Annotated in this window: 61 protein-coding genes, 5 tRNA genes and 2 pseudogenes (2 of these 68 running past the window's edge); 35 read left to right on the plus strand and 33 right to left on the minus strand. The window is 52.0% G+C overall.

What is annotated here, in order from left to right:
• From araH to araF, 3 genes are all read right to left on the minus strand, one after another.
• On the minus strand, positions 1–498 hold the 5' portion of the coding sequence (araH, locus tag WB371_RS15255; protein ID WP_336220966.1) for an arabinose ABC transporter permease AraH. Its footprint begins 495 nt before the window's first position; 498 of the gene's 993 nt are visible here — the first part of the coding sequence; the start codon lies at positions 496–498; its stop codon lies off the left edge, out of view.
• Positions 499–512: 14 nt separating this feature from the next.
• A complete protein-coding gene (araG, locus tag WB371_RS15260; protein ID WP_336220892.1) occupies positions 513–2,027 on the minus strand; it encodes an arabinose ABC transporter ATP-binding protein AraG in 1,515 nt (504 codons plus the stop codon).
• An 83-nt stretch (positions 2,028–2,110) separates the two neighbouring features.
• A complete protein-coding gene (araF, locus tag WB371_RS15265) occupies positions 2,111–3,100 on the minus strand; it encodes an arabinose ABC transporter substrate-binding protein AraF (RefSeq protein WP_336220893.1) in 990 nt (329 codons plus the stop codon).
• A 936-nt stretch (positions 3,101–4,036) separates the two neighbouring features.
• Here araF and WB371_RS15270 point away from each other — a divergent pair.
• The gene (locus WB371_RS15270) at positions 4,037–4,540 is read left to right on the plus strand and encodes a non-heme ferritin-like protein (protein WP_336220894.1); all 504 of its coding nucleotides are present in this window, start codon (positions 4,037–4,039) and stop codon (positions 4,538–4,540) included.
• Positions 4,541–4,638: 98 nt separating this feature from the next.
• Here WB371_RS15270 and WB371_RS15275 read toward each other — a convergent pair whose 3' ends face one another.
• Entirely contained in the window at positions 4,639–4,890 is a 252-nt protein-coding gene (locus tag WB371_RS15275; RefSeq protein WP_336220895.1) for a DUF2766 family protein, read from the minus strand.
• 235 nt (positions 4,891–5,125) lie between these two features.
• Here WB371_RS15275 and WB371_RS15280 point away from each other — a divergent pair, with 235 nt between their 5' ends.
• Both WB371_RS15280 and ftnA read left to right on the plus strand, forming a co-directional pair.
• On the plus strand, positions 5,126–5,458 hold the full coding sequence (locus WB371_RS15280; protein WP_336220896.1) for a YecR-like lipofamily protein: 333 nt from the start codon (positions 5,126–5,128) through the stop codon (positions 5,456–5,458).
• A gap of 181 nt (positions 5,459–5,639) precedes the next feature.
• A complete protein-coding gene (ftnA, locus tag WB371_RS15285; protein ID WP_336220897.1) occupies positions 5,640–6,137 on the plus strand; it encodes a non-heme ferritin in 498 nt (165 codons plus the stop codon).
• 32 nt (positions 6,138–6,169) lie between these two features.
• Here ftnA and WB371_RS15290 read toward each other — a convergent pair whose 3' ends face one another.
• Positions 6,170–6,409, minus strand: coding sequence for a YecH family metal-binding protein (locus WB371_RS15290; RefSeq protein WP_336220898.1), 240 nt, complete (start codon positions 6,407–6,409; stop codon positions 6,170–6,172).
• A 193-nt stretch (positions 6,410–6,602) separates the two neighbouring features.
• Between WB371_RS15290 and tyrP the strand changes: the two genes are divergently transcribed.
• Positions 6,603–7,814 (plus strand): tyrosine transporter TyrP, encoded by a 1,212-nt coding sequence (tyrP, locus tag WB371_RS15295; protein ID WP_336220899.1) that lies wholly within the window; start codon positions 6,603–6,605, stop codon positions 7,812–7,814.
• A 32-nt stretch (positions 7,815–7,846) separates the two neighbouring features.
• Here the strand turns inward: tyrP and WB371_RS15300 are convergent, their stop codons facing one another.
• The 7 genes from WB371_RS15300 to uvrY all read right to left on the minus strand — a co-directional run bounded on the left by WB371_RS15300 (position 7,847) and on the right by uvrY (position 12,235).
• Positions 7,847–8,512, minus strand: a complete 666-nt coding sequence (locus WB371_RS15300) for a YecA family protein (RefSeq protein WP_336220900.1) — start codon at positions 8,510–8,512, stop codon at positions 7,847–7,849.
• A 183-nt stretch (positions 8,513–8,695) separates the two neighbouring features.
• Positions 8,696–8,782: transfer RNA gene (locus tag WB371_RS15305), tRNA-Leu, on the minus strand.
• 12 nt (positions 8,783–8,794) lie between these two features.
• Positions 8,795–8,868 (minus strand) — tRNA-Cys (locus WB371_RS15310).
• Between the two features lie 50 nt (positions 8,869–8,918).
• Positions 8,919–8,994: transfer RNA gene (locus WB371_RS15315), tRNA-Gly, on the minus strand.
• Between the two features lie 150 nt (positions 8,995–9,144).
• Positions 9,145–9,693, minus strand: a complete 549-nt coding sequence (pgsA, locus tag WB371_RS15320; protein ID WP_042318323.1) for a CDP-diacylglycerol--glycerol-3-phosphate 3-phosphatidyltransferase — start codon at positions 9,691–9,693, stop codon at positions 9,145–9,147.
• 56 nt (positions 9,694–9,749) lie between these two features.
• Entirely contained in the window at positions 9,750–11,582 is a 1,833-nt protein-coding gene (gene uvrC / locus WB371_RS15325) for an excinuclease ABC subunit UvrC (protein ID WP_336220901.1), read from the minus strand.
• A complete protein-coding gene (uvrY, locus tag WB371_RS15330; RefSeq protein WP_336220902.1) occupies positions 11,579–12,235 on the minus strand; it encodes a UvrY/SirA/GacA family response regulator transcription factor in 657 nt (218 codons plus the stop codon). The genes uvrC and uvrY overlap by 4 nt, the downstream gene beginning before the upstream one ends.
• Before the next feature lie 392 nt (positions 12,236–12,627).
• Between uvrY and WB371_RS23845 the strand changes: the two genes are divergently transcribed.
• Together WB371_RS23845 and WB371_RS15340 are read left to right on the plus strand one after the other, a co-directional pair.
• Complete coding sequence (locus tag WB371_RS23845; protein ID WP_420704055.1) at positions 12,628–12,675, plus strand: hypothetical protein; 48 nt, start codon at positions 12,628–12,630, stop codon at positions 12,673–12,675.
• 19 nt (positions 12,676–12,694) lie between these two features.
• Positions 12,695–12,919 (plus strand): DUF2594 family protein, encoded by a 225-nt coding sequence (locus WB371_RS15340; RefSeq protein ID WP_336220903.1) that lies wholly within the window; start codon positions 12,695–12,697, stop codon positions 12,917–12,919.
• 66 nt (positions 12,920–12,985) lie between these two features.
• Here WB371_RS15340 and sdiA read toward each other — a convergent pair whose 3' ends face one another.
• The 8 genes from sdiA to WB371_RS15380 all read right to left on the minus strand — a co-directional run bounded on the left by sdiA (position 12,986) and on the right by WB371_RS15380 (position 20,145).
• Positions 12,986–13,708: a transcriptional regulator SdiA gene (sdiA, locus tag WB371_RS15345; RefSeq protein WP_336220904.1), complete on the minus strand. Its 723-nt coding sequence runs from the start codon at positions 13,706–13,708 to the stop codon at positions 12,986–12,988.
• A 232-nt stretch (positions 13,709–13,940) separates the two neighbouring features.
• On the minus strand, positions 13,941–14,693 hold the full coding sequence (gene tcyN, locus WB371_RS15350; protein ID WP_336220905.1) for an L-cystine ABC transporter ATP-binding protein TcyN: 753 nt from the start codon (positions 14,691–14,693) through the stop codon (positions 13,941–13,943).
• Positions 14,690–15,358 (minus strand): cystine ABC transporter permease, encoded by a 669-nt coding sequence (tcyL, locus tag WB371_RS15355; protein WP_336220906.1) that lies wholly within the window; start codon positions 15,356–15,358, stop codon positions 14,690–14,692. The genes tcyN and tcyL overlap by 4 nt, the downstream gene beginning before the upstream one ends.
• A 14-nt stretch (positions 15,359–15,372) precedes the next feature.
• Positions 15,373–16,359, minus strand: a complete 987-nt coding sequence (gene dcyD / locus WB371_RS15360; protein ID WP_336220907.1) for a D-cysteine desulfhydrase — start codon at positions 16,357–16,359, stop codon at positions 15,373–15,375.
• 106 nt (positions 16,360–16,465) lie between these two features.
• On the minus strand, positions 16,466–17,266 hold the full coding sequence (tcyJ, locus tag WB371_RS15365) for a cystine ABC transporter substrate-binding protein (protein ID WP_336220908.1): 801 nt from the start codon (positions 17,264–17,266) through the stop codon (positions 16,466–16,468).
• A gap of 87 nt (positions 17,267–17,353) precedes the next feature.
• Positions 17,354–17,905, minus strand: a complete 552-nt coding sequence (fliZ, locus tag WB371_RS15370; protein WP_336220909.1) for a flagella biosynthesis regulatory protein FliZ — start codon at positions 17,903–17,905, stop codon at positions 17,354–17,356.
• Positions 17,906–17,964: 59 nt separating this feature from the next.
• The gene (fliA, locus tag WB371_RS15375; protein ID WP_336220910.1) at positions 17,965–18,684 is read right to left on the minus strand and encodes an RNA polymerase sigma factor FliA; all 720 of its coding nucleotides are present in this window, start codon (positions 18,682–18,684) and stop codon (positions 17,965–17,967) included.
• Between the two features lie 162 nt (positions 18,685–18,846).
• Positions 18,847–20,145, minus strand: coding sequence for a FliC/FljB family flagellin (locus tag WB371_RS15380; RefSeq protein WP_336220911.1), 1,299 nt, complete (start codon positions 20,143–20,145; stop codon positions 18,847–18,849).
• Between the two features lie 309 nt (positions 20,146–20,454).
• Here WB371_RS15380 and fliD point away from each other — a divergent pair, with 309 nt between their 5' ends.
• From fliD to amyA, 4 genes are all read left to right on the plus strand, one after another.
• Positions 20,455–21,870 (plus strand): flagellar filament capping protein FliD, encoded by a 1,416-nt coding sequence (gene fliD, locus WB371_RS15385; protein ID WP_336220914.1) that lies wholly within the window; start codon positions 20,455–20,457, stop codon positions 21,868–21,870.
• A gap of 10 nt (positions 21,871–21,880) precedes the next feature.
• Complete coding sequence (gene fliS / locus WB371_RS15390; RefSeq protein WP_336220916.1) at positions 21,881–22,291, plus strand: flagellar export chaperone FliS; 411 nt, start codon at positions 21,881–21,883, stop codon at positions 22,289–22,291.
• Entirely contained in the window at positions 22,291–22,659 is a 369-nt protein-coding gene (gene fliT, locus WB371_RS15395) for a flagella biosynthesis regulatory protein FliT (protein WP_336220917.1), read from the plus strand. Before fliS ends, fliT begins: the two co-directional genes overlap by 1 nt.
• Before the next feature lie 68 nt (positions 22,660–22,727).
• Complete coding sequence (gene amyA, locus WB371_RS15400; protein WP_336220918.1) at positions 22,728–24,215, plus strand: alpha-amylase; 1,488 nt, start codon at positions 22,728–22,730, stop codon at positions 24,213–24,215.
• 38 nt (positions 24,216–24,253) lie between these two features.
• On the opposite strand, the gene yedD is transcribed toward amyA, so the two are convergent.
• Positions 24,254–24,667: a lipoprotein YedD gene (gene yedD / locus WB371_RS15405; protein ID WP_336220968.1), complete on the minus strand. Its 414-nt coding sequence runs from the start codon at positions 24,665–24,667 to the stop codon at positions 24,254–24,256.
• Positions 24,668–24,853: 186 nt separating this feature from the next.
• On the opposite strand from yedD, the gene yedE reads away from it, so the two are divergent.
• Positions 24,854–26,059 (plus strand): selenium metabolism membrane protein YedE/FdhT, encoded by a 1,206-nt coding sequence (gene yedE / locus WB371_RS15410; protein ID WP_336220920.1) that lies wholly within the window; start codon positions 24,854–24,856, stop codon positions 26,057–26,059.
• Entirely contained in the window at positions 26,056–26,289 is a 234-nt protein-coding gene (yedF, locus tag WB371_RS15415; protein WP_000790504.1) for a sulfurtransferase-like selenium metabolism protein YedF, read from the plus strand. Before yedE ends, yedF begins: the two co-directional genes overlap by 4 nt.
• Positions 26,290–26,379: 90 nt before the next feature.
• On the opposite strand, the gene fliE is transcribed toward yedF, so the two are convergent.
• Positions 26,380–26,694, minus strand: a complete 315-nt coding sequence (gene fliE / locus WB371_RS15420) for a flagellar hook-basal body complex protein FliE (RefSeq protein WP_336220922.1) — start codon at positions 26,692–26,694, stop codon at positions 26,380–26,382.
• Positions 26,695–26,910: 216 nt separating this feature from the next.
• On the opposite strand from fliE, the gene fliF reads away from it, so the two are divergent.
• The 14 genes from fliF to rcsA all read left to right on the plus strand — a co-directional run bounded on the left by fliF (position 26,911) and on the right by rcsA (position 38,389).
• Positions 26,911–28,578, plus strand: a complete 1,668-nt coding sequence (gene fliF, locus WB371_RS15425) for a flagellar basal-body MS-ring/collar protein FliF (RefSeq protein WP_336220923.1) — start codon at positions 26,911–26,913, stop codon at positions 28,576–28,578.
• Positions 28,571–29,569 carry a flagellar motor switch protein FliG gene (gene fliG, locus WB371_RS15430; protein WP_336220924.1) on the plus strand — a complete coding sequence of 333 codons (999 nt, stop codon included), beginning with the start codon at positions 28,571–28,573 and terminating at the stop codon, positions 29,567–29,569. Before fliF ends, fliG begins: the two co-directional genes overlap by 8 nt.
• Entirely contained in the window at positions 29,562–30,266 is a 705-nt protein-coding gene (gene fliH, locus WB371_RS15435; RefSeq protein WP_336220925.1) for a flagellar assembly protein FliH, read from the plus strand. Before fliG ends, fliH begins: the two co-directional genes overlap by 8 nt.
• On the plus strand, positions 30,266–31,636 hold the full coding sequence (fliI, locus tag WB371_RS15440) for a flagellar protein export ATPase FliI (protein WP_336220926.1): 1,371 nt from the start codon (positions 30,266–30,268) through the stop codon (positions 31,634–31,636). The genes fliH and fliI overlap by 1 nt, the downstream gene beginning before the upstream one ends.
• A gap of 21 nt (positions 31,637–31,657) precedes the next feature.
• A complete protein-coding gene (gene fliJ, locus WB371_RS15445) occupies positions 31,658–32,101 on the plus strand; it encodes a flagellar export protein FliJ (protein ID WP_336220927.1) in 444 nt (147 codons plus the stop codon).
• The gene (fliK, locus tag WB371_RS15450) at positions 32,098–33,297 is read left to right on the plus strand and encodes a flagellar hook length control protein FliK (protein ID WP_336220928.1); all 1,200 of its coding nucleotides are present in this window, start codon (positions 32,098–32,100) and stop codon (positions 33,295–33,297) included. Before fliJ ends, fliK begins: the two co-directional genes overlap by 4 nt.
• Before the next feature lie 104 nt (positions 33,298–33,401).
• Positions 33,402–33,869 (plus strand): flagellar basal body-associated protein FliL, encoded by a 468-nt coding sequence (fliL, locus tag WB371_RS15455; protein ID WP_336220929.1) that lies wholly within the window; start codon positions 33,402–33,404, stop codon positions 33,867–33,869.
• 4 nt (positions 33,870–33,873) lie between these two features.
• Entirely contained in the window at positions 33,874–34,878 is a 1,005-nt protein-coding gene (gene fliM, locus WB371_RS15460) for a flagellar motor switch protein FliM (protein WP_336220930.1), read from the plus strand.
• A complete protein-coding gene (fliN, locus tag WB371_RS15465; protein WP_336220931.1) occupies positions 34,875–35,288 on the plus strand; it encodes a flagellar motor switch protein FliN in 414 nt (137 codons plus the stop codon). Before fliM ends, fliN begins: the two co-directional genes overlap by 4 nt.
• Positions 35,288–35,665 carry a flagellar biosynthetic protein FliO gene (gene fliO, locus WB371_RS15470; protein WP_336220932.1) on the plus strand — a complete coding sequence of 126 codons (378 nt, stop codon included), beginning with the start codon at positions 35,288–35,290 and terminating at the stop codon, positions 35,663–35,665. Before fliN ends, fliO begins: the two co-directional genes overlap by 1 nt.
• Positions 35,665–36,402, plus strand: a complete 738-nt coding sequence (gene fliP / locus WB371_RS15475; RefSeq protein WP_336220933.1) for a flagellar type III secretion system pore protein FliP — start codon at positions 35,665–35,667, stop codon at positions 36,400–36,402. The genes fliO and fliP overlap by 1 nt, the downstream gene beginning before the upstream one ends.
• Positions 36,403–36,411: 9 nt before the next feature.
• The gene (gene fliQ, locus WB371_RS15480) at positions 36,412–36,681 is read left to right on the plus strand and encodes a flagellar biosynthesis protein FliQ (RefSeq protein ID WP_336220934.1); all 270 of its coding nucleotides are present in this window, start codon (positions 36,412–36,414) and stop codon (positions 36,679–36,681) included.
• Positions 36,682–36,689: 8 nt separating this feature from the next.
• Entirely contained in the window at positions 36,690–37,484 is a 795-nt protein-coding gene (gene fliR / locus WB371_RS15485; RefSeq protein WP_336220935.1) for a flagellar biosynthetic protein FliR, read from the plus strand.
• A gap of 281 nt (positions 37,485–37,765) precedes the next feature.
• Positions 37,766–38,389: a transcriptional regulator RcsA gene (gene rcsA, locus WB371_RS15490; protein ID WP_336220936.1), complete on the plus strand. Its 624-nt coding sequence runs from the start codon at positions 37,766–37,768 to the stop codon at positions 38,387–38,389.
• Between the two features lie 55 nt (positions 38,390–38,444).
• Here rcsA and dsrB read toward each other — a convergent pair whose 3' ends face one another.
• Positions 38,445–38,633, minus strand: coding sequence for a protein DsrB (gene dsrB / locus WB371_RS15495; protein ID WP_336220969.1), 189 nt, complete (start codon positions 38,631–38,633; stop codon positions 38,445–38,447).
• Between the two features lie 130 nt (positions 38,634–38,763).
• Between dsrB and yodD the strand changes: the two genes are divergently transcribed.
• Positions 38,764–38,991 (plus strand): YodD family peroxide/acid resistance protein, encoded by a 228-nt coding sequence (gene yodD, locus WB371_RS15500; RefSeq protein ID WP_336220970.1) that lies wholly within the window; start codon positions 38,764–38,766, stop codon positions 38,989–38,991.
• A gap of 292 nt (positions 38,992–39,283) precedes the next feature.
• Entirely contained in the window at positions 39,284–40,105 is an 822-nt protein-coding gene (locus WB371_RS15505; protein WP_336220937.1) for a mannosyl-3-phosphoglycerate phosphatase-related protein, read from the plus strand.
• Here the strand turns inward: WB371_RS15505 and dgcQ are convergent.
• From dgcQ to WB371_RS15520, 3 genes are all read right to left on the minus strand, one after another.
• Positions 40,096–41,790: a cellulose biosynthesis regulator diguanylate cyclase DgcQ gene (gene dgcQ, locus WB371_RS15510; RefSeq protein ID WP_336220938.1), complete on the minus strand. Its 1,695-nt coding sequence runs from the start codon at positions 41,788–41,790 to the stop codon at positions 40,096–40,098. The genes WB371_RS15505 and dgcQ overlap by 10 nt on opposite strands.
• Positions 41,791–41,913: 123 nt before the next feature.
• The gene (locus WB371_RS15515) at positions 41,914–42,096 is read right to left on the minus strand and encodes a YodC family protein (RefSeq protein WP_336220939.1); all 183 of its coding nucleotides are present in this window, start codon (positions 42,094–42,096) and stop codon (positions 41,914–41,916) included.
• Between the two features lie 76 nt (positions 42,097–42,172).
• Complete coding sequence (locus tag WB371_RS15520; protein WP_336220971.1) at positions 42,173–43,090, minus strand: DUF808 domain-containing protein; 918 nt, start codon at positions 43,088–43,090, stop codon at positions 42,173–42,175.
• A gap of 171 nt (positions 43,091–43,261) precedes the next feature.
• On the opposite strand from WB371_RS15520, the gene yedA reads away from it, so the two are divergent.
• Positions 43,262–44,182 (plus strand): drug/metabolite exporter YedA, encoded by a 921-nt coding sequence (gene yedA, locus WB371_RS15525; RefSeq protein ID WP_336220940.1) that lies wholly within the window; start codon positions 43,262–43,264, stop codon positions 44,180–44,182.
• Here the strand turns inward: yedA and WB371_RS15530 are convergent.
• The 4 genes from WB371_RS15530 to drpB are packed head-to-tail and all read right to left on the minus strand — an operon-like array spanning position 44,174 to position 47,125.
• Positions 44,174–44,641 carry a very short patch repair endonuclease gene (locus WB371_RS15530; RefSeq protein WP_336220941.1) on the minus strand — a complete coding sequence of 156 codons (468 nt, stop codon included), beginning with the start codon at positions 44,639–44,641 and terminating at the stop codon, positions 44,174–44,176. The two genes, yedA and WB371_RS15530, sit on opposite strands and share 9 nt — an antisense overlap.
• Entirely contained in the window at positions 44,622–46,055 is a 1,434-nt protein-coding gene (locus tag WB371_RS15535) for a DNA cytosine methyltransferase (protein ID WP_336220942.1), read from the minus strand. The genes WB371_RS15530 and WB371_RS15535 overlap by 20 nt, the downstream gene beginning before the upstream one ends.
• A 50-nt stretch (positions 46,056–46,105) precedes the next feature.
• The gene (locus WB371_RS15540) at positions 46,106–46,804 is read right to left on the minus strand and encodes a phosphohydrolase (RefSeq protein ID WP_336220943.1); all 699 of its coding nucleotides are present in this window, start codon (positions 46,802–46,804) and stop codon (positions 46,106–46,108) included.
• Between the two features lie 42 nt (positions 46,805–46,846).
• A complete protein-coding gene (drpB, locus tag WB371_RS15545) occupies positions 46,847–47,125 on the minus strand; it encodes a cell division protein DrpB (RefSeq protein ID WP_336220972.1) in 279 nt (92 codons plus the stop codon).
• Positions 47,126–47,764: 639 nt separating this feature from the next.
• Between drpB and ompC the strand changes: the two genes are divergently transcribed.
• The gene (gene ompC, locus WB371_RS15550) at positions 47,765–48,943 is read left to right on the plus strand and encodes a porin OmpC (protein ID WP_336220944.1); all 1,179 of its coding nucleotides are present in this window, start codon (positions 47,765–47,767) and stop codon (positions 48,941–48,943) included.
• 280 nt (positions 48,944–49,223) lie between these two features.
• Here ompC and WB371_RS15555 read toward each other — a convergent pair whose 3' ends face one another.
• Together WB371_RS15555 and WB371_RS15560 are read right to left on the minus strand one after the other, a co-directional pair.
• Entirely contained in the window at positions 49,224–50,129 is a 906-nt protein-coding gene (locus WB371_RS15555; protein ID WP_336220945.1) for a diguanylate cyclase, read from the minus strand.
• 724 nt (positions 50,130–50,853) lie between these two features.
• Positions 50,854–50,943: transfer RNA gene (locus WB371_RS15560), tRNA-Ser, on the minus strand.
• A gap of 93 nt (positions 50,944–51,036) precedes the next feature.
• Between WB371_RS15560 and mtfA the strand changes: the two genes are divergently transcribed.
• The 3 genes from mtfA (at position 51,037) to WB371_RS15575 (ending at position 53,438) form a co-directional block, all read left to right on the plus strand.
• Positions 51,037–51,834, plus strand: coding sequence for a DgsA anti-repressor MtfA (gene mtfA, locus WB371_RS15565; RefSeq protein ID WP_336220946.1), 798 nt, complete (start codon positions 51,037–51,039; stop codon positions 51,832–51,834).
• A gap of 100 nt (positions 51,835–51,934) precedes the next feature.
• A tRNA-Asn gene (locus WB371_RS15570) sits at positions 51,935–52,010 on the plus strand.
• Between the two features lie 165 nt (positions 52,011–52,175).
• The gene (locus WB371_RS15575; protein WP_336220947.1) at positions 52,176–53,438 is read left to right on the plus strand and encodes a tyrosine-type recombinase/integrase; all 1,263 of its coding nucleotides are present in this window, start codon (positions 52,176–52,178) and stop codon (positions 53,436–53,438) included.
• Positions 53,439–53,624: 186 nt separating this feature from the next.
• On the opposite strand, the gene WB371_RS23850 is transcribed toward WB371_RS15575, so the two are convergent.
• A complete protein-coding gene (locus tag WB371_RS23850; RefSeq protein ID WP_420704056.1) occupies positions 53,625–53,843 on the minus strand; it encodes a DUF4087 domain-containing protein in 219 nt (72 codons plus the stop codon).
• On the opposite strand from WB371_RS23850, the pseudogene WB371_RS15580 reads away from it, so the two are divergent.
• Positions 53,742–53,954 (plus strand): annotated as a pseudogene (locus WB371_RS15580) (hypothetical protein); the annotation flags it as partial. The gene WB371_RS23850 and the pseudogene WB371_RS15580 overlap by 102 nt on opposite strands.
• A 39-nt stretch (positions 53,955–53,993) precedes the next feature.
• A pseudogene (locus tag WB371_RS15585) lies at positions 53,994–54,587 on the plus strand (IS4 family transposase) (it continues 600 nt past the right edge of the window).

The raw sequence follows: 54,587 nt of genomic DNA on the forward strand, positions 1-54,587 counted from the left end.
AGTAAAGAAACGCTCGTCTTCAATACCTACCGCTTTACCATCGGAAATGATATACGCCAGCCCACGAACAATTTGCATCGTTGCCAGGGTGGTGATCAGCGCGTTGATCTTCAGCCGTGCAATGACGAAACCGTTGACCAGTCCACACAACACCCCGAGCAACAGGCCTGCGCCGACCCCGATCCACAGGCTTTCTGTCATGTTGATAACCACAGCGGTGGTGACCCCGGCACAGGCGATGACCGACGCGACGGACAGGTCGAAGTCTCCTGACGCCAGGCAGAACAACATGCCGCAGGCCACCATGCCCGACATCGAAATCGCCAGGCCCAGCCCTTTCATGTTGATAAAGGTGGCGAAGTTCGGCACAAAAATGGCGCAGGCGAGGAAAAGTACGGCAAACACCACCAGCATGCCATACTGATCCCAGATTCGCCCCAGACTAAACGATGACGGCGACTTAGGTGCGCCCGATCCAGACGTAGTTACGGAAGACATCATTCTCTCCTTTCTCAGGCGACGGCCTGACTGACTTTAGGCATAGCGAGGCTCAGAGCCTGCCGCTCATCCGCCTGTTCATGAAGTAGTTCCCCGGCAATCTCACCTTCCCGCATCACCACAATGCGGTCAGCCACGCCGAGCACTTCCGGCAGGTCACTGGAGGCGAATAGCACGGCAACGCCGCGCGCGGCCAGGGCGTAAATAACGTTATAAATTTCGTGCTTCGCGCCGACATCAATGCCGCGGGTCGGCTCATCGAGCAAGATCACCTTCATCTCTTCGGACAACCAGCGCCCCAGAATGGCTTTTTGCTGATTACCGCCAGAAAGGTTCATGATGAGCTGCTCAGCGCCAGGCGTTTTGATATTCAGCGAGCGGATGTGATGATCGGCGTTCGTTTCTTCCCATCCGTTATTGATTACGCACCCGCCCAGAACATGTTTACGTCGGGCGCTGATATTGATGTTGTCTCGCACCGAATGCACCGGGATGATCCCCTCAGCTTTTCGGTCCTCCGGGCAGAGCATCATCCCCGCCGCGATGGCATTCGCAGGTTTGCGGATATCGATGGGTTTTTCGTCAATGTAGACCTGCCCTGCGCTGATGCGAGTCCCGCCAAACAGCCCCTTCATCAGTTCACTGCGACCAGCCCCCACCAGGCCAAACAGCCCGACAATTTCACCGCTGCGCACCGTGAGGCTGATGGGCGTACGTACACCCGGGGCTTTGACCTCATGCAGACGCAAACGCTCAGCACCATACGGTCGTGGCTGCCAGCCGTAAATATCCCCTAAATCACGCCCTACCATTGCCTGTACCAGCGCATCATGGTTAACCTGCTGCATGTCGGTGAACGTTTTAACGTAGCGGCCATCCTTAAACACGGTGATCGCGTCGCTCAGCGCGAAGATTTCTTCCATGCGATGCGAAACATAGAGAATGACGCGCCCTTCTTTGCGCAGTTCACGGATCACCAGAAACAGGTTTTCAATCTCTCTGGCGGAAAGCGAACTGGTCGGCTCATCAAACGCAATGATTTTGGCGTTACGTGCCAGCGCTTTGGCGATTTCCACCATCTGCCACTGGCCGATAGAGAGGTACTTCAGCGGTGTATCCGGTTCGATATCCATCCCCAGATGTTGTAACTGCAGACCCGCCTCATAATTGAGCAAACTGCGGTTAACAATGCCACCCTTATGCGGAAGCTGGCCAAGGTAGATATTCTCGGCAACGGTCATTTCCGGCACGAGATGCAATTCCTGGTAAATAATGGCGACGCCGGCGTTTAATGCAGCGGTGGTATCCGCGAAATTCATTTCCTGCCCGCGAATCGCCAATGAGCCCGTGGTTGGCGCATAGTTACCGCTGAGAATTTTTAAGAGTGTTGATTTCCCGGCGCCATTTTCGCCCATCAGCGCATGCACCTGACCGGCATAGCAGTCAAAACTGATATCCGTGAGCGCCTTGACGCCCGGAAAAGTTTTACCAATGCCGCGAAATGAGAGATACGGGGTAGACTGTTGCATAACGTCTCCGTGAGTCAGTATCGTTCTAACCTGTTGCCGGAGGCGACATATTCGTCACCTCCGGAATTTCCCATGCTGTGGAATTACTTGCCGCCTAACCCTTTTTTCGCCAGTTCTTCTTTGAAATTGTCACGGGTGATCAGAACCACATCCGTCACTTCAGTGAATGCCGGCGGCTCTGCGCCTTTGGTCACCCAGTTGTAGAGCATTTCGCTGGATTTATAGCCATGCACGTCCGGGCTTGGCAGCAGTGAGCCATAAAAGCCGGTGGCCTGTGCTTTCGACAGTTCGCTCACCGCGTCCACACCGTTAATGCCGATACCGATCACGTCTGGCGCTTTGAAGCCCTGGCCTTCCGTTGCGCGCACGCCACCAAGAACGGTGTTATCGTTCATGCCAACAATCAGCCAGTGTTTCACTTCAGGGTGCTGAACGAGCATAGAGTTAGCGGCATCAAATGCGCCGGGGATATCGTTCGATTTGGTGGGGACCTGATAGATCTGTTTTTCCGGGAAGCCAGCGGCTTTCAGCGCTTCCATCGAACCGGTAGTGCGACGACGCGCGGTATCCAGTTCATTCGATGTGATCGCCATGACAGCGCTCTCTTTGACATCCCAACCGCGTTTTTGCATCTCTTTATACAGTTCCTGGCCCTGACGCTCGCCAATTTTGGTCGCGGCCATCATCACCAGCGGAACCGTCTCCATGGGTTTGCCCTTGGCATTGACAAACTGGTCATCCACCGCAATGACTTTCATATCGTAACCGCGCGCTTTCGCGACAATGGCTGAACCGAGTTTGGGATCCGGTGTGCAAATTACAAAGCCTTTCGCGCCGCTGGCCGCCAGGCTGTCGATCGCATTGAGGGTTTTCTCTCCATCAGGCACGGCGATCTTAATCACTTCAAAACCCAGATCTTTCCCGGCCTTATCGGCAAATTTCCATTCCGTCTGGAACCAGGGTTCTTCCGGCTGTTTAACCAGAAATCCCAGTTTCATTGTTTCAGCGATAGCGGATTGTGACATAACGGCAGCCAGACCAATGGCCGCCAGCGCTTTAGTGAATTTGTGCATGGTTAACTCCAGCTTTAGCGTCATTTTATGTAGGGTAGAATCGAGCAATTGTTTGTAATTCAGTCAGAAAACAAGGCATTACCATTCGCTTGAAAGATAATTACCAGGACTGGATTAGTTGTAGCGGGAAATTGATTCTCCATAGGAGAGCGACATCACACCGCAGAATTACAGTAATTGCGTACATAAATTCAGCGGAAAATGACATAAGAAATGGCTAAATTGTCTGACAAATGAAAATGGCAATAGCACATTAATCCATAAGACCAGCTCGCAAATCCTTGTTGCTACATTTTGACTTGTAAGGAGAGAGTGACTTATCCAGGATAGACGGATATGCATTCACGCGCGGGCTGATACGGCGTCGTCCAATAAACCGGGATAATCCCCTCAAAGAAACATCAATAGTAACAACAGATTCTGTTTATTCGAAACCGACGCCAGCAAATCAGTAACCTTTTTCATTCATCCTGTTGTATTTAAACCATGCTGATAACAGCGGAAATAACGTATTCATTATTCGGTAAAATTAATAACGTTTTCGCTAACATGATCTGGCGCAAGATATATCCCGTAGGACTCGTCACAAACTGATTTCAGTGTAAAACTATTCCGTCAGGAACAACGTGAATTATCAATTATCCGATAGTACCCTGCTTAATTATTCGGTTTTATATTTACAATCTCATTAGTGAAATAAAAATCCTTCATTCCACTTTCATTCATCCTCAGCAATTTCTCGCTAATATGTAAAAAAACATAAACAATGCCACTTGAGGATTTTCTTATGCACTTTCTGACGGTATGCTTATTCAGGAAAACAAAGAAATTGACTCGTTGATCACATAATGGACCGGCAGATTGGATCTACTCTGCTAACAGTAAGTTGTGCCGTTAACCGTGCACGTTCCTCTTTCAGAAAATAAGGATATTGATATGGCATCAGTTGGAATAGTTCACAAACTCAATACGCAAATGAATCTTGAGTTTTATGCGTCCAATCTCTATCTCCATATGAGCGAATGGTGTTCAGAACACAGTTTAATGGGGACCGCCACATTTCTGCGGACTCAGGCTCAGAGCAACGTCACCCAAATGATGCGCATGTTTAATTACATGAAAAAGGCCGGGGCAAACCCGGTGGTTAAGGCCGTTGACGTACCAGAGGAAGATTTACACTCACTGGAAGAACTGTTTCAGAAAACCCTGGAGGATCATGAGCAGCGAGCCAGTACCCTCTCTCGTCTGGCTGACGAAGCCGAAGCCCTGAACGATACCCCCACTCTGAGCTTTTTGCACACACTGGAAAAAGAACAGCAGCAGGACGGACTGTTACTGCAAACGATTCTTGATGAAGTGCGCAGTGCAAAACGCGCAGGGCTGTGTCCGGCGCAAACGGACCAGCACGTGCTTAATGTGGTGAATCATCAACAGCATTAATTGAACTCAGGATTGGCCTGCATATCCTTTCTTCAGCAGGCCAAATATTCCGTCCATCCAGCCCGATATCTCCGACGCTACCAGGTTCTCGGTATAGGTTAGTGAGCTTCGCCCTGCGGCGTGAATTTCAGCTCAATCAGCGCAATCGCTTTCTGGATAGCGCGTAACGTCACAGGATCGGCTGCCGCTGGATGCGTTGAAAAATCGATGTTTTTCAGTTGACTGGACATTTTCTCGCGAACTTCGACAGGGGCAATCACGTCAAGGACATCAAGAATTTGTTTAATGACTAACTGGCAGGCGACAACATCAGAGACCAGTTCCTGATCGGCGCTCATCGGCTGGGACATACATTCGCTCCTGAAATAAAAGAGTATAAAGGTCGCCATAGTACCGATTCAGATGTGGAAACGATAGTCGCACCTTGCGCTTCGTCCTTCGAAGAGGCTTCACACTTTTAGCCTGAGGGAAAAGGAATCCGTTCGTCGTAGTGATTAATTGCCGCTGATCTGTAAGCTATTCGGGCCATTGAAAGGCAACGACGTCAGTTAGGATGACGTATCACCGAACAATCAGAGCGAAACAATGAAGACTCTTTTTATTGCCCTCTCACTGCTCCTCCTGACAGGATGCCCGATAAACAGACAGGCTAAGGTGAGTGATGTCAACTCGACCACCGGCGTGGTACGGTTGAGTTACGATCAGGCGATGCTGCAAAACGCTCATACCGATGACTATATCGCTCACGGCACGGCGACGCGCGAGTGTCAACAAATTGGCTATGCCGATGCCATATCATTTGGTCAACCGGTTAGCACCTGCAGCGTCTATGCTGGCTCACTGTGTATGAATACAAAAATCACCCTTTCCTACAAGTGTCAGGGCGTCGCTATTCAGCCAGCCGTTTCCCCCAATTAGTAATACCGGGCCAGCCACGCTGGCCTTAATTAACCGCAATTGTTATTTTTTAGCACAAATGCGTTTTATTCCCATTCGTATTTTTAATAATTAAATTTAATATTTTACCTTTTGCAAATATTTAAATAACAATTTATAGTGGCGCAACATCAACATAGTGATAATTTTGTGGAGCGAAGCCATGCTGAAAACAGAAATGATCGACAAACTGAATGAGCAAATGAACCTGGAACTATATTCCTCTCTGCTCTATCAGCAGATGAGTGCCTGGTGCAGCTACCACAGCTTTGAAGGGGCTGCCGCGTTTTTGCGTCGCCACGCGCAGGAAGAGATGACGCACATGCAGCGCCTGTTTGACTATCTGACTGACACCGGTAGCCTGCCGCGCATCAACACCGTTGCATCACCCTTTGCTGAATATGCGTCTCTGGATGAATTATTCCGCGTGACCTATGAACATGAACAACTGATCACCCAGAAAATTAATGAGCTGGCGCATGCCGCAATGACCAGCCAGGATTATCCGACCTTTAATTTCCTGCAATGGTATGTTGCAGAGCAGCATGAAGAAGAGAAATTGTTTAAATCTGTTATCGATAAATTAACGCTGGCTGGAAAAAGTGGCGAGGGTTTGTATTTTATCGACAAAGAATTATCCACGCTCGATACGGCGAATTAATCGTACGCGGTGAGGAAATCCTCACCGCTTAATTAATGACGGCAGATCTTGCTTTCGTGCGTAGAAAAGCCGTCATCCTGGGCGATAAATTTCCCTTTCGCCGCCAGAAATGCGACTAACTCCCTTGCCGTCAGGTTTGACGCAGAACAGGTGTGAAACCTCGCTTCATCGCCAAATTTCGCTTTTATCGCCATCTCAAGACTCGCGCTTGAATAACGCTCGCCTGATTCAATCATCATATTCAACACTTCGTGGCCGTGAACAGAATCCATACTTCCTCCTTCAGAAAGTGAGTAGCCTACAATTGCGCTGATTTTGGTGCTTTGCGCTAACTCAGGTTGAGCTCATGTAATCATGTAAATTTTTCTATACACACCATGTAACGGTCATTTGACGAAAATCCCCTTTTGCCTTACTCTGCGCCGCAGATATAACCGTTGATCATTTGTGGGACAGTGTAAAAGCGTGAAGAACAGAACTCTGGGAAGTATTTTTATCGTTGCAGGGACCACGATTGGCGCAGGAATGCTGGCAATGCCGCTGGCTGCGGCAGGCGTCGGTTTTGGCGTCACGTTTGCGTTGTTAATAGGGCTGTGGGTACTGATGTGCTATACCGCGCTACTGCTGCTTGAAGTGTATCAACACGTCCCGGCGGATACCGGTTTAGGAACGCTGGCGAAGCGTTATCTGGGGCGTTATGGCCAGTGGATGACGGGTTTCAGCATGATGTTCCTGATGTATGCGTTAACCGCTGCCTATATCAGCGGTGCAGGTGAGCTACTCGCCTCAAGCATCAGCGACTGGACGGGTACGCAGATGTCTCCCACCGCAGGCGTCTTGCTGTTCACCTTTGTTGCCGGTGGCGTTGTTTGTATGGGCACCTCACTGGTCGATCTGTTTAATCGCTTTCTGTTCAGCGCCAAAATTATTTTTCTGGTAGTCATGCTGGCGCTGTTGATGCCGCATATTCACCAGGTGAACCTTCTGACTCTGCCCCTCGAACAAGGACTGGCGCTTTCTGCAATCCCGGTTATTTTCACCTCTTTCGGTTTCCACGGTAGCGTGCCCAGCATTGTGAGCTATATGGAGGGAAACGTTCGCAAGCTGCGTTGGGTGTTTATAACGGGTAGTGCGATCCCTCTTATCGCGTATATCTTCTGGCAACTGGCGACCCTTGGCAGCATCAACTCCTCGACGTTTATGGGGTTACTGGCCGATCACGCCGGGTTGAATGGCCTGTTGCAGGCGCTACGGGAAGTTGTTGCCTCACCTCATGTCGAACTGGCGGTACACCTTTTTGCCGACTTAGCGCTGGCAACCTCTTTCCTGGGCGTTTCGTTGGGGTTGTTTGACTATCTTGCCGATCTGTTTCAACGCCGTAATACGGTAGCCGGACGCCTGCAAACTGGCGCAATTACGTTTCTGCCGCCGCTGGCTTTTGCGCTCTTCTATCCACGCGGCTTCGTCATGGCACTGGGGTACGCCGGTGTCGCCCTGGCGGTACTGGCGCTGATCATTCCTTCACTGCTGGCATGGCAAAGTCGAAAACAGAACCCACAGCCTGGTTACCGCGTGTTGGGAGGACGTCCAGCCCTGATATTAGTATTTATGTGCGGTATTGGGGTAATTGGCGTGCAGTTTTTAATTGCCGCCGGATGGCTTCCCGAGGTGGGATAAGAAAAAAGAAAGGGGCAAATGCCCCTTTCTTTTTAGTGCAGACAGCACTGCTTATATTTTTTGCCACTCCCGCATGGACACGGATCGTTACGACCGACTTTCACTTCCGCTTTTAGCGGCACCTGAACGGGGGTTTCCTGCGGATGCGTCATCCACCAGGCATGGAGATCCAGCGCGGCCAGACGAATCGCCTCCACGCTCTCTTCGAACGCTTCGGGGGTCAGCTTCTCAACCACCGCAAAATTCTCTTCAGTGCCGTGCAGCGCGATGGCATCGAGCGCAGGTTTCAGAGCATCAGGCAGCGTTGACCAGTCAGAAAGCGCCACGCCACGCATGTAGCCAAAACACCACTCTTCCACAATGGTAATTTCGCGCCCCTCTATCTCGCGCAGCCCAAACAGCGGCTCAAACTGTTCCGGAAAATCATTCAGCCGGTCAGCCGTATCCGCCATATGCTGGAAAGCAAGATTCATAAAGCGCGTCATCTCTTTTTCAGAGGACCAGCGCGGCACATATTGCGCCCCACCCCATACGGCAACCAGCCATTGTTCTGGCTCAATTTCGCGAGGTGAACTGAGAACTGCCGTCAACAGTCCATCCAGTTCAGCCACGTCCAGAATGGCATGCTCGGTGTTGTACTTTGTCAGTACATCATCCAGCCACTCCAGCTCACTCTCATTTAACGGTCCCGTTTTCATCGTGCTTGTCCTCTGTCTCATGTCTCTCTTAGGGTGCATCTTACAGGCTGAAAGGCGGTACGGATACTACAAGGCAGGAAGTGGTTCACAAAACCATGCGAGAGAAAATGACAGGCACAAAAAAACCACCCGTAGGTGGTTTCACGACACTGCTTATTGCTTTGATTATTCTTGTTTTTCCCATGGTACCCGGAGCGGGACTTGAACCCGCACAGCGCGAACGCCGAGGGATTTTAAATCCCTTGTGTCTACCGATTCCACCATCCGGGCTCGGGAAGAAAGTGGAGGCGCGTTCCGGAGTCGAACCGGACTAGACGGATTTGCAATCCGCTACATAACCGCTTTGCTAACGCGCCTTAAATCTTTGTCTTACGACTGACATCCGCAACTGCCGATGCCCTAAATTTGGAGCGGGAAACGAGACTCGAACTCGCGACCCCGACCTTGGCAAGGTCGTGCTCTACCAACTGAGCTATTCCCGCATCATCAAGAAATTTGTTAATCACTTGATTTTACTGTCGTCTGGCAAACTGTGCTGCCGTTCGATGCGTTGCATTCTACTTACCTGACGCAATGAGTCAACGATATTTTTCGGCACGGATGCTCGTTTGCTGAAATTTACGGCGAAACGATCACTGATCAAGCAGATCCCCACGCGCAGCGTTCAAATACTGGAACATTGACCACAGTGTGAGTACCGCCGCGACAAAGAATAGCGCTATACCGGCGTACTCAACCCAGATGTTAGGCCGCCACAGCAGCCACGCCAGCGCAGCCATTTGCGACGTCGTTTTAACTTTACCGATCCAGGAAACCGCCACGCTGCTGCGTTTACCCAGTTCCGCCATCCATTCACGCAACGCCGAAATAATGATTTCACGCGCGATCATCGTGGCGGCCGGCAACGTCACCCACCAGCTGTGATAATGCTCGGTCACCAGCACCATCGCGATTGCCACCAGTACTTTATCGGCGACCGGATCGAGAAACGCGCCAAAACGAGTGCTTTGATTCCAGCGACGCGCCAGGAAACCATCAAACCAGTCGGTGACCGCCGCGATACAGAAAATCAAGGCAGCGACGAAAGGCGCCCAGGTAAACGGCAGATAAAACACCACGACAAAGAATGGGATAAGTATGACGCGAAACAGCGTAAGCAACGTTGGAATATTAAATTGCATAGTGACGGGTAACTATCTGTTGTCAGAGAAATTACCCCTATGTTGCTACAGAGACCTCAATGTTTCAACGACCAGAAGATCTTTTCTGCCAGACCTTGCGAAATACCCGGCACTTTTGCAATTTCGTCAACGCTGGCGTTACGTAAACCTTGCAAACCACCCATATATTTCAACAACATTTGACGCCGTTTTGGCCCAACCCCTTCGATGGTCTCCAGCGTGCTGGTATTTTTCACTTTTGCCCGTTTTTTACGGTGTCCACCGATGGCGTGATCGTGCGACTCGTCGCGGATATGCTGGATAACATGCAGCGCAGGTGAATCTGGCGGCAAACTGAACCCTTCTCCTTCGGGTTCGAAAAAAAGCGTCTCCAGCCCCGCTTTACGATCTGCGCCTTTTGCCACCCCCAGCAGCAGAGGATGATTTTTATCCCAGGACACGTCCAGTTCAGCGAAGACTGCCTTCGCCTGCCCTAACTGCCCTTTTCCGCCATCAATCAAAATGACGTCTGGAATCTTACTTTCTTCGATGGCTTTGCCATAACGACGTCGCAGCACCTGATTCATTGCCGCATAGTCATCACCCGGGGTTATCCCGGTAATATTATAGCGTCGGTATTCCGCGCGCAGTGGTCCGTTCGCATCAAACACCACGCAGGACGCCACCGTCTGTTCGCCCATCGTGTGGCTGATATCGAAACATTCCATGCGTTTCACCGCAGGCAATTTCAGTACCGCGGCTAATGCTGTCAGACGTTGGGCAATCGTCGACTGCTGCAACAGTTTCGTGGTCAGCGCCGTGGCAGCATTAGTGCGCGCCAGTTTGAGATAACGCGCTCGATCGCCGCGCGGTTTGGTCTGAACGTTGATGCGACGCCCCGCCAGTTCAGATAATGAATCCGCCAGCAGTGTTTTGTCGCTCAGATTGAAATCAAGCAGGATTTCGCCAGGGAGCGTTCGCATCTGGCTGCCCTGCAGATAGAACTGTCCGACGAAGGTTTCAACCACTTCGCCAAGCTCAGTGCCGCCAGGCACTTTCGGGAAATAACTGCGGCTTCCCAACACTTTTCCCTGACGGATAAAAAGGACGTGTACACACGCCATTCCGGCATCAAATGCCACGCCAATGACGTCCAGATCGTCCCCTGAATTGGACACAAACTGTTTTTCTGTCACCCGACGAACGGCCTGGATCTGATCGCGTATTCTTGCGGCTTCTTCAAAGGCGAGGTTCTGGCTGGCTTTCTCCATCCGCGCAATCAACTGTGTTAAGACCTGATCATCTTTGCCGGATAAGAAGAGTCGAACATAGTCGACCTGCTGAGCGTACTCTTCTTCACTCACCAGACCTTCAACACAGGGCCCCAGACAGCGGCCAATCTGATATTGCAGACAAGGGCGTGAGCGGTTGCGGTAGACGCTGTTCTCGCACTGGCGGACGGGGAAAATTTTCTGCAGCAAGGCCAGCGTTTCGCGAACGGCATAACCGTTCGGGAACGGGCCAAAATATTCGCCTCTGGCGTGTTTTGCACCGCGGTGCATCGCCAGACGAGGGTGCGTGTCGCCGCTCAGAAAGATAAAGGGGTAAGATTTGTCATCGCGCAACAGTACGTTGTAACGCGGCTGATACAGCTTGATATAGTTATGCTCAAGCAACAACGCTTCCGTTTCGGTATGCGTCACCGTTACGTCGATTTGCTGGATGAGCGCGACCAGCGCTTCTGTCTTACGCGAAGCCAGATTACTGCGGAAATAGCTGGAAAGCCGCTTTTTCAGATCTTTCGCTTTCCCAACATAAATAACCGTGCCACCGGCATCATACATTCGATAAACACCGGGTTGGCTGGTGACGGTTTTAAGAAACGCTTTCGCGTCGAACTGAACACTCACTGGCTTGTTAACGTCTCCGCATTACACAGGCCATGGCGAATTGCCAGGTGAGTCAGCTCAACATCACCATGAATGTTTAGTTTACTGAACATACGATAGCGATAGCTGTTCACCGTTTTAGGACTGAGATTCAGTTGCTCTGAAATCTCATTAACCTTCTGACCTTTGGTGATCATCAGCATAATCTGCAATTCACGCTCAGACAAACTGGCAAACGGAGTTTCTGTTTTTTCCGGTTCAATCTGGCTCAGCGCCATTTGCTGTGCGATATCAGAGGCAATGTATCGTTGCCCGGAATAAACCGAGCGAATGGCATTTACCACTTCCTGAGGCGCAGCACCTTTACTCAGGTAACCTGCTGCACCCGCCTGCATCACTTTCGCTGGTAACGGGTTTTCCGTATGGACGGTCAACATAATCACTTTGATATCCGCAGAGGAACGCGCAATTTTACGCGTGGCTTCAAGGCCGCCAATACCAGGCATGTTCATGTCCATCAATACGACGTCGACGGTGTTGGCGCGACACCACTTCACAGCGTCCTCACCGCACGCTGCTTCACCGACAACTTTAATACCCTTTATATCTTCCAGAATGCGTCGTATCCCTGCGCGCACCAGTTCGTGGTCATCAACAAGAAGAACGTTGATCAAAGGAATATCTCCAGAATAGGGATAACGCTACTGATAGTACTCAGCCCTATATTAACGGGTTTTATCTCAACTTTGAAATGTAAAAAACGTCCAGTTACCGATTTTGCTCTCGTTTTTGGAAATTAGTTTGTACATTTTGTGGAAACTATGGATGAGAACCGGCGGTTTCACAGCCTATTTTCTCTGAAAGGTTTCAGAATAGTGACAAAAAACCACGACACGCCGCGCAAATGCTAAATAAACAAGCAAGTTTGTAACAACAATTAACGAGTAAAATACCCGGAATAAACAATAAATGAGAAAAATATCGGTGAACCATTTTGTTGTTTAATTTAAAACCATCGAGGTGATTTTCGACCAAAAAACAACCGCTGCTATTTTTAACTCAGCTTATGGTATACTCCGCCGCCTTAACATTTACCATCGCACTTTTTTACTGAGACATGACGAGGAAAATAAATGAGTACGCCTGATTTTTCCACTGCCGAGAATAATCAAGAACTGGCTAACGAAGTCACCTGCCTGAAGGCGCTGTTAACGCTGATGTTGCAGGCAATGGGCCAGGCCGACGCAGGACGCGTGATTCTTAAAATGGAAAAACAGATCGCGCTGATTGAAGACGCAGCGCAGGCTGAAGTATTTTCCAGCACGGTTAAGCAAATTAAACAAGCTTACCGTCAGTAAAAGAAAACCGGCTGGGAGCAGTGCTTTCAGCCGGTTCGTTGTCTGGCACGCAGAACGTTCAGTGTCTCAAATCAGGCCCGTCGCCGCCGCATAGCATGCAATCTGCGTTTTATTCGGGGCGTTGAATTTCTTCTGCATATTTTTCTGATGAAAATTGACGGTATTTTCTGATATCGACAGAATCATCGCGATTTCCGAAGATGTCTTCCCTTCCGCGGTCCATTTCAGGATCTCTTTTTCTCGTTTACTGAAACGCATCTCAGGAGCCATCACCATCTCATCTTCGAGCCGGGAAAGTACCGTCAGGCTTTCACGAACCAGTAACTGCAGCTTCAATTCCACTTCGTCACTGGCAAAGGAACTCTTTTGTAGACCCGACCGCGAGACAGAAAGAAATCCTAATGCACGATTTGGCAGCATCAGACATTGCGTGACGCCTTTACGTAATCCATGTGCACGGGCGGCATCCCACATGGCCTGGGCCTCGCTGAACAATGCGTCATTCCAGAGTAAGTGACCCTGAATGAAGTTTTCGGGCTTCAGTACCGGATCAATCGCGAAATAATTTTCGGCCTGATATTGGGAAACCCAGGCATTGGGATAAGTGGTATGAAGTGTAATTTTGGGGCGGGTAAAGGGAACCGGGTGTCTGACACACAACGCGTAAAAATCAAATTCCAGCAGTTGAGTTTGAAGCTGTAATTCGCTGTAAACGTCCTCTGCGCTTGCCATTTCCCGAAAGCGCGACAGCATCGCCCTTCGCCAGGTAAAGAAATCTGAATCCTGCATACTCAGTAATCGCGCCTTTGAGAGTGATAATTATTTTAATGTTAGAAATAAGCTAACACATAACCTGAACCAGATGAATAAATATCGGCCTGAGCGCAAATTACTTGAGGGATATTTCATTAAGCGTCATCTGTGCAGGGAAATAAATTCATAGTCATGCGCAAGATATTAATATTTATGCAAGACAGCTCACCCGAAATGAGCTTATCCCGGGTAAGCTGCGCAAGACCATTTATTGCACCAGAAATTTCTCAAGGAACTGGCGCGTTCTCGGCTGTTGTGGCTCTGTGAATAACGCCTTAGCCGGTCCCTGTTCGACAATACGCCCTTGATCCATAAATATTGCCCGGTCAGCCACATCGCGCGCGAAACTCATTTCATGGGTCACAATCACCATTGTCCGCTTTTCCTGCGCCAGTTGCCGAATGGTGTTTAACACCTCGCCCACCAGTTCAGGATCGAGCGCAGAAGTCGGTTCATCAAACAGGATCACCTCCGGACGCATCGCCAGTGCCCTTGCGATCGCTACCCGCTGTTGTTGACCACCGGATAAACGGCGTGGATAGCTGGTCTCCTTACCGGCAAGTCCAACCTTCGCCAGCAGTTCCCGCGCCCGCGCCATCGCCTCTTCTTTGTCCTCTCCTTTCACAATGACCGGCCCTTCAATGATGTTCTCCAGTACTGTCCGGTGAGGAAAAAGATTGAAGTTCTGGAACACAAAACCCACATGCTGACGCAACTGACGGATCAGCGTTTTTTGCTGACTCAACGAGCGGGCGGTGTCAATGGTGATATCACCCACGGTAATGGTCCCGGCTTCCGGTTGCTCCAGTAAATTGATACTGCGCAATAGCGTCGTTTTACCCGACCCGCTGGGCCCAATAATGGCCACGACTTCGCCCGTTTTCACCTCCAGATCAATGCCATGCAGCACCGTCTGACCATGGAATTTTTTAACCAGGTTTTTAACGTCAATGGCACTCATTTCGGCTCTCTCTCCTGGCGATTCAGTTGATTTTCAAAGTAGTTTTGCAACGAAGACAGAACGGTCGCCATAATCCAGTAGATCAGCGATGCCGCCAGATACATGGTGAACACTTCCAGCGTCCGCGACGTGATTAGCTGCGCCTGACGGAACAGTTCAGGAACCTGAATGGTGGCTGCCAGTGACGTATCTTTAACCAGACTGATAAAGCTGTTGCTCAGCGGCGGTAAAGCGACCCGCGCCGCCTGCGGTAAAATGGCGCGACGCATCGTCTGCCACGGTGTCATCCCGATGCTGGCAGCAGCTTCCCACTGACCTTTATCGATGGACGAAATCGCCGCACGTAGCGTTTCAGCCGCATAAGCAGCCGTGTTGAGTGACAAACCAATCATTGCGGCCGGAACCGGATCCAGCTCAACGCCAAACTGCGGCAAACCGTAATAAATCATGAACAACTGGGCGATAAGCGGCGTGCCACGAAAAATTGAAATATAGAAGCGAGCCAGCCAACGAATGGGCAGCAACGGGGACAGGCGCATCAGCGCGAGAATGAACCCCAGAAGTAAGCCGAAAAACATCCCGCCAATACTTAACTGCAGGGTAAATACCGCACCTTTAAGCAGATACGGTAGAGAATCAATAACCAGTTGGATACTTTCTTGCATGAGTTAATCCAAAATTACACGTGAGGATGGTAGGCGAACAGCGCGGGCGCCCCACCAGTATGGATAAAGAGAATCGGCCCTTCATCTTTAAAACGTTTCTGGCTGATGCCATCAATGAGACCCGCCATCGCTTTTCCGGTGTAGACCGGATCGAGGAGTATCCCTTCCAGACGCGCCAGCAGTTTTACCGCTTCCATCCCCTCTTCGTTCGGTGTGCCGTAACCGGGAGCAAAATAGTCATCCCACAACACAATCTCTGCCGATGCCGTCAGCTCCAGCGCGTTAGCGATCTCCTGCTGCAAAGTGACCACTTTCGGCTTCTGGTCGGCGACCTTACGGGAGACCGTCACGCCGATCAGTTCCACGTCAGGCAGCAACTGTTCCAGACCAACAGCCAGCCCGGCGTGCGTTCCCGCACTACCCGATGCCACGACAACGGAGGAGAGTTGAACTGCGCCTTCACATTGTTGAGCAATCTCCAGCGCGCTTTCGACATAACCTAATGCCCCCAGCACATTTGAGCCGCCCACCGGAATGACACACGGCCGAAAACCCTGCGCCTCAATGCGCGTGGCCAGCTCCTGTAACTGTTTCTGAGGATCGGTTAACGCATCGCACATCTCAACCTGCACATTAAACAGGTCCAGCAGAAGCCGGTTGCCGTTGGTCAGATAATTTTCCGCGTGGGTGCCGATGGGGTTTTCCAGCAGCGCCACGCAGTGTAAACCCAGCTTCGCGGCGACCGCCGCCGTCTGGCGCACATGGTTAGACTGAATCGCGCCTGCGGTGATCAGCGTGTCGGCCCCTTCGCGTAAGGCATCCGCCGCCAGAAATTCCAGCTTACGCAGTTTATTGCCGCCCATTGCCATTGGCGTAACATCATCGCGTTTGATGAAAATATCCCGACCCAGATAGTCAGAAAAGCGCGGCAGGTATTCAAGCGGCGTCGGCGCGCCGATAAATTCCAGACGCGGAAAGCGTGTCAGGTTGTGAAGTGGCATAAAGCCTCCCGTACTCATTGTTGTGATGTTCTTTTTATTATGCACGTACAAGCGGATGAAATAAAAAAGGCGCTAATGAAAGCGCCTTTTTTTGTCATTGTGCAGACTATTTCGTCACATCTGCGCCAAACCATTTCTCAGAAAGCGCCTTCAGAGAGCCGTCTTTCTGCATTTCAGCAATCGCCGCGTCCACCGCTTTCAGCAAATCGTCGTTGCCTTTACGCAGCGCAACGCCAGATTCCTGACGGGAGAACGCCTCACCGGTCACCGCCAGCGTGTCTTTGGTTTTTTTGACCAGGTCCAGTGCCGCCAGACGATCCACCAGAATCGCGTCGATGCGTCCTACGCGCAGATCCTGATATTTTGTCGGATCGTCATCATAGGTACGAATATCAACGCCCTGGACGTTCTGACGCAACCACTCTTCATAGTTGGTACCCAGACCGACGCCCACTTTCTTCCCTTTCAGGTCGTTCGCGGTTTTAATCGCGCCTTCATTGCCTTTTTTCACCAGCGCCTGGATACCGGAAACGGTATAGGGGGTAGAGAAATCATATTTCTTTTTGCGCTCATCAGAGATAGTGACCTGATTTATCACCACGTCGATGCGTTTAGAATCCAGAGAAGCCAGCATCCCGTCCCATTTGGTCGGTTTTAAGGTCGCTTTTACCCCCAGATGCTTCGCCAGTTCCTCAGCGAACTCCACTTCGAAGCCGGTCAGTTTGCCGTCATCGCCCTGGAAACTGAACGGCGGATAAGTGCCTTCCAGACCCACCAGCAACGTACCGCGATCTTTTACCTTCTTCAGCAGACCTTCATCCGCAAACGTTTTTGCGCTCATCCCGGCGACAAGAGCAACCGCCATTACGCCCATCAGCGCCTGGCGACCCAGAAGTGCTAATTTCATATTTACCCCGAATGTTGTCATGAATGCCTGTAGTGTAAAGGGTTTATCGGGAACGCTATAAACCACTCTGCTACATCTTATGCTTTTTTAATATATATCAGAAGTCGCTCTGAAGGAGGAATTCTGTCTCTGTCCGGGGAGAACCTGCGCTTTATATTGTTCGTACTTACGCAGCGCAATGCGATAGTTGTTGGTACTGGTTTGCGGTAGCCATGGCGCCAGGTTTTCATCCAGAAAACCTTCCTGCAGTAAATCATGAGAGATTTTCTGCTCGCTTAGATGGTTACCAAGACGACGCAAGCGGACAACGTATTCACGTACGGTGCCATGGCTCATTTCGGTCTGTTCAAATAAAAATTGTTTGAAGCCGATAATGTCGAAGAAATCACTCTGCTCTTTACAGTGCAGATCGCCGCAGAAACGGCATAAGGCCACCCACTCTTTCTGCTCCTGTTGCCAGGCGGCTTCGTCCATCAGGGTGTCGAGGCGGGAAATGGCGATTTTATTGACGATCTGCCCTTTACGCACCAGCGTGATGCGATCAAGCAACTTGTGGCAATGGGCGCAATGCGTCTGGCTGTGTTTAAAGTCTTTGAGGTAGCGGCTTAGAGGCCGTCTTTTTGAGTGCTGCACCGTCATGAGAACTCCTGGTAGTCAATTCGTTGTGCGGCATTTTTCAGCGGCGACAACGTCGCTCGCTATAACTTACCCAGCTTTGTGCGTAACCGTTTAATGGCCTGACTGTGCAACTGGCTGACCCGTGACTCCCCGACTTCCAGGACTGCACCAATCTCTTTGAGATTAAGCTCTTCCTGGTAATAGAGCGTAAGCACCAGCTGTTCGCGTTCCGGAAGGGCTTCAATCGCCTCCATTACACGCTGGCGCAAATTGCTCTCAAGGAGCTGTTGTAACGGGTTTTCCTGCTGGTGTTCTTCTGTCACCAGCTCGATGCTATCGCCATGCTCTTCCCGCCACTCGTCATAAGAGAAGAGTTGGCTGTTATTGGTATCGAGCAACATCTGACGATACTCTTCGACAGGAATCGCCAGCCGCTCCGCCACTTCGGTTTCCGTCGCGTTGCGCCCCAATTCCTGCTCCAGTTGCCCCATCGCCTGTGCCACTTCGCGGGCATTACGCCGGACGCTACGCGGCACCCAGTCACGGCTGCGTAGTTCATCCAGCATCGCCCCACGAATACGCTGCACTGCGTAAGTGGTAAATGCCGTTCCTTGCAGAGCGTCATATCGGTCAACTGCATTCAATAACCCGATACCGCCCGCCTGTAGCAGATCGTCCAGTTCCACGCTCGCGGGCAAACGCACCTGCAGGCGCAATGCTTCGTGACGCACCAGCGGTACATAACGCTGCCACAGCGAGTGTTTATCCATTACACCTTCAGCGGTATACAGTGAATTCACGATAAACAGCCCTGCGTTAAATGAGTTATCGGCATGATTATCCGTTTCTGCAGGGGTTTTAATCGGGTGAATAGTGGGTGAAATGAGGGGTTATTTGGGGGTTACGGGTAAAGCGGGTGTGAAAAAACCCCGCCGTAGCGGGGTTTGAGCAGGAAGCGTAAATTAACGCAGCAGGGACAGCATGGTCTGCGGAACCTGGTTGGCCTGAGCCAGTACGGAAGAGCCAGCCTGCTGCAGGATCTGCGCGCGGGACATGTTGGACACTTCGGTCGCGTAGTCAGAATCCTGAATACGGCTACGTGCGTCGGTCAGGTTGTTTACGGTGTTGTTCAGGTTAGTGATGGTAGACTCGAAACGGTTCTGGGAAGCACCCAGGATGCTGCGCTGAGTATCAACCGCTTTGATAGCGGCGTCGATATCAGCCAGCGGGTTGCCGTCAGTGGCGCCGGTAGAGTCGACGGTACCGTTCAGTACGTCAAAACCTTTTGCTGCAACGGTACGCATATTGCCGTTAACGACTGCGCCTGGCGTTGCTTCAGCAGCAGCCAGACCTGCTTTCTTCGCATCAGCATAGGTTGCCAGATTGGTATCAACCAACTGTGCTGCACCTAATGCAGTATCCGCAGCGGTTTTATCAGCGGCAACTGGTGTTCCTGCGTAACCAGTTTTCACTTTTGCTAATGCACCTGAGATATCAGCATCAGCGCTTAATCCTAATGCGGTACGAATAGCAGTTTCTGCAGTTTTCTCAGCATCAGAGCCAGCAGCCGCTGCTGCATAATTACCTAACTCTGTAGCCGCTGCAGTAACTTTTGCGCCTGCTGCTGTAGCATCCGCTACTTTTGCCAGTTTAGTATCGTAAGCAGCTTTACTTGCCGCATTAGCCGTTGTGATGTTAGTGCTTTCATTAATAGTAGTGGTTGAAGTACCACCCGCGCCCGCCGTCGCCAGGTTCCAGCCTGCGCTTGAACCGATCTGAATGCTGATCTGCTCGCCGTCTTTAGAACCCACCTGGAAGTCATAGCTCTGAGCGGTGGCTTCACGGTTATCCAGAATTTTGATACCGTTAAAGTCGGTTTGCTTGGTCACACGGTTGATCTCTTCCATACGCTGGTTAACTTCAGACTGGATGGAGTCGATATCGGATGCAGAGTTGGAGCTGTTCTGCGCCTGAACGGTCAGGTCACGCACACGCTGCAGGTTGTTGTTGATTTCGCTCAGCGCGCCTTCAGCGGTCTGAGACAGAGAGATACCGTCGTTAGCGTTACGTGCAGCAACGGTCAGGCCGTTGATGTTGGAGGTGAAACGGTTGGCGATTGCCTGGCCAGCGGCGTCATCTTTAGCGCTGTTGATACGCAGACCAGAAGACAAACGCTCAATAGCGGTACCCAGAGCAGACTGAGATTTGTTCAGGTTTGTCTGCGTCATCAGCGACAGGCTGTTAGTATTGATTACTGCCATAATTGAGTTTCCTTCATAAAGTGTTTAGTTTCAGGCCTCTGGCCCACGGCTCCTGCGCCGTTAACCAGATTATCGACAGCCTCAAACGAACCTTTAGAAATTTTTATCACTCTTTTTTCTGCCCGCTTTTTATCACCCGATTAATTTCAAATAAGTCGGCATTCCGCCTCTGGCGTATTTTGCTGAGAAGCAGAATACCTTCCTAAAAAGCCTCTTTATTGTGCAATTGCCCCTTCTGTTTTTTCGCTAAACTTCTCGCGTTAAGTGCCGATACCCTCTCCATTGGTTCTTATTCAAAAGGAAAATGTAATGGCGAGTGTTAGCTCTCTTGGCGTCGGTTCGAATCTGGATCTGAGTGCGCTGCTGGATAAATTAAATGCCGCAGAACAACAAAGACTCACTCCGTTAACCAGTCAGCAGACCTCTTATAAAGCGCAACTGACGGCCTGGGGCGTGGTAAAAAGCGCGCTGCAAAAAGTGCAGACCGCCTCCGATGCTTTAGTCAAAGCGGATAAAATCGCCACCACGGCGGTCACCAGCAAAAACACCGCCTTCAGCGCAACGGTCGAAGGTGGCGTGCCTGCCGGTAATTATTCGATTGAAGTGCTCAAAATGGCGCAGTCACAAACGCTGACATCGCAAGAGTTCACCAGCAGTAAAGATAAAATTGGCGGCACGACGACCTCGGACTCTCGCACCATTACCATTAGCCAGCCGGGCCAGAAAGAACCCATGACCGTCACGTTAAAAGACGATCAAACCTCGCTGACCGGGATTCGTGACGCCATTAATAAACAAAATGGCAGCGTCACTGCCACGATTATTAAAGCAGATGACGACTCTTACTATTTATCACTGACATCCAAAGACACGGGTGTGAGCAACGCGATGACGGTCACGGTCACCGGTGACGATACCCTGAAGCAGAAACTGGCTTATGACCCGACAGCGACATCTGGCAATGGCTTAAAGCAGACGGTCCAGGCCTCTGACGCCCAGGTCAAAATTAACGATATCACCATCACCCGAAGCAGCAATACGATTAAAGATGCGCCGGAAGGCCTGACGCTGACGCTGTTGAAAGAAACAGAAGCCGACAAGCCTGAACAGCTCACCGTGACCCGTGATAACACGGCGATGAAAGCGGCCATTCAGTCTTTTGTCGACGCCTATAACTCATTGCAGACGACAATTGCTTCACAAACGAAATACACCGCCGTCGACCAGGGCAGTGACAGCCAGGATGCCAGCAATGGCGATCTGATGGGTGACGGCACGTTGCGTAACATCCAGACGCGTTTACGCTCGATGGTCATTAGCGCACAGCCTTCTGACTACGCGACGCTCTCCTCTATGGGGATCACCCAGGATGTCAACGGTAAACTGACCGTCGACAGCACCAAACTGGATAAGGCGCTGAATGACAAACCGGGCAGCGTGACGGAATTCTTTGTCGGTGACGGTGAAAAAACCGGATTTGCCGTCCAGACCAGCGGACTATTGAAACAATTTTTGGCCAATGACGGCGCGGTTCAAAGTGCGACGGACGGTATTAATAATTCGCTGAAAAAACTCAAAACGCGCATTGATGACACGACCCTCAGCATTAACAACACCATCGAGCGTTATAAAAAGCAGTTTACGCAACTCGATACGCTGGTGAATAAACTGAATAATACCGGTAGTTATTTGAGCCAACAATTTACCGCTATGTCTTCATCGTAAGGATTTTTGCATGTACAGCCGTGCAGGTATTCGCGCGTATGCGCAGATCGAAGTGGAGAGCGCCGTGATGAGCGCCTCCCCTTATCAACTGGTAAACATGCTTTTTGATGGCGCACTCAGCGCCTTAAAAAAAGCGCAGATTTTACTCGAACAGGGTGATATTCCCGGCAAAGGAAAAGCACTGTCCAAAGCCATTAATATCATCACTAATGGCTTACAGTCCGGACTTGATCGCAGTGTCAATCAGGAATTATGCGATAACCTCGATAACCTGTATGACTATATGACTCGCCGTTTATTACAGGCAAACTTGCATAATGACGCCTCCGCCATTCTCGAAGTTCATGCCCTGTTAAGTAATATTTCAGAAGCATGGAAAGAAATTGATCCGTCATATTCAAAAGCACAGGATATAAAATAATGAGCGCTTCCTTTTCATCCTTGCAGCAGTGGCTACAACTTCGTTCTGTGAGCCAGCAAATGCTCAGGCTGGCTACTGAAAGTAAATGGGATGAATTGGTCGAAGGAGAGATGGAATATATTCGCCTGGTCGAGTCACTGGCGCTTGATCCAAATCCACCAGGCGATCCCTCAACACAAAGTCAAATCAAAGAATTGCTCCGCACCATCATTGATAACGAGAATGAAGTGAAACGATTACTGAATATTCGGATGGATGAACTGAAGGTGCTTATCCAGAACGGCAACCAACAAAAAACGCTGACCTCCACCTACAGCAATCTTTCCGGCATGCTGCTGGTGCCCGATGTCCCCACGTCTCAACAATAATTCCCGCTACGTCTGAAAAAATCTTCCATACTCCAGAGGTTCTCTCAACGACTTCTGGAGCACGGAAGATGAAAAATCCCACTTTATTGCAGTTCTTCCATTGGTATTACCCGGACGGCGGCCAGCTATGGCAGGAAGTCGCGGAACGTGCGGATGGCCTTAATGATATCGGTATCAATATGGTCTGGTTGCCGCCGGCGTATAAAGGCGCATCAGGAGGCTATTCCGTCGGCTATGACTCCTACGATCTGTTTGATCTCGGTGAGTTTGACCAGAAAGGCACCGTTGCCACCAAATATGGCGATAAAGTCCAGTTACTGGCTGCGATTGGCGCGCTAAAGAGAAATGAGATCGCGGTCCTGCTTGATGTGGTGGTGAATCACAAAATGGGAGCAGATGAGAAAGAGGCCATTCGCGTGCAGCGGGTCAATGAAGACGATCGCACGCAAATTGATGATGAGATCATCGACTGCGAAGGCTGGACGCTCTACACCTTCCCCGCCCGCGCCGGGCAATACTCGCAGTTTATCTGGGATTTCAAATGCTTTAGCGGTATTGACCACATCGAAAATCCCCACGAAGACGGCATCTTTAAAATCGTCAACGACTATACGGGCGAAGGCTGGAACGACCAGGTCGATGACGAAATGGGGAATTTTGACTATCTGATGGGCGAAAACATCGACTTTCGTAATCACGCCGTCACCGAGGAGATTAAATACTGGGCGCGCTGGGTGATGGAACAGACCCAGTGCGATGGTTTTCGCCTTGATGCGGTGAAACATATCCCGGCGTGGTTTTACAAAGAGTGGATTGAACACGTGCAGGAGGTGGCGCCAAAACCGCTGTTTATCGTGGCGGAATACTGGTCCCATGAAGTGGACAAACTGCAAACCTATATCGATCAGGTGGAGGGCAAAACTATGCTGTTTGATGCGCCTCTGCAACTCAATTTTCATGAAGCCTCACGCCAGGGGCGTGATTACGACATGAGCCAGATCTTCACCGGAACCTTAGTGGAAGCCGATCCGTTTCATGCCGTAACCCTGGTCGCCAATCATGATACGCAGCCGTTGCAGGCGCTGGAAGCGCCGGTGGAACCCTGGTTTAAACCGCTGGCGTACGCGTTAATCCTGCTGCGGGAAAACGGTGTGCCCTCGGTTTTCTATCCTGACCTCTACGGCGCGCACTATGAAGATACCGGCGGCGACGGAGAAACCTACCCCATTGATATGCCGGTGATTGAGCAGCTTGATGAACTCATTCTGGCACGCCAGCGTTTTGCGCACGGTGTTCAGACGCTCTGGTTCGATCATCCCAACTGCATCGCCTTTAGCCGCAGCGGTACGGACGAAGATCCCGGCTGTGTGGTGGTGTTATCCAACGGTGACGACGGCGAAAAAACGCTGACGCTGGGTGAAAACTATGGAAATAAAACGTGGCGAGATTTCCTCGGCAACCGCGACGAGAGCGTGGTCACTGATGAGAACGGCGAAGCGACCTTTTACTGCAACGGCGGCAGCGTCAGCGTCTGGGTTATCGAAGAGGTGATGTAGACATCGCCCCGACAGCCTCTCACTGGCGGGGCAACGTTTCAGGGCAGTGGCGTTGGCAGCGGGGATTTCTCCAGCGCTGCTGCGCATTCTACAGTGGGGCGCGCCACGCGTTGCAGGGTCATACCATCATATTCCAGCGTATTGCCATCACGATCGATTTCGTAAAGCTCGCGTTTTACCGTGACGTTGGTTAAATCGCCCGACAGCATCGTCAGCTTACCCGGTAAGGCTATCACCCGCTGCCACTGGCGGCAGTCCAGGGTATCGCCCTCTTTGGTCACTACCAGACTGGCAATCGCTTCCGGGCTTACCAGCTGGCGCTGAGGGCCGTTGGTCTGCCAGTACCCTTCCAGCCCTGCGGGAGCGGGCGTTTTGACCACACTATTGTAATTTTCCACTTCGGCGCATCCTGCTAACGTCAGTAATGCTCCAATGATTGCACATTTTTTCATCATTCATCCTGCATGCGAAGAAAAAGGGATTGTGGCATTAAAGCCCCGATGCCGCCAGCGTTTCACCACAACGACAGAACGTTGATCCATTCGGTATTACTGCTTAATAGTACCAGGCAAAAAAAGCAGAGTGGTGTACTATCCGCATTCTTGTTTCACACCTTCTGAGTTCAGAGGCAAAAACACATGTCATGGCAACAATTCAAACAAGCCTGGTTAATTAAATTCTGGGCACCCGTTCCCGCAGTCATCGCGGCGGGCATTCTCTCCACTTACTATTTCGGCATCACCGGCACCTTCTGGGCCGTCACGGGTGAATTTACCCGCTGGGGCGGGCAAATCCTGCAACTGTTTGGCGTCCATGCGCAAGATTGGGGCTACTACAAGCTCATTCATCTGGAAGGCACGCCGCTCACCCGTATCGACGGGATGATGATCCTCGGCATGTTCGGCGGTTGTTTTGCGGCAGCGCTGTGGGCGAATAACGTCAAACTGCGGATACCACGCAGTCGCGTACGTATCATGCAGGCGGTGACTGGCGGAATTATCGCCGGTTTCGGCGCACGTCTGGCGATGGGCTGTAACCTTGCGGCCTTCTTTACCGGCATTCCGCAATTCTCTCTCCACGCCTGGTTTTTTGCGCTGGCAACGGCGATCGGTTCCTGGTTTGGCGCGCGCTTTACCCTTCTGCCCCTGTTCCGCATTCCGGTCAAAATGCAGAAAGTCTCCGCCGCTTCACCACTGACGCAAAAGCCTGAACAGGCGCGTCGACGCTTCCGTCTGGGGATGGTGGTTTTTATCGGGATGATCGGCTGGGCGCTATTCACCGCCATGAACCAACCGAAACTGGGACTGGCGATGCTGTTTGGTGTCGGCTTCGGTCTGCTGATTGAACGCGCGCAGATTTGCTTTACCTCCGCGTTTCGCGATCTGTGGATCACCGGGCGTACACATATGGCAAAGGCCATCATCTTCGGGATGGCGGTAAGCGCAATCGGTATTTTTAGTTACGTTCAGTTGGGTGTGGAAGCCAAAATCATGTGGGCTGGCCCCAATGCGGTGATCGGCGGTCTGCTGTTTGGTTTTGGTATCGTGCTCGCAGGCGGATGTGAAACTGGCTGGATGTACCGTGCGGTGGAAGGCCAGGTCCACTACTGGTGGGTGGGATTAGGCAATGTCATCGGCTCAACCATTCTGGCGTACTACTGGGATGACTTCGCCCCGGCGCTGGCCACCAACTGGGACAAAATCAACCTGCTCAACACCTTCGGTCCGCTGGGCGGTCTGCTGGTAACTTACCTGCTGCTGTTTGTCGCGCTGATGCTAATCATCGGCTGGGAAAAACGTTTCTTCCGTCGCGCCGGGCTGACCCCTGCTAAGGAATCCGCATGAAAAATATCGTTCCTGATTACCGTCTGGATATGGTCGGCGAACCCTGCCCTTACCCTGCCGTTGCGACGCTGGAGGCGATGCCGCAACTGAAAAAAGGCGAAATTCTGGAAGTGGTCAGCGACTGCCCCCAGTCAATTAATAACATTCCGCTGGATGCGCGCAACCACGGTTACACCGTTCTGGATATTCAGCAGGACGGACCGACAATCCGTTATTTAATTCAGAAATAATGGGTTGCCGGATGGCGGCTACGCCTTATCCGGCCTACAGACGCATGCAACGTAGGCCGGATAAGCGCAAGCATCATCCGGCGATAACCACTACACCTGCATGCTCATCACTTCCTGATACGCGGCCATCAGTTTATTGCGCACCTGAATCCCCATCTGCATTGAGACTGAGGCTTTTTGCATATCGGTCATCACATCGTTGAGCGCAATACCCGGTTCACCCAGCGTAAATTTCTCAGCCTGTACGCGTGCTGCCGTTTGCGTATCACTGATGCGGTCCAGCGCCGCATGAAGTTGACCGGCAAAACTGACGGTCGGCTGTGGCATCGCCTCTTGCGCTCTCGCGCCCATCGCCGTGGCCTGGAGCTGGCTGATAACCCCTTCAATCCCCTGTATCGCTGACATGATAATCCTCTGGATGGTTTTTTACGCAGCAGAGATTACCAGTTTGTCAATAAGATAAAGGCGCTAAATAACGCTATAAAACCCCGGTTTTTCGCGCATAGAAAAAAACGAAACCGCAAATAATGAGACCGTCAATTTTTCGATTTTGCTGACCCGGGAGTGAGTCTTGTTCCACTTTGCAAATAAAGCCGCCCATCAACAGTCACGAGGTGCGAGATGAACGCGACTGCATCGGCTGCAACCCAACCTAAACCTCTCGAGTGGCTGAATCGCCTGCGCGCGAATCCCAAAATTCCTCTGATCGTTGCAGGTTCTGCCGCCGTCGCCATTATCGTGGCGATGGTGCTGTGGGCCAAAGCGCCTGATTATCGTACGCTGTTCAGCAATCTCTCCGATCAGGACGGCGGCGCCATTGTCACCCAACTGACCCAGATGAACATCCCTTACCGCTTCTCTGAAGGCAGCGGCGCGATTGAAGTCCCGGCCGACAAAGTGCATGAACTGCGCCTGCGTCTGGCGCAGCAAGGGCTGCCAAAAGGCGGCGCCGTGGGCTTTGAGCTGTTGGATCAGGAAAAATTCGGCATCAGCCAGTTCAGCGAACAGGTCAACTACCAGCGGGCGCTGGAAGGTGAACTGGCGCGTACCATCGAAACGCTCGGCCCGGTAAAACGGGCTCGCGTGCATCTGGCAATGCCAAAGCCCTCGCTGTTCGTGCGTGAGCAAAAATCCCCTTCCGCGTCTGTCACGGTCAATCTGGAACCCGGTCGCGCGCTGGATGAAGGCCAGATAAGCGCAGTGGTGCATCTGGTATCCAGTGCGGTCGCCGGTTTACCGCCGGGTAATGTCACGCTGGTCGATCAGGGCGGTCATCTGCTCACCCAGTCAAATACCAGCAGCCGTGACCTGAACGACGCACAGCTCAAATATGCTGCCGATGTTGAAGGCCGCGTTCAGCGCCGTATTGAATCTATTCTGTCGCCCATTGTTGGTAACGGGAACGTTCATGCGCAGGTCACCGCGCAGCTTGATTTCGCCAATAAAGAGCAGACAGAAGAGCAGTATCGACCGAATGGCGATGCGTCTCAGGCCGTACTGCGTTCACGCCAGGTGAACGAAAGTGAGCAAATCGGCTCCGGTCTGCCGGGAGGCGTACCGGGTGCGCTGTCTAACCAGCCAGCGCCGGCAAATACCGCGCCGATCACCACGCCGCCAACGAACCAACAAAATACACAGCAGCAGACCGCCACGAGCACAACGGCCGGTCCGCGCAACACTCAGCGTAACGAAACCAGCAATTACGAAGTCGACCGAACCATTCGTCACACCAAAATGAACGTGGGCGATGTGCAGCGCTTATCTGTGGCGGTCGTGGTCAATTACAAAACCTTGCCGGACGGTAAACCGCTGCCGCTGACCGCCGATCAGATGAAACAGATTGAAGATCTGACCCGCGAGGCGATGGGCTTCTCTGATAAACGCGGCGACACCCTGAATGTCGTCAACTCACCGTTCAGCGCCACCGATGACAGCATTGGCGAGCTGCCGTTCTGGAAACAGCAAATTTTCATTGAACAACTGATCTCCGCAGGCCGCTGGCTGCTGGTACTGTTGGTAGCCTGGCTCCTGTGGCGTAAAGCGGTTCGTCCGCAGTTGACGCGCCGCGCCGAAGAGGCAAAGGCCGCCCAGGAACGTGCGCAACTGCGCCAGGAGACCGAAGAAGCTGTTGAAGTTCGCCTCAGTAAAGATGAGCAAACTCAGCAGCGTCGGGCGAATCAGCGTCTCGGTGCGGAAGTGATGAGCCAGCGCATTCGTGAAATGTCAGACAACGATCCGCGCGTCGTCGCGCTGGTCATTCGCCAGTGGATGAATAACGATCATGAGTAATACCCTTTCCGGTACCGATAAAAGCGTCATTCTGCTGATGACCATTGGCGAAGATCGCGCGGCGGAGGTGTTCAAACACCTCTCCCAGCGTGAGGTACAGACCCTGAGCGCGGCAATGGCGAACGTCCGCCAGATCTCCAACAAGCAGTTAACCGACGTGCTGGCCGAGTTCGAGCAGGAAGCCGAACAGTTTGCCGCGCTTAACATCAATGCTAACGAATATCTGCGTTCGGTGCTGGTGAAAGCGCTGGGCGAAGAGCGTGCCTCCAGCCTGCTGGAAGATATTCTTGAAACCCGTGATACCGCCAGCGGGATTGAAACGCTCAACTTTATGGAGCCGCAAAGCGCCGCCGATCTTATCCGCGACGAGCACCCGCAGATCATTGCGACAATCCTGGTGCATCTCAAACGCGGCCAGGCGGCCGATATTCTGGCGCTGTTCGACGAGCGCCTGCGCCACGATGTGATGCTGCGTATTGCCACCTTCGGCGGCGTACAGCCTGCCGCGCTGGCAGAACTGACCGAAGTGCTCAACGGTCTGCTCGACGGTCAGAACCTCAAACGCAGCAAAATGGGCGGCGTAAGAACGGCGGCAGAAATTATCAACCTGATGAAAACCCAACAGGAAGAAGCGGTCATTACCGCAGTTCGCGAATTCGACGGCGAGCTGGCGCAAAAAATCATCGACGAGATGTTCCTGTTCGAGAACCTGGTGGATGTCGACGACCGCAGCATCCAGCGTTTGCTCCAGGAGGTGGATTCCGAATCGCTGCTCATCGCCCTGAAAGGCGCGGAACAGCCGCTGCGCGAAAAATTCCTGCGCAATATGTCGCAACGTGCAGCCGATATTCTGCGCGACGACCTCGCCAACCGTGGCCCGGTCCGTTTGTCGCAGGTGGAGAACGAACAGAAAGCGATTCTGCTTATTGTGCGTCGTCTGGCAGAAACCGGCGAGATGGTAATCGGCAGCGGCGAGGATACCTATGTCTAACGAACTGCCGTGGAAAATCTGGACGCCGGACGATCTCGCCCCGCCGCTGGCTGAATTTGTGCCGCTGGAAGCTGACGCAGCCTCTCAGCCAGAAGCAGATGAACCAGAACTGAGCGCGGAAGAGCAGCTTGAACAGCAGCTCGCGCAGTTGAAAATTCAGGCTCACGAGCAGGGTTATCATGCGGGCGTTGCAGAAGGGCGAAAGGCCGGTCATGAGCAAGGCTATCAGGAAGGTCTGGCGCAAGGGCTGGAGCAAGGTCAGGCACAGGCGCGTTCCCAGCAGGCACCGATTCACGCGCGCATGCAGCAACTGGTCAGTGAGTTCCAGAACACGCTGGACGCGCTGGATAGCGTGATCGCCTCCCGCCTGATGCAGATGGCGCTGGAAGCCGCGCGTCAGGTCATTGGCCAGACGCCCGCCGTGGATAACTCGGCGTTAATCAAGCAGATCCAGCAGCTTTTACAGCAGGAACCTCTGTTCACCGGCAAACCGCAACTGCGGGTTCATCCGGATGATTTACAGCGCGTCGAAGAGATGCTGGGAGCGACTCTCAGTCTGCACGGCTGGCGTCTGCGCGGCGATCCTACCCTGCATCATGGCGGCTGTAAGGTCTCCGCAGATGAGGGCGATCTGGACGCCAGCGTCGCTACCCGCTGGCAGGAACTGTGCCGCCTGGCTGCGCCGGGAGTCGTCTGATGACCTCACGTTTGACGCGCTGGTTAACCACGCTGGATAACTTCGAAGCCAAAATCGCACAGCTTCCCGCCGTTCGTCGCTATGGACGGCTGACCCGCGCCACCGGTCTGGTTCTTGAGGCTACCGGGTTACAGTTACCGCTGGGTGCAACCTGTGTGATTGAACGCCAGGAGGGGAACGAAACCCGCGAAGTCGAAAGTGAAGTGGTAGGTTTTAACGGCCAGCGTCTGTTTCTGATGCCGCTCGAAGAGGTGGAAGGCATTCTCCCCGGCGCGCGCGTCTATGCCAAAAATATCGCCGGTGAAGGCTTGCAAAGCGGTAAACAACTTCCGCTGGGCCCGGCACTTTTAGGTCGCGTGCTCGATGGCAGCGGCAAGCCGCTCGACGGCCTGCCCTCCCCCGACACCACCGAAACCGGCGCGCTGATCACCCAACCGTTTAACCCGTTGCAGCGTACGCCGATTGAGCATGTGCTGGATACCGGCGTGCGGCCGATTAACGCCCTGCTGACCGTCGGTCGCGGTCAGCGTATGGGGCTGTTTGCCGGTTCCGGCGTCGGTAAAAGCGTGCTGCTTGGCATGATGGCTCGCTATACCCGTGCGGATGTCATCGTGGTCGGACTGATCGGTGAACGTGGGCGCGAAGTTAAAGATTTTATCGAAAACATTCTGGGTGCCGACGGGCGGGCACGCTCTGTGGTCATCGCCGCGCCTGCGGATGTATCCCCGTTACTGCGCATGCAGGGTGCCGCTTACGCCACCCGTATCGCAGAAGACTTTCGCGATCGCGGTCAGCACGTACTGCTGATCATGGATTCTCTGACGCGCTATGCGATGGCCCAGCGCGAAATCGCCCTGGCGATCGGTGAACCACCGGCCACCAAAGGCTATCCGCCATCGGTGTTCGCCAAACTGCCCGCGCTGGTTGAACGTGCGGGAAACGGGATCCACGGCGGCGGCTCAATTACCGCGTTTTATACGGTGCTCACCGAAGGCGACGACCAGCAAGACCCCATTGCCGACTCGGCGCGCGCCATTCTTGACGGCCACATTGTCCTGTCACGTCGTCTGGCAGAAGCCGGACACTATCCCGCCATCGACATTGAAGCGTCGATCAGCCGGGCGATGACGGCGCTAATAACGGAACAACACTATGCCAAAGTGCGTCAGTTCAAGCAGTTGCTGTCGAGTTTTCAGCGTAACCGCGATCTGGTCAGCGTTGGCGCATACGCGAAGGGCAGCGATCCCATGCTTGATAAAGCCATCGCGCTGTGGCCGCAACTGGAGGCGTTTCTCCAGCAAGGTATTTTCGAACGCGCGGACTGGGAAGACTCTCTCACCGCGCTCGATCTGATTTTCCCGACGGTGTGATGAAGCAGGAGGGTAAGGATCATGGCAGAACATGGCGCACTGGCAACACTCAAAGATCTCGCCGAAAAAGAGGTAGACGATGCAGCGCTGCTGTTAGGTGAAATGCGTCGGGGTTTCCAACAGGCAGAAGAGCAGTTAAAGATGCTGATCGACTACCAGAACGAATACCGCGACAACCTCAACAACGATATGAGTCAGGGGATTGCCAGTAATCGCTGGATTAACTACCAGCAATTTATTCAGACGCTGGAAAAAGCCGTTGAACAGCATCGCCAACTGTTAACGCAGTGGACGCAAAAAGTGGATGTGGCGCTGAACGCCTGGCGCGAAAAGAAGCAGCGGCTTCAGGCCTGGCAAACCTTACAAGACAGGCAAAACGCGGCGGCTTTACTGGCTGAAAACCGCCTGGATCAGAAAAAGATGGATGAATTTGCTCAGCGTGCAGCAATGAGGAAACCTGAATGATCACCTTGCCACAACAGGTCACAACCGACACCGACCTTATCTCTGGCTCACCCTCCGGGAAAACGGCGGATCCCGCCGGAGATTTCCTGGCGTTGCTGGCTGGCGCGTTAGGCGCAGGCGACGCCCAGGGTAAAGCGGCGCCGCTGACCCTGGCTGATTTACAGGCCGCCAGTAGCAAACTACAAAAAGGATTACTGCCACAGGACGGTGAGACACCCCATGCCGTGAAGCTTGCCGATCTGCTCGCTGCCAAAGACGGGCAATCTGCCGACATACAAAAAGGGCTAAGCGATGCACAAACGTTGCTGTCTGCCCTGACGCCCGCGCAGAAAAACAGCGCGCTGTCGGCCCTGAGTCACGCCGTGCAAAAAGAAGATGAAAAATCCGCGCTCAGCGATGACGATCTCGCCAACCTGAGCGCGCTGTTTGCGATGCTTCCGGGTCAACCGGGACTCACGACACCGCCGGTGCCCCCCGGTGAAAAAGTAAGTGCGCTGAGCGCCGCTCCCCGTTCACTCGCGCAGGATGCGACCAGTCCGTTGACCCGTGACGATGCAAAAAAGAGCAAAACAGACAGCGCGATGCCGGTAATCGCTGTGGAAAGTGCTAAAGGTCAGGCGGTCACTACGCCTGTGGTGGCCACCGCTGCCGCCAACGCGGAGATCGACAGTCCCCCTTCCCCCGTGACGCCAGGCATCGCGATGACCACGGCCACGCATTCCGCCTCACAGCCGCCGCCCACCAGCGCCGCGCCGGTTCTGAGCGCGCCGCTGGGCAGTCATGAGTGGCAGCAGTCGCTGAGTCAGCATATTACGCTGTTTACCCGTCAGGGCCAGCAGAGCGCAGAACTGCGTTTGCATCCGGAAGAGCTCGGCCAGGTGCAAATCTCGCTTAAACTTGATGATAACCAGGCACAGTTGCAAATGGTCTCAGCCCATAGCCATGTACGCGCTGCGCTGGAGGCGGCCCTGCCGGTACTGCGCACCCAACTGGCGGAAAGCGGTATTCAACTGGGTCAAAGCAGTATCAGCAACGAAAGTTTTGCCGGACAGCAGCAGTCCTCTTCCCAGCAGCAGCACTCAGCGCGTATGCAGGGACAGGATCTGCGCGCCGCTGAAGATGAAAGTGAACTGGCGGTTCCCGCTTCGCTCCAGTCTGTCGCTCGCGGTAACGGCGGCGTCGATATCTTCGCCTAACGCCAGAGGTAGCACGATTATCCCCGTCTTTTCCACGCTTTGCCGTGGTCAGGACACGGGATAATCAGCCCATAAGCTGTACCGAAACAGGAAGCCCGTATCAGATGACTGATTCCGCGATTAGCAAAAAGAGCAAACGCTCAATTTGGATCCCACTGCTGGTAATCATTACCCTCGCCGCCTGCGCCACCGCAGGCTATAGCTACTGGCGTATGCAGCAGCACCCAACCTCGGCCGCCAGCGAGCAGCCGCCGCCACCGCCCGCGCCGGTGTTCTTCCCGCTGGATACCTTTACCGTCAATCTGGGCGATGCGGATCGCGTACTGTATATCGGCGTAACGTTGCGTCTGAAGGATGAGGCGACTCGCGCACGCCTGAATGACTACCTGCCGGAGGTCCGTAGCCGTTTGCTGTTGCTGTTCTCTCGTCAGGACGCCGCAGTACTGTCGACCGAAGAAGGTAAGCAAAAACTGATCGTGGCAATTAAAGAGACGCTTTCTCCTCCGCTCGTTGCCGGACAACCTAAGCAGGACGTCACTGACGTGCTGTATACAGCTTTCATTCTGCGGTAAAGACATGGGCGATAGCATTCTCTCTCAGGCTGAAATCGATGCGCTGTTAAACGGTGACAGCGAGACTAAAGACGAGCCGACTCCCGGCATCGCGGACGAAAGTGACATTCGCCCGTACGATCCCAACACCCAGCGTCGCGTGGTGCGTGAACGTTTGCAGGCGCTGGAGATCATCAACGAGCGTTTTGCGCGTCAGTTCCGTATGGGGCTGTTCAACCTGCTGCGCCGTAGCCCGGACATCACCGTGGGCGCGATACGCATTCAGCCGTATCACGAATTTGCCCGTAACCTGCCGGTGCCGACCAACCTGAACCTGATCCATCTGAAGCCGCTGCGCGGCACAGGGCTGGTGGTGTTCTCGCCAAGTCTGGTGTTTATCGCCGTTGATAACCTGTTTGGCGGTGACGGTCGTTTTCCAACCAAAGTGGAAGGCCGCGAATTTACGCACACCGAGCAACGCGTGATTAACCGCATGCTGAAACTGGCGCTGGAAGGCTATAGCGACGCGTGGAAAGCTATCCACCCACTGGAAGTGGAGTATGTGCGTTCCGAGATGCAGGTGAAGTTCACCAACATCACCACCTCGCCGAACGACATTGTGGTCAATACCCCTTTCCACGTGGAGATTGGCAACCTGACCGGCGAATTCAACATATGTCTGCCGTTCAGCATGATTGAGCCGCTGCGTGAGCTGCTGGTCAATCCGCCGCTGGAGAACTCGCGCCATGAGGATCAGAACTGGCGCGACAATCTGGTGCGTCAGGTTCAGCATTCCGAGCTGGAGCTGGTGGCGAATTTTGCCGATATTCCGTTGCGCCTTTCCCAGATATTGAAGTTACAACCCGGCGATGTGCTGCCGATTGAAAAACCAGACCGCATTATTGCTCATGTGGACGGTGTACCTGTACTGACCAGCCAATACGGCACGGTTAATGGTCAGTATGCCTTACGCGTAGAACATTTGATTAACCCGATTTTGAATTCGCTGAATGAGGAACAGCCCAAATGAGTGACATAAATAATCCGTCTGATGAGAACACCGGCGCATTGGACGATCTGTGGGCTGACGCGTTGAACGAACAAAAAACTACCCCGGCGAAAAGCGCTGCCGATGCCGTTTTCCAGCAGCTTGGCGGTGGTGACGTGAGCGGCACCCTGCAGGACATCGACCTGATCATGGATATTCCGGTCAAACTGACCGTCGAGTTGGGCCGTACGCGCATGACGATTAAAGAGCTGCTGCGCCTGACACAGGGCTCCGTCGTTGCGCTGGACGGTCTGGCGGGTGAGCCGCTGGATATCCTGATCAATGGTTATTTAATCGCCCAGGGCGAAGTGGTGGTGGTAGCGGATAAATACGGTGTGCGTATTACCGACATCATTACCCCGTCCGAGCGTATGCGCCGTCTGAGCCGTTAATGATGAAAACCCAGGCCACTGTTCAACAGCCGTCTGCCGTCCCTGGCTCACCTTTGATGCAGGTCAGCGGCGCGCTGCTGGGGATAATCCTGCTGATTCTCGCGGCAGCCTGGGTCATCAAACGTCTGGGTTTTGCGCCAAAAGGTGGCCGTGCGCGTGGATTGAACGTCTCCGCCAGTACTTCGCTGGGTCCGCGCGAACGCGTGGTAATCGTTGATGTCGAGGATGCTCGCCTGGTGCTCGGCGTGACAGCGTCAAATATCAATGTGCTGCACACCCTCCCCCCGGCCCAGATTGTGCCTGAAGAGACGCCGTCAGCACCGGCGGATTTTCAGGCCATTATGAAGAGTTTGCTTAAGCGTTCCGGGAGATCCTGATGCGCCGTATGTTATCCCTTTCGCTCGCCGCGTTGTGGCTTATCAGCCCTGCCGCGCTGGCGCAACTTCCCGGTCTCGTGAGCCAGCCGCTGCCTGGCGGCGGACAAAGCTGGTCACTTCCCGTTCAGACACTGGTGTTTATCACCTCGCTGACCTTTATTCCGGCTATCTTGCTGATGATGACCAGTTTTACCCGCATCATCATCGTCTTTGGTCTGCTGCGCAACGCGCTCGGCACGCCGTCCGCCCCGCCAAATCAGGTACTGCTGGGACTGGCGCTGTTTTTAACCTTTTTCATCATGTCGCCGGTCATCGATAAGATCTATGTCGAGGCGTATCAACCGTTCAGCGAAGAAAAGATTTCAATGCAGGAAGCGCTGGATAAGGGTGCGCAGCCGCTGCGGGAATTTATGCTGCGCCAGACGCGTGAAGCCGATCTGGCGTTGTTTGCCCGCCTGGCGAATAGCGGCCCGCTGCAGGGGCCGGAAGCCGTACCTATGCGCATTCTGCTGCCAGCCTATGTGACCAGCGAGCTAAAAACCGCGTTCCAGATAGGTTTTACGATCTTCATTCCTTTCCTGATTATCGATCTCGTGATCGCCAGCGTGCTGATGGCGCTGGGGATGATGATGGTTCCACCAGCCACCATTGCGCTACCGTTTAAACTGATGCTGTTTGTGCTGGTTGACGGCTGGCAGCTTTTAGTGGGTTCACTTGCGCAAAGTTTCTACAGTTAGAGGCGAACAATGACCCCCGAATCGGTGATGATGATTGGCACAGAGGCGATGAAAGTCGCCCTTGCGCTTGCCGCCCCTCTGCTGCTGGTTGCTTTGGTGACTGGCCTTATCATCAGTATTTTGCAGGCCGCTACGCAAATTAATGAAATGACGCTGTCGTTTATTCCCAAAATTGTGGCGGTGTTTATGGCGATCATCGTTGCCGGTCCGTGGATGCTGAATTTGCTGCTGGATTATGTGCGCACGCTGTTCACCAATCTGCCGTACATCATCGGATAAGACGATTTATGTTGCAGGTGACCAGCGATCAATGGCTGCAGTGGCTGAGCCTCTACTTTTGGCCGCTGCTGCGCGTGCTGGCGCTCATCTCGACCGCCCCTATTCTCAGTGAGCGCACGGTCCCCAAACGCGTCAAACTTGGGCTGGGCTGTATCATTACTTTCGTCATTGCCCCCTCGCTGCCTCCGGTAGATGTGCCGATTTTTTCATTTGCCGCAGTATGGCTGGCGATGCAGCAAATCCTGATAGGTATCGCGCTGGGCTTTACCATGCAGTTTGCCTTTGCGGCTGTGCGAACTGCAGGTGAAATAATTGGCCTGCAAATGGGATTATCCTTCGCCACCTTTGTCGATCCGGCCAGCCACCTGAACATGCCGGTTCTTGCCAGAATCATTGATATGCTGGCGATGCTGCTGTTCTTAACCTTTAACGGCCACCTGTGGCTGATTTCACTGCTGTTCGATACCTTCCATACGCTACCTGTCGGCGGTGATCCCGTGAACAGTAATGCGTTTCTGGCCCTTGCCAGAGCGGGAAGTCTTATCTTCCTTAACGGGTTGATGCTGGCGCTGCCGGTGATCACTATGCTGTTAACGCTGAACCTGGCGCTAGGATTATTGAATCGAATGGCCCCTCAGCTATCAGTATTTGTTATTGGTTTCCCTTTAACGCTGACGGTAGGGATATCGTTAATTGCGGCATTAATGCCATTGATTGCCCCTTTCTGTGAACATCTATTTAGCGAAATTTTCAATTTATTAGCCGATATCGTTAGCGAATTGCCCGTCAATAATAGTCCATAATATTTACCCTGTTATTCTAAGGATTATCCTAAAGTCGTTCAGTAAAAACATCTACCAGGATAACGCCGGCGTGCTTTATTTGTTTTTATCTCACTCACATAACACAACATTTACTTTACTTTAAGACAATTCCAGGCAAATTATACGTAACTTTACGGGATAGTAAGTCCGCCTGAAAAACCGCAAACGCGTCTCATTAGGTGAAGCATTATGTCCCTTTTAGTTGTGATGAGATATTCAGGTAAGGGGAATTATCGTTACGCATTGAGTGAGGGTAAGCCATGTCAACGATTATTATGGATTTGTGCAGTTACACCCGGCTAGGTTTAACCGGGTATCTGGTAAGCCGAGGGGTGAAAAAAAGGGAAATCAACAATATCGAAAGCGTTGATGAACTCGATATCGCTTGTGTTACGCACCAGCCTTCTGTGGTGTTTATTAATGAGGACTGTTTTATCCATGATCCAGCCAACAGTCAGCATATAAAGCAAATCATTAATCAGCATCCCAACACGTTATTTATTGTTTTTATGGCAATTGCCAATGTTCATTTTGATGAATATTTATTAGTCAGAAAAAATTTATTGATCAGTTCTAAATCAATAAAACCTGAATCACTGGACGAGCTCCTTGGCGATATTCTGAAAAAAGAGACAGATGCTGCAAGTGTAATAAATTTACCAACGTTATCATTAAGCCGAACCGAATCGAGTATGCTGCGCATGTGGATGGAAGGCCAGGGGACTATTCAGATTTCGGATCAAATGAATATTAAGGCTAAAACGGTGTCATCCCATAAGGGGAATATAAAACGAAAGATAAAGACGCATAACAAACAGGTTATCTATCATGTCGTCAGGCTGACCGACAATGTGACGAACGGGATATTTGTTAACATGCGATGAGACGTCCCGACTGGTGGATGTCCCACCAGCCGGGTTTATACCGTCCGTCGCAACCCTACTCTATCTTTTCCACAAAAATACCATCCTGATGCCCTGACTCATTGAAGAACCAAATGCCGAGCGGGTAGTCTTCCAGCGAAACCAGGTACATTGTGCCTTCACTAAACTCTTCTACTGCCAGTACCACGCCTGGACGACGAGGACCGCCGTCCGTTTTGACTGTGACCCGATCATTCACCTTCATCATTATCCTCCTGTGGCTTTGTGCCAGTGTAGAACAAAAAACGCAGCCTGACAGCGACCACCCGACTCGATTGCGGGTTTTCTCAACGGTCTATACTTAGTCTGTAACACGTTTGATGGAGAGGTTAATGATGAAGACCGCAAAAGACTACAGCGAAACCGCGAAACGCGAAGTCAGCGTCGACGTTGACGCGCTGCTGGCTGCGATCAATGAAATCAGTGAAAGCGAAATTCATCGTAGTGGAAACGATCCTGACAAAGTCAGCGTGGATGGACGCGAATACCATACATGGCATGAATTAGCCGAAGCGTTTGAACTGGATATTCATGACTTTAGCGTAACGGAAATTAATCGTTGAGCGGGACGAAAAAAATCCCGGCCCTGACGGGTCGGGATCAAACTTGCTTATGCAAGAAGCACTTGAAAATTCGTTACACCAGGAAATCTGATGTGTCATCAACCTTATCTGCAATTATTTTGCATGACAAGCAAATATTTTTTTGATGAATGATTAATCCTGTTAATGGTTGTGAGCAACGAGCCATCGATGCTCACTTTGACGGGATCGATTCCCTTTCCGCCTCCTGCGAACATCGTTGGTTTTAGGATTTTTCCAGGGTGTGTGGTGTTTCAGATAACGGAAAAAAAACATGCTTTCACTTGATGATCCTCTGCTGATTTTTACCGATCTGGATGGCACGTTGCTGGATAGTCACACCTATGACTGGCAACCCGCCGCCGCCTGGCTCGCGCGTCTGCGTGAGAAAGGCGTTCCCGTTATCCTCTCAAGCAGCAAAACGGCGGCAGAAATGCTGCAGATCCAGAAGCAGCTCGGTTTGCAAGGCTTACCGCTCATTGCGGAAAACGGCGCGGTGATTGAGCTGGACAGCCGCTGGCACGCTCATCCTGATTTTCCACGACTGATAACGGGCGCTTCCCATGACGAAATTAGCGCTGTGCTAAATAAACTGCGCGAAAGAGCGCAGTTTAAATTCACTACCTTTGATGATGTCGATGAGTCAGCCATCGCCGAATGGACCGGATTGACGCATGCTCAGGCCAGCCTGACGCGCCTGCATGAAGCGTCGGTCACCCTTATCTGGCGTGACAGCGACGAGCGCATGGCGGAGTTTAGCCGACAGTTGGACGACGTGGGACTGCAGTTTGTTCACGGTGCCCGGTTCTGGCACGTTCTGGAGAGTTCAGCGGGGAAAGATCATGCGGCGAACGGGTTGATTGACCGGTATCAGCGACAGTGGAAAAGACGGCCCGTCACCGTTGGCCTCGGCGATGGCCCGAATGACGCGCCGCTGCTGGAGGCAATGGATTATGCCATCATTGTCAAAGGACTGAACCGGGAAGGCGTGATTCTGCGCGGTGGAGAGACTCCGCAGGTTTACCGCACGCAACATGAAGGCCCCGAAGGCTGGCGTGAAGGCATGACGCACCTTTTCCCACCACCTTATACCTGATCCGCTACGCATACCCGGTTACGCCCTGCCTGTTTTGCCAGATAGAGCCTGCCGTCCGCCAGTGACTGGAGGTGTTCGAAATCGTAATCGTCGGTTTCCTGCGAGCCACTGACACCGAGCGAGGCGCTGATCCGTATGGTTGTGCTTTTCGCCACCAGGATCTCTTTTTCATTCAATCGCTGTCGGATCCGTTCAGCAATGCGTTCGGCCTGGGCCAGCGAGGTTTCCGGTAGCACCACGCAGAACTCCTCTCCTCCTACGCGTCCCGCCACATCATAAGTTCGCAGCGTACCGCTGATGAGTCCCGCCGCATGCGTCAGGACGCGATCTCCGGCCTGGTGACCAAAGCGATCGTTAATGCTTTTGAAATGGTCGAGATCGATTTGAATGACCGACAGCGGTTGTTTTTGCGCGCGGCAGCGCAGTGCCAGTTGTCGGGCTTTTTCAAACAGCGCGCCACGGTTATATAACCGGGTCAACGTATCGTGCCATGCCTGCCACTGGAGCGAGCTTTGCATAACAAACATATTGCTGACCATATGGCGAATGACAATCCAGGAGATGATCAGCATCGCCGTAAACAGCACCCATAGCAGCGCCAGCGCGATGCTGATGCTGCCGAAATCCCCCTGTACGCCTTCACTTAAGGTATGCACTCGCACCAGAACACCATCGAAGTGGTCCAGTCGCGCCCAGCTAACGTAACGGCTACCCATACGCAAGCCGCCATAGGTATCCTGTTCAATGTCATGCGCAAGCAGCGCCTGCTCGCGCTCGTCGAAAATGTTCGTATTTCGTAGTGCCTGAGTTGAAGCGGCTATCATCTTCAGTTTGCTGTCGTAGAGCTGGTATTCACCTTCCACATTCTTATCAATGGCATCCTCCATGAATCGCTCTATCGAGGCGACAGGGATTGTCATGGCCAGCACACCGGACCAGTAGTGGTTGTTATCCAGCGGCACACTGACGGTGACGCGCTGCTGGTCTTCGCCAGGCTGCGGCGACATCGTGGTAAACCAGCGCACGCCGCGCATGCGGTTCTGGCGTTGCGACTGCCCGGTAAACCAGGGTTGTATAACGTAGTCGTAGTAGCGGGAGGTAATCTCGCTGGAGCGTTGCGTGGGTTGGGTGGAAAGGTAAAAGCCGGCACGCGACACGTACATCACTTGCTGTGACATAGAGGTCTGCGTTTGCGCCAGACGCATCAAATACCCGACTTCCAGCGCGGCGGTCAATTCGTTATCCAGTGAGTCGCTCTCACGGGAGAGCACCTGGGTTTGGTTCACAAACTCGTCGGATACGCCGTTCAGCGGCAACGTTCTTCGCTTATCCAGCTCAAGCTGCCAGACGCGCGAATCGCGCAATTGCTCAAAATGCGTGACGGCATCTCTTAAGGCAGAAAACCCCAGCGGCGTCACCAGCGCCTCATGCATCCCATTACGCATAAAAAGCAGTTTGTCGACATTGAACTGCAGTTGCTTGTCCAGCGCGTTGGCAACATTTTCCAGATGATTGCGTTGACTGGAGATATAAGCATCTTCCAGTACAACAACTTCACGCCAGGTCAGCAGGGTTGAAAAGATCATGACGACCAGAAAGCAGAGGTTTACGACGTGGCCGGGGCCAAATCGGCGCGCTAACATTTTCAGCCAGCCCCAGTTTTCCATCGATGTTTCGTGCGGCACGCTGACCACTCCCTACTCATTATTGCTTTCCTAATTCTGGCATAACTCAGTACGTTACGTATGGGTGCCGTCATTCATTTTTTCATAAAAGAAAACGCCCGACATCTGCCGGGCGCTGAACTTTTAGATCTCTTCACGCAACCGTCTGGCCTCACCAGAAACGAGTTCATTCTCATGGAATGCCTCTCGCTTGACGCCAAACCCATCATACCACCGACATTCCACCATACCGCTGGAATAACCGGTAACAATCATGCGCGGTCCACCCTCTTTCACGGTAACTTCCTCACTGACCAAAAAGACCATGCTGCCTCCTGTATCAAGTGAAACATGTTCACCTTAGACGAGGTTAGCCGGTTTTGCGTAATACTCGGGATGACATTTAGTGCGCAACACCACGCACCCGTGCTACAACTTTGACCAGACTGACGACGATGGCGCCGATGATAAAACCCAGCACCAGATTCAACAGCGTTGGCAGAATCATAGCAATCACCACGCTCTGCTGCTGAGCAAACGTTTCGATGGCATGATGCAGCGGCGCAATGCCATGCACAACGATACCCCCACCCACCAGAAACATGGCCAGCGTCCCCACCACCGACAGGAATTTCATCAACCACGGTGCGACCACCAGCAGTCCTTTACCCAACGCCTGCGCCAGCGCACTGGTTTTCTCTACCAGCCAGTATCCCATGTCATCCAGCTTCACAATCAACCCGACCAGGCCATAAACGCCAACCGTCACAACGAGAGCAACACCTGACAGCACCAGAACCTGGTTAAGTAAGGGCGCTTGCGCCACAATCCCCAGCGTTATCGCCACGATCTCCGCAGAGAGAATAAAATCGGTTCGCACTGCGCCCTTAATTTTATCTTTCTCAAAGGCCAGAGGATCCTGCGCGGCCAGGGCTTCCAGACGCTGTTGACGCTCGGCAGGGTCTTCTTTGTGTTTGCGGGACTCGAAAGTGTGCAGCACCTTTTCGACGCCTTCAAAACAGAGAAATGCGCCCCCTATCATCAACAGCGGCGTAATGGCCCAGGGAATAAACGCGCTAATAAGCAGCGCTAACGGTACCAGAATGACTTTGTTGATGAACGACCCTTTCGCCACGCTCCAGACCACCGGCAGCTCGCGATTCGCCCGAACCCCCGTCACCTGTTGGGCGTTAAGCGACAGATCGTCACCCAGCACGCCAGCGGTTTTTTTCGCGGCCAGTTTTCCCATCATCGAAACATCGTCCAGCAACGTGGCAATATCATCGAGCAATGTCAGTAAGCTACTTCCTGCCAAAATAATTCCCTCAATTTTTTCTTATTGAAGCGTTAAGTATGGAGTAAAACGCGCCAGGCTGAAACTGACGTTATTCGTCAACGGCTATTTAACAATATGCGCCAATTATATCGCTCGCCAGTACGATAGTTTTCGCGTTTACTGTGTGCCTTAATAAAGTCACTCACGTGAGGGATTATGCGTTTCAGGCAGTTATTACCACTCTTTAGCGCGCTGTTCGCGCTGTATATCATTTGGGGTTCCACCTACTTTGTTATCCGTATTGGTGTCGAAAGCTGGCCACCGCTGATGATGGCTGGCGTGCGCTTTCTTTCGGCTGGTTTTTTGTTAATCAGCTTTTTACTGCTTCGCGGACATAAACTGCCCCCGCTTCGCCCGCTGCTGAACGCAGCGCTGACTGGCATTTTATTGCTGGCTGTCGGCAACGGTCTGGTGACGGTTGCGGAACACCAAAACGTCCCCTCCGGCATCGCTGCGGTCGTGGTGGCGACCGTTCCACTGTTTACCCTGTGCTTCAGCCATTTCTTTGGTATCAAAACCCGTAAGCTTGAGTGGATGGGCATTGCGATTGGCCTTGCCGGGATCGTGATGCTCAACAGCGGCGGGAATTTAAGCGGTAACCCATGGGGCGCTATTTTGATCCTGATTGGCTCGATCAGTTGGGCATTTGGCTCCGTGTACGGCTCACGAATCACCCTGCCGACCGGAATGATGGCGGGCGCGATTGAAATGCTTGCGGCCGGAATTATCCTGATGTGCGCCTCGCTGTTCAGCGGCGAAAAACTGGCTACGTTACCCTCGCTTTCGGGTTTCCTGGCGGTTGGTTATCTGGCTGTATTTGGCTCCATTATCGCCATTAACGCCTATATGTATCTAATCCGCAATGTCAGCCCTGCGCTGGCGACCAGTTACGCGTACGTGAATCCCGTTGTCGCGGTTTTACTGGGAACGGGGCTTGGCGGTGAACGTCTGGCGCTGATTGAGTGGCTGGCGTTAGGGGTTATCGTTTTTGCAGTGGTGCTGGTCACGCTGGGCAAATATCTTTTCCCGGCGAAACCGGTTGTCGCGCCAGTGAATTCGGAAAAGACATCACAATAAATGCATGCCCTGAGTGTCGATCTGCGCGGACGGCCCGCCGCCGCAGATCCACTCTTCCAGGCGTTCTGCCAGCGCGACGTCGCTCAGTTTCTCACGCCCGCGTAACGCGCACTCCCAGACAATCAATACGCGCCATCCGAGCGCCTGTAAGCTCGCCACATCACGGCGATCGCGCTCAACGTTTTTGCCTATCTTCGCCAGCCAAAAATCGGTACGCGTGGCCGGGACTTTAAACAGATAACAGTGATGCTGATGCCAGAAACAGCCGTGGGTAAAGATCACGCACTGATAGGCGTCGACGACAAAATCGGGCCGCCCTGCAAGCGCGGCATCCTGAACACGAAATGTTATGCCTTGCTCCGTCAATAAACTGGCAAGACGTTTTTCAATCGCTGTATCGCGGGTCGCAATGGCCCGCATGTTTTTACTGCGCGTTGCCTTATCGTGAACGTCCGCCATCACCGATCCCTTGCTGGCGCAATGCAACCGCCTCGTGGATTTTCTCTTCCAGAAGGCTTGCCACGGCGGCGAATGCAGGCACCACCACAGAGTTGCCAAACTGGCGATAGGCCTGAGTATCGGACACCGGAATACGGAACTGATACCCCTGCGGCGCTTCAAACCCCATCAGACGCGCGCACTCTCTTGGCGTTAAGCGCCTTGGCCGATGCTGCTGGTTTTGCGGATCGTCGAAGTTCGCTTCACCTGTGGCAAAATTCCAGCCGCGATCCACCAGGATTTCAGCGCCATCTTTGTAATAGCGTGCGGAAAGCGTGCGCGTGACGCTATCCGGATTTGAAGGATAGACCATGCCATAGCCAAAACCATTACCTTTCGCCTGATGCTTTTTGGCGTAACGATAGAGATATTTCCACAGCACCGGGGTCAGCACATATTTCGCTTCCACGACCGGCTCAAGCAACTCCGCAAGCGTAATGCGACGCTGGGGGTAGCGCGTGACAATATCCCGCAGGGTAAAATCGCCCTTCAGATTGAGATCGCGACGAAAGCCCACCAGCACGATGCGTTCGCGGTGCTGTGGCAGGAAATGTTTGCCATCAATGATTTTTGGATCGTCCGGCCCGTTATCCCTGGCGTCCGCCACGTCATAGCCCAGCTCATCCAGAGTTTGCATGATGATGCGAAACGTTTTGCCCTTATCGTGACTCTTCAGGTTTTTAACATTTTCCAGAACAAAGATGGGCGGACGGCGGGCATCAATAATGCGTACGACATCAAAAAACAATGTCCCCTGCGTATCACAGGCGAAACCGTGGGCGCGTCCCAGTGCATTCTTCTTTGACACGCCTGCGAGCGAAAACGGCTGACACGGAAAGCCCGCCAACAAAACATCGTGCGGCGGCACATGCTGGCGAATATGCTCTGCCGCCTCGCTGTCGCTGACACCCTCGCGATGGCTGAGTGTGATATCACGAATGTCTTCATTAAAGTGGTGGCTCGCCGGATCGCAGTAGTAGTTGGCTTTATAAGTGCGCACCGCATGTTTGTTCCATTCGCTGGTAAAAACACACTGACCGCCAATAGCTTCGAAGCCACGGCGTATGCCGCCAATACCCGCGAAAAGATCGATAAATCGAAAGGCATAGTCAGGATGATGCGCCGGCGGCGTGGGAAGCAGGGTTTGCAGAGAGACAAGTTCCCGTTCACTTAACCGGTGCCAGGCTGAGGACTTCGCCACAACACGCTTTAAAATGGCCGGGCTCCAGTGGTTCTCACCCATTCCGTTCAGATGCGCCACCAGCGTTTTTACATCATATATTTCTAACAGCTTCGCCAGCAGCGCCTGAGCTACGTCTGCGCTGTCGTCTGTGGTGGCTACCAGCGAACCTGTAAGCGAAAGATTTTGCTGCATATCGTCAACCGACCAAAAAAGTGTGTCGTCAGGTTAACATAAAATTGGTCTCACGAGTGGCCTGGGCTAAACGCGCGAAGCACCGCCGGGTCGACAGACTCATACTCCCCTTTCAGCTCTGCGCTGAGCTTTGCCATATAGCCTACCAGGAAACCGGCATTGTGCAGCGCTAACTCCCGCCCTCGCGCCGTTTGCATGGTGTCAGGCAGGGCAAGCAGTTTGGTTTGAAAGTGATCGAGGGCGTATTGTTTATCGTCGAGTTGTCGCTGTTGGGCAAAGGGGTCTTCCGCGTCAAACAGCGCCACGCCGAGCGCGCCGGATACCGCAAAGACGCGCGCCAGCCCAATCGCGCCCAGCGCCTCCAGCCTGTCGGCATCCTGAACGATTTTCGCTTCCAGTGTCTGTGGGGCAATATTAGCGCTAAAACTGTGGGCTTCAATGGCATGACAAACCGATGACAATCGGGATTCGGGGAACGCCGGGAAGTCGGAGGCAAAAATACGACGGGTTTCAGCCGCCGCCAGCACAGATGAGCGTTGCCGCGCCGGATGATTCTTGGGAAGACTGACGATGTCGTGAAAATAACAGGCAGCCAGCACAACGAGTTCATCCACCTTCAGCCCGACGCTCAGTTGCCGGGACGTTGCCCAGACGCGGCGAAAATGAAAGATATCGTGAGCCGCATCCTGCTGGTTGTGATGGCTGAGCAGCCACGCTTCAAATTGCGATTGCCAGTACTGAAGTTCCACATTGCCTCCCGTAGGTGATGAAGGGCTACAGTAGCAATTTTTTCAGGCTTCTTCACGCCATGGACGACGTGGACGCGTGTACCAGGCAATGCCGCCGAGGATTAGACCAACCACACCCAATACCAAAAACCCCAACAAGGCTCCCATCCATTTCCCACTCGTAGAAACCAGTTCGTTATCAAATCCCGCAACCGGAATCGACTGGATATGGTTGATGACCCACGCATAGCGGATCATCGCCCAGACAAAATAGGCGCAAAAAGCGTAAAACACCCACAAGGCCAGTTTCCCACCCAGGCTACGTGTCGTTTTTTCTTTCATACCGCTCAAAAGAAACTCCCTTTTTGTAATGTCAATCAAATAAATTTTAAGCCATTTCTTGTGAGTTTTGTCACGTTTTTTTCAGTTCAGTATGCCGTCTTGCTCCTGACAATCATTGATCTTACATATCTGTTGATGATGTAAATATCTGACCTGCGTCACCAAAGCGCGCTTTTACTCCTTGATGAATAAGACATGTCTCAATGACCATTCATTTTTCATTTCCTGGATAAATAATATGTTCATTACTTTGGCGACGCCTGTTTTATTTTAACCATGTCATTATTATGACGTCACTGGTCTTTCATCCTTAAATGGACTTTCTTCAATAACCCCCCATTTGCTTAACATCCCTCCAGGCGCGACCAATGTCCTTTCTCACCGCAATAAATACAAATTATTAATATTAACCACAGACACATAAATAATTTATATAAAATCATAAATAATATAAATGATTGGTAACTAAATCATATAGCATGAAGTATATAAAACCAAAAATAAACATTTAGAAATATTTTAAATATAATTGTTACATGTTTATTTTAAAATAAAATGAACTCAATCGAATATTATCAAAACGTGCTCTTCTGGGAGCAGCACTCATTCACAAAAATTATTATCATAAGGGAATACATAATGAAAAGAAAAGTACTGGCAATGCTTGTTCCGGCATTACTTGTTGCAGGCGCAGCCAATGCGGCAGAAATTTATAATAAAGATGGCAATAAACTGGATCTGTATGGAAAAGTAGATGGTCTGCACTACTTCTCTGATGATACAGGTAATGATGGCGATCAGTCTTATGTCCGTTTAGGTTTTAAGGGCGAAACCCAGATCATGGATCAAATGACCGGTTATGGTCAGTGGGAATATAACGTCCAGGCAAATACGACGGAAAGCGACCACGGTAATTCCTGGACCCGTCTTGGCTTTGCCGGCCTGGGTTTCGGCCAGAATGGTACTATTGATTACGGTCGTAACTATGGTGTGCTCTACGATGTCGAAGCGTGGACCGATATGCTGCCGGAATTCGGTGGCGACGCCTACACTCAGACTGACGTCTATATGCTGACCCGTACCAATGGCGTTGCGACCTACCGCAACAAAGGCTTCTTCGGTCAGGTTGATGGTCTGAACTTTGCTCTGCAGTACCAGGGTAATAACGAGAGCGCAGGCGCGGGTGAAGGCACCAACAACGGTAACGCAGCCCGTAAACTGGCAAAAGAAAATGGCGATGGTTTTGGGATGTCGACGTCTTATGACTTTGACTCTGGTTTCAGCCTGGGCGCCGCTTACTCTTCCTCTGATCGCACCAATAACCAGGTCGCTCGTGGCGCATCCGATCGTTACCACAGCAACAGCTATGCCGGTGGCGAAAAGGCTGATGCCTGGACTGTTGGTGCTAAATACGATGCAAATGATATCTATCTGGCGGCAATGTATGCAGAAACTCGCAACATGACGTCTTACGGCAGCGGAGATGGTGTATCAGGTGGTATCGCCAATAAAACCCGTAACTTTGAAGTTGTAGCGCAATATCAGTTTGACTTCGGCCTGCGTCCTTCTGTCGCTTACCTGCAATCCAAAGGTATCGATTTAGGTGGTCAGGATACCGACAGAGACGGTAACCCACGCTACACTGACAAGGATCTGGTCAAATATGTTGACGTGGGTATGACCTACTACTTCAACAAAAACATGTCCACCTACGTTGATTACAAAATCAATCTTCTGGACAACGACGACAACTTCTACGCAGACAATGGCATTGCGACCGATGACATTGTTGCCCTGGGTTTAGTCTATCAGTTCTGATACCCGGTATGATTCCAGGCCCGCTTCTCGCGGGCCTTTTTGTCTCTGACATCTAACCTGGTCTTCAGCTTATCGCCATTTTCTCTTATTCAGTCAGCCAGCAAAGACAGCGGCCTATGCCTGGTCAATCTCAACGAGGTGATGTGGTGCTCCGCGCGCGGAGGGACTTCCGGATAGATGTGCGTGACACACGTCCACTATGTTATCGGTGTGGTAATACCAACCGGTTCTGGATCTAAGTTTCCTTGCCCCGCGGGATGGAGCCAGACCGTGATCTGATTCATCGCGACAATATCTGGTACGTCTCTTCACCGTCCAGATTGATCACGCAGCAATTGCGGCCATGGTTTTTGCCATAGTACATCGCTTTGTCCGCCTGACCGATCACCCTGTGCAGGTCTTCCTGCGCATGAACACGCGTCAGTCCCCCCGTCACCGTAATGCTCACCAACTGCCCCAAAATCGGGATACTCTGGTCAGCAATGCTGCATCGCATCCGCTCGGCTGCAACCTGCGCGGCCAGAGGGTCTGTAGCCTCCAGCAGAATAATAAACTCCTCTCCACCAAAACGGTATAACCGGTCAGTACTGCGGGTCGCAGATTTCAGACGCCTCGCCACCTCTTGCAACACATCATCTCCTGCATTATGCCCCCAGGTATCATTAACGAATTTGAATCGGTCGATGTCCATTATCAGAACATACAAGCCAGTACAGTAGCGCTCACTGCGAGCAAGAAAAGCGGGAAACTCCTGGTATAACAAATGACGTAATGGTAACCCCGTTAATGCATCATGCTGATTACGGTAAGCAATCAGGGATAACTTGTACGTATCAATGCTGTCAATAAAGGCCTGCTGGTGTTCGTGATATTGACTCACCAGTTCTTTTGTCGCGGTCCCGGACATTACAGCCTGGGCCAACACCCTGGCAATATCATGCATAACCTGGTGGTGATGACTAATATTCAGCACCTCATCCCGGTCCAGCGCGTCCCCTTCAATGCGTTGCGCAATCCACTTGCTAAACAGGCAATGCAGATGGGAATCGCTATCGATGATGTCGCGGTCTGCAACGCCACCAAACAAATTCAGGCATAATAACTTTTCGGCCCAAAGATAATGCTCTTTGATGGCAGCATTCAGGGCAAAAAGTGAGTGATCAATATGGTTAACATTAATTCGCATAGTACGTTTGTTGTGGTCAGTAATAGCAATTCTTAAAATGGCCGGTATCCCGGATACCCGTACACAATATTCCACCGTCAAGGACAGCGTCGTGCTGGTCGCATGGTAACTTGTTCATCAAACAGAAAATCTTCACCTGTCTTTTCCTGTGCTAACACGGTATCCAAAGCGGTACGCATTCTTTTATAACAGGAAATGACAAATTGAAAATATCTCGCATCGATTATGCAGTGCCTGGCACCGACTGATTAAAGCTGAGTGAGGTTATACACTCATTGCAAATAATGTCTGTTTACAAGTATTGCATTTTGCTACATCACCAGACACTGAAACTTAATTCCGTTTTAAGACACTGGTCGAATAATTCACTCACCTCAGGGTAATACGATTACCGGCTACATCGATGTGATTGCAGAACAGACCGGCTGGATAACCTCATCGTTATCAACAATCGGTTCAGGATTTTACCGGCGGTTTCCAACAATACGCTATTTGCAGAAAGACTTAGCGCATATCTCATTTTTGCGAACCACCGGGTGGAAAAGATGAACGGCATTGTGGCAAAGTACCACCTGTTGATGCTGGAAACACATTCATAACGTATATGTGTACGAGGCTAAATCTGATAATGTCCAATCGACACTGATGCCAGAGCTTGAATGCCAGGTGTTGATGGCATATTAAAAAAATTGACAGGTATCTAATTGATAACGATGGGATAAACTGGCGGAGAGAGGGGGATTTGAACCCCCGGTAGAGTTGCCCCTACTCCGGTTTTCGAGACCGGTCCGTTCAGCCGCTCCGGCATCTCTCCGTATTGATGGTTGTCATGATGCCAGGTAATTTGGCATTTTAACAGACCCTGTCCCTCCAATTTTGTTCAAGTGACGAGTTTGCGAGCAAAACGATGATTAAGTGGCCCTGGAAAGCACAAGACACCGAGCAAAATGCGTTCTCGCAGTGGGAGGAGGCTCTGGCAATCCCCCTGCTCGTGACGCTTACCGCGCAAGAACAAGCCAGGCTGATTGCGCTGGCCGAGCGTTTCTTACAGCAAAAAAGGCTGGTTCCCCTTCAGGGCTTCGAACTTGACTCATTGAAAAGCGCACGAATCGCCCTGCTTTTTTGTCTGCCTGTTCTCGAACTCGGTATTGAATGGCTTGATGGCTTCCATGAAGTGCTAATCTACCCTGCGCCCTTTATTGTCGATGATGAGTGGGAAGATGATGTGGGTCTGGTACACAACCAGCGCGTCGTACAATCCGGACAAAGCTGGCAACAGGGGCCAATCATTTTGAACTGGCTGGACATTCAGGATTCTTTTGATGCTTCCGGATTCAACCTCATTATTCATGAAGTCGCCCACAAATTAGATATGCGCAATGGCGATCGCGCCAGCGGTATTCCGTTAATTCCACTGCGAGAAGTCGCCAGTTGGGAACATGACCTGCATGCCGCCATGAACAATATTCAGGACGAAATTGATTTAGTGGGCGAAACCGCGTCAAGCATCGATGCATATGCAGCAAGCGATCCGGCCGAATGTTTTGCCGTCCTGTCAGAGTACTTTTTCAGTGCCCCTGAGCTGTTTGCCCCGCGATTCCCCGCTCTTTGGCAACGATTCTGCCAGTTTTATCAACAGGACCCTATGCAACGGCTTCGTGACAATGAAGACAGTGACGATATTCAGCCCACTCAGATTCATTGACACCCTGTTTTGAGGATTAATTAACCAATTGATAAAACGTGTTAATTTTACAGTTGACACGCTGTAGCGAGGTCAGTATGATGCGCCTCGTTCACACGATTCCTCTGTAGTTCAGTCGGTAGAACGGCGGACTGTTAATCCGTATGTCACTGGTTCGAGTCCAGTCAGAGGAGCCAGATTTTAGTATTAAGACGTCTCAGTGAGTCTTAATGCGTTATAAAAACAAATAGTTAGATTGAACCGGCTGTCCTGGTAAGGATTGCCGGGTTTCTTGACATCTGTAGTTTTTGGGGGCTTAATCGGGGGCCTCACGGTTCGTTGAACGAATGGAGCCCCCCGCTATGGCACTCACTGATACCGCTATCCGCAAGCTCAGACCCTCTGACAAACCCTTCAAACTCGGCGACAGCTCCGGACTGTACCTGCTGATCAAACCTAACGGCTCAAAACTCTGGTACATGAAGTACCGCATTGACGGCAAAGAGAAGAAGCTGGCCTTTGGCCCCTACCCGGATGTTTCCCTGCTTACAGCACGTCAGCTCCGCGATGCGGCACGCAGTATAATGCGTGCCGGGGTTGATCCCTCTGTTGATAAAAAAATCGCACAGCAGAAAAAGAAAAACGGACAGACATTCCACCAGGTCGCCATGAACTGGCATGCCGATCACCGGCGCTGGTCTGAACATTATGCGACGACTATTCAGCGCAGGCTGGAAATGTATGTATTCCCGGATATCGGGGACAGATACATCGATCAAATCGCCACGGAAGATCTGCTGTTTACCCTGCGTAAGGTGGAGAACAAAGGCTTTCTGGAGATCACCGCACGGCTGAAAAACTATGTCACCGGGATCATGCGCTATGCGGTGAAAAAGCAGTTAATCAGATCAAACCCCGCACTGGATCTGGACGGTGAATTTACGCCACCGGAAACACAGCATTACCCGGCCCTGCCGCTTGAGAAGCTACCTGAACTGTTATCCCGGACGGATAACTACTCCGGCAGGCTGCTGACACGGTATGCGCTTAAGTTGTCGCTGCTGTTCTTTGTTCGTTCCAGCGAACTGCGTTTTGCCCGCTGGAGTGAAATCGACTGGCAACAAAAACTGTGGGTGATCCCGGAAGAACGGGAGCAGATCGAAAACGTACGCTTCTCTCACCGTGGCACAAAGATGAAAACACAGCACATCGTCCCGCTGTCCGATCAGGCGATGGCAATCCTGAAGCAAACGGAAGCGCTCTCCGGGCATCTGGCGTTTATTTTTCCCGGCGAATATGACCAGGATAAATGCATGAGCGACAACACCATCAACAAAGCATTGCGCGTGATGGGCTACGACACACGGAAAGAGATCTGCGGCCACGGCTTTCGGGCAATGGCGTGCAGTGCGCTGAGTGAATCGGGACTGTGGAGCAAAGAGGCGATTGAAAAGCAAATGAGCCATCAGGAAAGGAACAGCGTGCGTGCCGCTTATATTCATAAGGCTGAATATCTGGAGGAACGAACCAATATGATGCAGTGGTGGGCGGATTATCTGGATGTGAACACAGAGCGGTATGTGTCGCCTTATCAGTATGCAGGCTGCCTAAATGAGGTCTCGTAACGTGAAACTCTTCTGTCTCTGCTGTTCTTTCCCCCGCCAGGGGCAAAGAAGCCATTCAAATTCTGCTCAGGAATTGCCCGGAATTTAGTTCCGGCACGACGTTGAATACTGTCGTTTTTTTGAAGTAAAGATGATGAACAAAGTTGACAATCACGGAGGTGATACCTCTGCGATTGCTTGAACTATTTAAGGGAGGGGGAGCTTTTTATCTGACTTGCAGCGCTCAAGAGGGAGAATTTTGGAACTATAGATTTGAGTGATTTTCTTCTCAACGGGATTTGAGTCGCCCCTGATACAGGAGCAGCCATCAAGAAACGTAAGGTGTTCCCGACGGATGACTCGGTGCGGAAGGTTATTTATCTGGCAATCCAGTCGGCATCGAAAAAATGGAGCATGCCGATCCAGAACTGGCGGCTGGCGATGAGCCGTTTAATTATCGAGTTCGGTGACCGCCTGAGCGCTAAGGAATCCCCCAGTAATGGGAGGGTAAAAAAAGACAGACATAGAGTTTTGTGATCTACTGATTTGTGTAACCAATTCAATGAGATCACCTCTATGTCTGCTCGCCAAGTATGTCAAAATTTTTTCTGCGACGCTTTAGCGCCGTTTCACAAATATCGACAAAATGCTTTGCTGGATGCCACCATCGCACTTATCAATGGCGCATCTCTGACGCTGACCAGTATCGGACGTTATTTACCAGGTACTGCTCAGGTCAAAAATAAAATAAAACGTGTTGATCGTTTGCTCGGTAATGAGTCTCTTCATCACGATATCCCCCTGATTTTCAGAAATATTATTTCCATGCTGACGAACTGACTATCACTGTGCGTCATCGCTGTTGACTGGAGCGGGTATCCCTCTCAGGAGTATCACGTACTCCGTGCCAGCCTGATTTGCGATGGACGTTCGCTACCCTTGCTGAGCTGGATAGTTCCTTCGGAAAAACAGCAAAACGCAAAGGTACAGCAAGCTTTTCTGAATACTCTTTTCGAGGCGGTAAACCCAAAAGCAAGGGTCATCATCGTCACGGACGCAGGGTTCCAAAATGACTGGTTCCGGCACATAAAATCTCTCGGCTGGGATTGTATCGGACGCATCAGAGGCAATGTCCGGATGCGGCTGGATAGCAAGGGGGGATACTGGTTC

It is taken from the genome of Citrobacter amalonaticus (assembly GCF_037053465.1).
Lineage (GTDB): Bacteria > Pseudomonadota > Gammaproteobacteria > Enterobacterales > Enterobacteriaceae > Citrobacter_A > Citrobacter_A amalonaticus_H.

What these genes read in the sequence shown, in the direction of transcription:
- araG (WP_336220892.1), bottom strand. Translation starts at nt 2,027, where the DNA reads ATGCAACAGTCTACCCCGTATCTCTCATTTCGCGGCATTGGTAAAACT.
- araF (WP_336220893.1), bottom strand. Translation starts at nt 3,100, where the DNA reads ATGCACAAATTCACTAAAGCGCTGGCGGCCATTGGTCTGGCTGCCGTT.
- WB371_RS15270 (WP_336220894.1), top strand. Translation starts at nt 4,037, where the DNA reads ATGGCATCAGTTGGAATAGTTCACAAACTCAATACGCAAATGAATCTT.
- WB371_RS15275 (WP_336220895.1), bottom strand. Translation starts at nt 4,890, where the DNA reads ATGTCCCAGCCGATGAGCGCCGATCAGGAACTGGTCTCTGATGTTGTC.
- WB371_RS15280 (WP_336220896.1), top strand. Translation starts at nt 5,126, where the DNA reads ATGAAGACTCTTTTTATTGCCCTCTCACTGCTCCTCCTGACAGGATGC.
- ftnA (WP_336220897.1), top strand. Translation starts at nt 5,640, where the DNA reads ATGCTGAAAACAGAAATGATCGACAAACTGAATGAGCAAATGAACCTG.
- WB371_RS15290 (WP_336220898.1), bottom strand. Translation starts at nt 6,409, where the DNA reads ATGGATTCTGTTCACGGCCACGAAGTGTTGAATATGATGATTGAATCA.
- WB371_RS15300 (WP_336220900.1), bottom strand. Translation starts at nt 8,512, where the DNA reads ATGAAAACGGGACCGTTAAATGAGAGTGAGCTGGAGTGGCTGGATGAT.
- pgsA (WP_042318323.1), bottom strand. Translation starts at nt 9,693, where the DNA reads ATGCAATTTAATATTCCAACGTTGCTTACGCTGTTTCGCGTCATACTT.
- WB371_RS15340 (WP_336220903.1), top strand. Translation starts at nt 12,695, where the DNA reads ATGAGTACGCCTGATTTTTCCACTGCCGAGAATAATCAAGAACTGGCT.
- sdiA (WP_336220904.1), bottom strand. Translation starts at nt 13,708, where the DNA reads ATGCAGGATTCAGATTTCTTTACCTGGCGAAGGGCGATGCTGTCGCGC.
- tcyN (WP_336220905.1), bottom strand. Translation starts at nt 14,693, where the DNA reads ATGAGTGCCATTGACGTTAAAAACCTGGTTAAAAAATTCCATGGTCAG.
- tcyL (WP_336220906.1), bottom strand. Translation starts at nt 15,358, where the DNA reads ATGCAAGAAAGTATCCAACTGGTTATTGATTCTCTACCGTATCTGCTT.
- dcyD (WP_336220907.1), bottom strand. Translation starts at nt 16,359, where the DNA reads ATGCCACTTCACAACCTGACACGCTTTCCGCGTCTGGAATTTATCGGC.
- tcyJ (WP_336220908.1), bottom strand. Translation starts at nt 17,266, where the DNA reads ATGAAATTAGCACTTCTGGGTCGCCAGGCGCTGATGGGCGTAATGGCG.
- fliZ (WP_336220909.1), bottom strand. Translation starts at nt 17,905, where the DNA reads ATGACGGTGCAGCACTCAAAAAGACGGCCTCTAAGCCGCTACCTCAAA.
- WB371_RS15380 (WP_336220911.1), bottom strand. Translation starts at nt 20,145, where the DNA reads ATGGCAGTAATCAATACTAACAGCCTGTCGCTGATGACGCAGACAAAC.
- fliD (WP_336220914.1), top strand. Translation starts at nt 20,455, where the DNA reads ATGGCGAGTGTTAGCTCTCTTGGCGTCGGTTCGAATCTGGATCTGAGT.
- fliS (WP_336220916.1), top strand. Translation starts at nt 21,881, where the DNA reads ATGTACAGCCGTGCAGGTATTCGCGCGTATGCGCAGATCGAAGTGGAG.
- fliT (WP_336220917.1), top strand. Translation starts at nt 22,291, where the DNA reads ATGAGCGCTTCCTTTTCATCCTTGCAGCAGTGGCTACAACTTCGTTCT.
- amyA (WP_336220918.1), top strand. Translation starts at nt 22,728, where the DNA reads ATGAAAAATCCCACTTTATTGCAGTTCTTCCATTGGTATTACCCGGAC.
- yedD (WP_336220968.1), bottom strand. Translation starts at nt 24,667, where the DNA reads ATGAAAAAATGTGCAATCATTGGAGCATTACTGACGTTAGCAGGATGC.
- yedE (WP_336220920.1), top strand. Translation starts at nt 24,854, where the DNA reads ATGTCATGGCAACAATTCAAACAAGCCTGGTTAATTAAATTCTGGGCA.
- yedF (WP_000790504.1), top strand. Translation starts at nt 26,056, where the DNA reads ATGAAAAATATCGTTCCTGATTACCGTCTGGATATGGTCGGCGAACCC.
- fliE (WP_336220922.1), bottom strand. Translation starts at nt 26,694, where the DNA reads ATGTCAGCGATACAGGGGATTGAAGGGGTTATCAGCCAGCTCCAGGCC.
- fliF (WP_336220923.1), top strand. Translation starts at nt 26,911, where the DNA reads ATGAACGCGACTGCATCGGCTGCAACCCAACCTAAACCTCTCGAGTGG.
- fliG (WP_336220924.1), top strand. Translation starts at nt 28,571, where the DNA reads ATGAGTAATACCCTTTCCGGTACCGATAAAAGCGTCATTCTGCTGATG.
- fliH (WP_336220925.1), top strand. Translation starts at nt 29,562, where the DNA reads ATGTCTAACGAACTGCCGTGGAAAATCTGGACGCCGGACGATCTCGCC.
- fliI (WP_336220926.1), top strand. Translation starts at nt 30,266, where the DNA reads ATGACCTCACGTTTGACGCGCTGGTTAACCACGCTGGATAACTTCGAA.
- fliJ (WP_336220927.1), top strand. Translation starts at nt 31,658, where the DNA reads ATGGCAGAACATGGCGCACTGGCAACACTCAAAGATCTCGCCGAAAAA.
- fliK (WP_336220928.1), top strand. Translation starts at nt 32,098, where the DNA reads ATGATCACCTTGCCACAACAGGTCACAACCGACACCGACCTTATCTCT.
- fliL (WP_336220929.1), top strand. Translation starts at nt 33,402, where the DNA reads ATGACTGATTCCGCGATTAGCAAAAAGAGCAAACGCTCAATTTGGATC.
- fliM (WP_336220930.1), top strand. Translation starts at nt 33,874, where the DNA reads ATGGGCGATAGCATTCTCTCTCAGGCTGAAATCGATGCGCTGTTAAAC.
- fliN (WP_336220931.1), top strand. Translation starts at nt 34,875, where the DNA reads ATGAGTGACATAAATAATCCGTCTGATGAGAACACCGGCGCATTGGAC.
- fliO (WP_336220932.1), top strand. Translation starts at nt 35,288, where the DNA reads ATGATGAAAACCCAGGCCACTGTTCAACAGCCGTCTGCCGTCCCTGGC.
- fliP (WP_336220933.1), top strand. Translation starts at nt 35,665, where the DNA reads ATGCGCCGTATGTTATCCCTTTCGCTCGCCGCGTTGTGGCTTATCAGC.
- fliQ (WP_336220934.1), top strand. Translation starts at nt 36,412, where the DNA reads ATGACCCCCGAATCGGTGATGATGATTGGCACAGAGGCGATGAAAGTC.
- fliR (WP_336220935.1), top strand. Translation starts at nt 36,690, where the DNA reads ATGTTGCAGGTGACCAGCGATCAATGGCTGCAGTGGCTGAGCCTCTAC.
- rcsA (WP_336220936.1), top strand. Translation starts at nt 37,766, where the DNA reads ATGTCAACGATTATTATGGATTTGTGCAGTTACACCCGGCTAGGTTTA.
- dsrB (WP_336220969.1), bottom strand. Translation starts at nt 38,633, where the DNA reads ATGAAGGTGAATGATCGGGTCACAGTCAAAACGGACGGCGGTCCTCGT.
- yodD (WP_336220970.1), top strand. Translation starts at nt 38,764, where the DNA reads ATGAAGACCGCAAAAGACTACAGCGAAACCGCGAAACGCGAAGTCAGC.
- WB371_RS15505 (WP_336220937.1), top strand. Translation starts at nt 39,284, where the DNA reads ATGCTTTCACTTGATGATCCTCTGCTGATTTTTACCGATCTGGATGGC.
- WB371_RS15515 (WP_336220939.1), bottom strand. Translation starts at nt 42,096, where the DNA reads ATGGTCTTTTTGGTCAGTGAGGAAGTTACCGTGAAAGAGGGTGGACCG.
- yedA (WP_336220940.1), top strand. Translation starts at nt 43,262, where the DNA reads ATGCGTTTCAGGCAGTTATTACCACTCTTTAGCGCGCTGTTCGCGCTG.
- WB371_RS15530 (WP_336220941.1), bottom strand. Translation starts at nt 44,641, where the DNA reads ATGGCGGACGTTCACGATAAGGCAACGCGCAGTAAAAACATGCGGGCC.
- WB371_RS15535 (WP_336220942.1), bottom strand. Translation starts at nt 46,055, where the DNA reads ATGCAGCAAAATCTTTCGCTTACAGGTTCGCTGGTAGCCACCACAGAC.
- drpB (WP_336220972.1), bottom strand. Translation starts at nt 47,125, where the DNA reads ATGAAAGAAAAAACGACACGTAGCCTGGGTGGGAAACTGGCCTTGTGG.
- ompC (WP_336220944.1), top strand. Translation starts at nt 47,765, where the DNA reads ATGAAAAGAAAAGTACTGGCAATGCTTGTTCCGGCATTACTTGTTGCA.
- WB371_RS15555 (WP_336220945.1), bottom strand. Translation starts at nt 50,129, where the DNA reads ATGCGAATTAATGTTAACCATATTGATCACTCACTTTTTGCCCTGAAT.
- mtfA (WP_336220946.1), top strand. Translation starts at nt 51,037, where the DNA reads ATGATTAAGTGGCCCTGGAAAGCACAAGACACCGAGCAAAATGCGTTC.
- WB371_RS15575 (WP_336220947.1), top strand. Translation starts at nt 52,176, where the DNA reads ATGGCACTCACTGATACCGCTATCCGCAAGCTCAGACCCTCTGACAAA.